This is a genomic window from Pseudoteredinibacter isoporae (assembly GCF_011602085.1).
GTDB lineage: Bacteria > Pseudomonadota > Gammaproteobacteria > Pseudomonadales > Cellvibrionaceae > Pseudoteredinibacter > Pseudoteredinibacter isoporae.
The window spans coordinates 115,343-166,677 of record NZ_JAAONY010000005.1 but is presented as its reverse complement, the minus strand read 5'-3'; the positions used below and the strand labels follow the sequence as shown (position 1 = coordinate 166,677).

Annotated in this window: 51 protein-coding genes and 1 tRNA gene; 15 read left to right on the top strand and 37 right to left on the bottom strand. The window is 48.5% G+C overall.

Translation table 11 applies throughout. The annotated features are described in order from the left end of the window. Positions 1-242: hypothetical protein (locus G8768_RS20885; RefSeq protein WP_208020297.1), on the top strand; the 242-nt coding region annotated here is incomplete at its 5' end. A 35-nt stretch (positions 243-277) separates the two neighbouring features. On the opposite strand, the gene pssA is transcribed toward G8768_RS20885, so the two are convergent. Together pssA and ilvC are read right to left on the bottom strand one after the other, a co-directional pair. Continuing rightward, complete coding sequence (gene pssA, locus G8768_RS20745; protein WP_166843608.1) at positions 278-1,108, bottom strand: CDP-diacylglycerol--serine O-phosphatidyltransferase; 831 nt, start codon at positions 1,106-1,108, stop codon at positions 278-280. Positions 1,109-1,267: 159 nt separating this feature from the next. Further along, the gene (gene ilvC, locus G8768_RS20740; RefSeq protein WP_166843607.1) at positions 1,268-2,284 is read right to left on the bottom strand and encodes a ketol-acid reductoisomerase; all 1,017 of its coding nucleotides are present in this window, start codon (positions 2,282-2,284) and stop codon (positions 1,268-1,270) included. Between the two features lie 131 nt (positions 2,285-2,415). Here ilvC and ilvY point away from each other — a divergent pair, with 131 nt between their 5' ends. Then, complete coding sequence (gene ilvY, locus G8768_RS20735; RefSeq protein WP_166843606.1) at positions 2,416-3,291, top strand: HTH-type transcriptional activator IlvY; 876 nt, start codon at positions 2,416-2,418, stop codon at positions 3,289-3,291. Between the two features lie 75 nt (positions 3,292-3,366). Here ilvY and acs read toward each other — a convergent pair whose 3' ends face one another. Further along, the gene (acs, locus tag G8768_RS20730) at positions 3,367-5,304 is read right to left on the bottom strand and encodes an acetate--CoA ligase (protein WP_166843605.1); all 1,938 of its coding nucleotides are present in this window, start codon (positions 5,302-5,304) and stop codon (positions 3,367-3,369) included. A 180-nt stretch (positions 5,305-5,484) separates the two neighbouring features. On the opposite strand from acs, the gene G8768_RS20725 reads away from it, so the two are divergent. Beyond that, on the top strand, positions 5,485-5,835 hold the full coding sequence (locus G8768_RS20725; protein WP_166843604.1) for a thioredoxin family protein: 351 nt from the start codon (positions 5,485-5,487) through the stop codon (positions 5,833-5,835). Positions 5,836-5,852: 17 nt separating this feature from the next. Here G8768_RS20725 and panC read toward each other — a convergent pair whose 3' ends face one another. Then, a complete protein-coding gene (panC, locus tag G8768_RS20720) occupies positions 5,853-6,704 on the bottom strand; it encodes a pantoate--beta-alanine ligase (RefSeq protein WP_166843603.1) in 852 nt (283 codons plus the stop codon). 20 nt (positions 6,705-6,724) lie between these two features. Next, positions 6,725-8,170, bottom strand: a complete 1,446-nt coding sequence (gene dnaB / locus G8768_RS20715; RefSeq protein WP_166843602.1) for a replicative DNA helicase — start codon at positions 8,168-8,170, stop codon at positions 6,725-6,727. A gap of 221 nt (positions 8,171-8,391) precedes the next feature. Between dnaB and G8768_RS20710 the strand changes: the two genes are divergently transcribed. Then, positions 8,392-10,080 (top strand): Hsp70 family protein, encoded by a 1,689-nt coding sequence (locus G8768_RS20710; protein ID WP_166843601.1) that lies wholly within the window; start codon positions 8,392-8,394, stop codon positions 10,078-10,080. A 3-nt stretch (positions 10,081-10,083) separates the two neighbouring features. Next, positions 10,084-11,328, top strand: coding sequence for an RDD family protein (locus tag G8768_RS21310; RefSeq protein ID WP_166843600.1), 1,245 nt, complete (start codon positions 10,084-10,086; stop codon positions 11,326-11,328). Between the two features lie 232 nt (positions 11,329-11,560). On the opposite strand, the gene G8768_RS20700 is transcribed toward G8768_RS21310, so the two are convergent. Next, positions 11,561-13,696: a winged helix-turn-helix domain-containing protein gene (locus G8768_RS20700; protein WP_166843599.1), complete on the bottom strand. Its 2,136-nt coding sequence runs from the start codon at positions 13,694-13,696 to the stop codon at positions 11,561-11,563. Positions 13,697-13,914: 218 nt separating this feature from the next. On the opposite strand from G8768_RS20700, the gene G8768_RS20695 reads away from it, so the two are divergent. Further along, positions 13,915-15,177 carry a tetratricopeptide repeat protein gene (locus G8768_RS20695; protein ID WP_166843598.1) on the top strand — a complete coding sequence of 421 codons (1,263 nt, stop codon included), beginning with the start codon at positions 13,915-13,917 and terminating at the stop codon, positions 15,175-15,177. 114 nt (positions 15,178-15,291) lie between these two features. Here the strand turns inward: G8768_RS20695 and rplI are convergent, their stop codons facing one another. Genes rplI through rpsF form a run of 4 tightly spaced genes read right to left on the bottom strand, consistent with a single transcriptional unit; the run spans position 15,292 to position 17,332 of the window. Further along, a complete protein-coding gene (gene rplI / locus G8768_RS20690; protein WP_166843597.1) occupies positions 15,292-15,738 on the bottom strand; it encodes a 50S ribosomal protein L9 in 447 nt (148 codons plus the stop codon). A gap of 39 nt (positions 15,739-15,777) precedes the next feature. Beyond that, positions 15,778-16,641 carry a YybS family protein gene (locus G8768_RS20685; protein ID WP_166843596.1) on the bottom strand — a complete coding sequence of 288 codons (864 nt, stop codon included), beginning with the start codon at positions 16,639-16,641 and terminating at the stop codon, positions 15,778-15,780. An 8-nt stretch (positions 16,642-16,649) separates the two neighbouring features. Then, complete coding sequence (gene rpsR / locus G8768_RS20680) at positions 16,650-16,877, bottom strand: 30S ribosomal protein S18 (RefSeq protein WP_166843595.1); 228 nt, start codon at positions 16,875-16,877, stop codon at positions 16,650-16,652. An 11-nt stretch (positions 16,878-16,888) separates the two neighbouring features. Continuing rightward, positions 16,889-17,332 (bottom strand): 30S ribosomal protein S6, encoded by a 444-nt coding sequence (rpsF, locus tag G8768_RS20675; RefSeq protein WP_166843594.1) that lies wholly within the window; start codon positions 17,330-17,332, stop codon positions 16,889-16,891. A 303-nt stretch (positions 17,333-17,635) separates the two neighbouring features. Here rpsF and G8768_RS20670 point away from each other — a divergent pair, with 303 nt between their 5' ends. Continuing rightward, complete coding sequence (locus G8768_RS20670; protein WP_166843593.1) at positions 17,636-19,027, top strand: serine hydrolase domain-containing protein; 1,392 nt, start codon at positions 17,636-17,638, stop codon at positions 19,025-19,027. A 97-nt stretch (positions 19,028-19,124) separates the two neighbouring features. Here the strand turns inward: G8768_RS20670 and gcvH are convergent, their stop codons facing one another. From gcvH to G8768_RS20640, 6 genes are all read right to left on the bottom strand, one after another. Further along, positions 19,125-19,514 carry a glycine cleavage system protein GcvH gene (gene gcvH, locus G8768_RS20665; RefSeq protein WP_166843592.1) on the bottom strand — a complete coding sequence of 130 codons (390 nt, stop codon included), beginning with the start codon at positions 19,512-19,514 and terminating at the stop codon, positions 19,125-19,127. Between the two features lie 35 nt (positions 19,515-19,549). Beyond that, entirely contained in the window at positions 19,550-20,638 is a 1,089-nt protein-coding gene (gcvT, locus tag G8768_RS20660) for a glycine cleavage system aminomethyltransferase GcvT (RefSeq protein WP_166843591.1), read from the bottom strand. A 204-nt stretch (positions 20,639-20,842) separates the two neighbouring features. Next, positions 20,843-21,421: a PhnA domain-containing protein gene (locus G8768_RS20655; RefSeq protein WP_166843590.1), complete on the bottom strand. Its 579-nt coding sequence runs from the start codon at positions 21,419-21,421 to the stop codon at positions 20,843-20,845. Positions 21,422-21,524: 103 nt separating this feature from the next. Then, complete coding sequence (locus G8768_RS20650; protein WP_166843589.1) at positions 21,525-22,229, bottom strand: DUF481 domain-containing protein; 705 nt, start codon at positions 22,227-22,229, stop codon at positions 21,525-21,527. Positions 22,230-22,448: 219 nt separating this feature from the next. Then, on the bottom strand, positions 22,449-24,161 hold the full coding sequence (locus G8768_RS20645) for an ABC transporter permease (RefSeq protein ID WP_166843588.1): 1,713 nt from the start codon (positions 24,159-24,161) through the stop codon (positions 22,449-22,451). A gap of 71 nt (positions 24,162-24,232) precedes the next feature. Beyond that, the gene (locus tag G8768_RS20640) at positions 24,233-25,312 is read right to left on the bottom strand and encodes an extracellular solute-binding protein (RefSeq protein ID WP_243749646.1); all 1,080 of its coding nucleotides are present in this window, start codon (positions 25,310-25,312) and stop codon (positions 24,233-24,235) included. Between the two features lie 135 nt (positions 25,313-25,447). On the opposite strand from G8768_RS20640, the gene mutY reads away from it, so the two are divergent. The 3 genes from mutY (at position 25,448) to G8768_RS20625 (ending at position 27,067) form a co-directional block, all read left to right on the top strand. Then, positions 25,448-26,524: an A/G-specific adenine glycosylase gene (gene mutY, locus G8768_RS20635; protein WP_166843587.1), complete on the top strand. Its 1,077-nt coding sequence runs from the start codon at positions 25,448-25,450 to the stop codon at positions 26,522-26,524. 71 nt (positions 26,525-26,595) lie between these two features. Then, a complete protein-coding gene (locus G8768_RS20630) occupies positions 26,596-26,868 on the top strand; it encodes an oxidative damage protection protein (RefSeq protein ID WP_166843586.1) in 273 nt (90 codons plus the stop codon). A 123-nt stretch (positions 26,869-26,991) separates the two neighbouring features. After that, a tRNA-Phe gene (locus G8768_RS20625) sits at positions 26,992-27,067 on the top strand. 92 nt (positions 27,068-27,159) lie between these two features. Here the strand turns inward: G8768_RS20625 and G8768_RS20620 are convergent. The 8 genes from G8768_RS20620 to G8768_RS20585 all read right to left on the bottom strand — a co-directional run bounded on the left by G8768_RS20620 (position 27,160) and on the right by G8768_RS20585 (position 33,536). Beyond that, positions 27,160-27,660 carry a hypothetical protein gene (locus G8768_RS20620; protein WP_166843585.1) on the bottom strand — a complete coding sequence of 167 codons (501 nt, stop codon included), beginning with the start codon at positions 27,658-27,660 and terminating at the stop codon, positions 27,160-27,162. A 4-nt stretch (positions 27,661-27,664) separates the two neighbouring features. Further along, complete coding sequence (locus G8768_RS20615) at positions 27,665-28,030, bottom strand: hypothetical protein (protein WP_166843584.1); 366 nt, start codon at positions 28,028-28,030, stop codon at positions 27,665-27,667. A gap of 83 nt (positions 28,031-28,113) precedes the next feature. Continuing rightward, a complete protein-coding gene (locus tag G8768_RS20610) occupies positions 28,114-29,088 on the bottom strand; it encodes a phage integrase (RefSeq protein ID WP_166843583.1) in 975 nt (324 codons plus the stop codon). Position 29,089: 1 nt separating this feature from the next. Next, positions 29,090-30,364, bottom strand: a complete 1,275-nt coding sequence (locus G8768_RS20605; RefSeq protein WP_166843582.1) for a hypothetical protein — start codon at positions 30,362-30,364, stop codon at positions 29,090-29,092. A 75-nt stretch (positions 30,365-30,439) separates the two neighbouring features. Continuing rightward, on the bottom strand, positions 30,440-31,675 hold the full coding sequence (locus G8768_RS20600; protein WP_166843581.1) for an isoprenylcysteine carboxylmethyltransferase family protein: 1,236 nt from the start codon (positions 31,673-31,675) through the stop codon (positions 30,440-30,442). 14 nt (positions 31,676-31,689) lie between these two features. Beyond that, entirely contained in the window at positions 31,690-32,826 is a 1,137-nt protein-coding gene (locus tag G8768_RS20595) for a zonular occludens toxin domain-containing protein (protein WP_166843580.1), read from the bottom strand. Between the two features lie 4 nt (positions 32,827-32,830). After that, complete coding sequence (locus G8768_RS20590; RefSeq protein ID WP_166843579.1) at positions 32,831-33,163, bottom strand: DUF2523 family protein; 333 nt, start codon at positions 33,161-33,163, stop codon at positions 32,831-32,833. Positions 33,164-33,167: 4 nt separating this feature from the next. Further along, a complete protein-coding gene (locus G8768_RS20585; protein WP_166843578.1) occupies positions 33,168-33,536 on the bottom strand; it encodes a virulence factor TspB C-terminal domain-related protein in 369 nt (122 codons plus the stop codon). A 313-nt stretch (positions 33,537-33,849) separates the two neighbouring features. Between G8768_RS20585 and G8768_RS20580 the strand changes: the two genes are divergently transcribed. Next, the gene (locus G8768_RS20580) at positions 33,850-34,149 is read left to right on the top strand and encodes a hypothetical protein (RefSeq protein WP_166843577.1); all 300 of its coding nucleotides are present in this window, start codon (positions 33,850-33,852) and stop codon (positions 34,147-34,149) included. Between the two features lie 276 nt (positions 34,150-34,425). Continuing rightward, positions 34,426-34,905 (top strand): hypothetical protein, encoded by a 480-nt coding sequence (locus G8768_RS20575; protein WP_166843576.1) that lies wholly within the window; start codon positions 34,426-34,428, stop codon positions 34,903-34,905. A 539-nt stretch (positions 34,906-35,444) separates the two neighbouring features. Here G8768_RS20575 and G8768_RS20570 read toward each other — a convergent pair. The 4 genes from G8768_RS20570 to G8768_RS21395 form a co-directional block, all read right to left on the bottom strand. Further along, positions 35,445-35,690: a major capsid protein gene (locus G8768_RS20570; protein WP_166843480.1), complete on the bottom strand. Its 246-nt coding sequence runs from the start codon at positions 35,688-35,690 to the stop codon at positions 35,445-35,447. A gap of 65 nt (positions 35,691-35,755) precedes the next feature. After that, a complete protein-coding gene (locus G8768_RS20565) occupies positions 35,756-36,007 on the bottom strand; it encodes a hypothetical protein (RefSeq protein ID WP_166843575.1) in 252 nt (83 codons plus the stop codon). A gap of 96 nt (positions 36,008-36,103) precedes the next feature. After that, positions 36,104-36,406 (bottom strand): hypothetical protein, encoded by a 303-nt coding sequence (locus G8768_RS20560; RefSeq protein ID WP_166843574.1) that lies wholly within the window; start codon positions 36,404-36,406, stop codon positions 36,104-36,106. A 123-nt stretch (positions 36,407-36,529) separates the two neighbouring features. Continuing rightward, positions 36,530-36,715: an excisionase family DNA-binding protein gene (locus G8768_RS21395; RefSeq protein ID WP_166843610.1), complete on the bottom strand. Its 186-nt coding sequence runs from the start codon at positions 36,713-36,715 to the stop codon at positions 36,530-36,532. Between the two features lie 187 nt (positions 36,716-36,902). On the opposite strand from G8768_RS21395, the gene G8768_RS21390 reads away from it, so the two are divergent. Next, positions 36,903-37,166, top strand: coding sequence for a helix-turn-helix domain-containing protein (locus tag G8768_RS21390; RefSeq protein WP_371315430.1), 264 nt, complete (start codon positions 36,903-36,905; stop codon positions 37,164-37,166). A gap of 387 nt (positions 37,167-37,553) precedes the next feature. Next, positions 37,554-39,632, top strand: coding sequence for a hypothetical protein (locus G8768_RS20550; protein WP_166843573.1), 2,079 nt, complete (start codon positions 37,554-37,556; stop codon positions 39,630-39,632). Between the two features lie 321 nt (positions 39,633-39,953). On the opposite strand, the gene G8768_RS20545 is transcribed toward G8768_RS20550, so the two are convergent. From G8768_RS20545 to G8768_RS20515, 7 genes are all read right to left on the bottom strand, one after another. Then, positions 39,954-40,394 (bottom strand): hypothetical protein, encoded by a 441-nt coding sequence (locus tag G8768_RS20545; protein WP_166843572.1) that lies wholly within the window; start codon positions 40,392-40,394, stop codon positions 39,954-39,956. A gap of 396 nt (positions 40,395-40,790) precedes the next feature. Beyond that, positions 40,791-41,660: a dienelactone hydrolase family protein gene (locus G8768_RS20540; RefSeq protein ID WP_243749645.1), complete on the bottom strand. Its 870-nt coding sequence runs from the start codon at positions 41,658-41,660 to the stop codon at positions 40,791-40,793. Between the two features lie 269 nt (positions 41,661-41,929). Next, positions 41,930-42,955 (bottom strand): alpha/beta fold hydrolase, encoded by a 1,026-nt coding sequence (locus G8768_RS20535; protein ID WP_166843570.1) that lies wholly within the window; start codon positions 42,953-42,955, stop codon positions 41,930-41,932. Positions 42,956-42,983: 28 nt separating this feature from the next. After that, complete coding sequence (locus G8768_RS20530; protein WP_167202813.1) at positions 42,984-44,486, bottom strand: serine hydrolase domain-containing protein; 1,503 nt, start codon at positions 44,484-44,486, stop codon at positions 42,984-42,986. Positions 44,487-44,565: 79 nt separating this feature from the next. Continuing rightward, entirely contained in the window at positions 44,566-45,471 is a 906-nt protein-coding gene (locus G8768_RS20525; RefSeq protein WP_166843568.1) for a winged helix-turn-helix domain-containing protein, read from the bottom strand. Between the two features lie 165 nt (positions 45,472-45,636). After that, entirely contained in the window at positions 45,637-46,413 is a 777-nt protein-coding gene (gene bla, locus G8768_RS20520) for a subclass B1 metallo-beta-lactamase (protein WP_166843567.1), read from the bottom strand. Positions 46,414-46,486: 73 nt separating this feature from the next. Continuing rightward, the gene (locus G8768_RS20515; RefSeq protein ID WP_166843566.1) at positions 46,487-46,909 is read right to left on the bottom strand and encodes a MarR family winged helix-turn-helix transcriptional regulator; all 423 of its coding nucleotides are present in this window, start codon (positions 46,907-46,909) and stop codon (positions 46,487-46,489) included. 230 nt (positions 46,910-47,139) lie between these two features. On the opposite strand from G8768_RS20515, the gene G8768_RS20510 reads away from it, so the two are divergent. Next, positions 47,140-47,391 carry a hypothetical protein gene (locus tag G8768_RS20510; protein WP_166843565.1) on the top strand — a complete coding sequence of 84 codons (252 nt, stop codon included), beginning with the start codon at positions 47,140-47,142 and terminating at the stop codon, positions 47,389-47,391. A gap of 60 nt (positions 47,392-47,451) precedes the next feature. Here G8768_RS20510 and G8768_RS20505 read toward each other — a convergent pair whose 3' ends face one another. Next, a complete protein-coding gene (locus G8768_RS20505; RefSeq protein WP_166843564.1) occupies positions 47,452-47,772 on the bottom strand; it encodes a hypothetical protein in 321 nt (106 codons plus the stop codon). A gap of 11 nt (positions 47,773-47,783) precedes the next feature. After that, positions 47,784-51,239, bottom strand: a complete 3,456-nt coding sequence (locus G8768_RS20500) for a pilus assembly protein (protein ID WP_166843563.1) — start codon at positions 51,237-51,239, stop codon at positions 47,784-47,786. Positions 51,240-51,335 lie beyond the last annotated feature (96 nt).

Here is a 51,335-nt window from a genome sequence, read left to right as displayed (position 1 = left end):
GCGTTGTTTTAAACAATCATCAAACCTTGAATCACTTGCCTGAAAAGCTGTGCTTTTCTGCTCTTCCCCGTCAGGAGAGGCGCGCATTATACGCAGACCAAAAACCTTGGCAAGCCCTTTTTGGAGTTTTTTTACAAAAACATTTCGAGACGCTTAATTTCGCATCAATTTGCAGTAAAACCACCAGAGAGCCAAACAGAAAGGCCGCCTTGCGGCGGCCTGTTTCCGACGGGAGCCTATAAACATAGACCACCCAATTAGGAATGCAAGAAAGGAATTATTCAGCCGCCTCAGGCGGACGAAACAGGCGCCAGCACCATAGCACGGGACCGGACAAGCCATACAAGCCAAAGATCACCAACAACATAGTAGAGGGCGCGCTGCTAACCACAGCAAAACCAATCACTACGGCCAACATCACCACAAACGGCACCCGACCACGCAGGTCGATACCCTTGAAGCTGTTGTACTTCACATTGGACACCATTAACAAGCCTGCAAAAATCGTCACCACAGCAACGATCACCGCCAATTCAGTAGACAGCAAAACGTCATTCCACTGCCATACGATGCCTGCAACGATTGCCGCCGCCGCGGGGCTCGCCAGACCAACAAAGTAACGTTTGTCGACTACATCGACCTGGGTATTAAAGCGCGCTAGACGCAGAGCCGCGCAAGCCGCATAGGTAAACGCAGCCGTCCAGCCAAATTTGCCCAGCTCAGCAAACCCCCAGGAGAACACCACCATTGCAGGCGCCAAGCCAAAAGAAACCATGTCCGACAGCGAGTCGTATTGCACACCAAATTCAGATGCCGTATTGGTCATGCGCGCAACACGGCCATCCAAGCCATCGAGAATCATCGCCACGAAGATCGCAATCGCTGCCGCTTCAAAATTTTGATGCATCCCCGCGATGATGGCATAGAAACCACTGAACAGAGCGCCAGTCGTAATCAAATTAGGTAAAAGATAAACACCACGGTGAACCACCTTCTGGCCATTTTCGGCCACTTCTTCTACGTGCTCATCGATGGGTAACAGATTTTCCAGACTTTTATCCTCGTCCGGAGTCTTGTCATTGTTGTCGTTGGTTTCTGGCTGAGTCATATAAATCCTGGAACTATACCGTCGTTGAGCCGCATCATACTGGGGCCAAGCGGCAATGACCAGAACCAAAAAGCCCCGGCAAGAGCCAGGGCTTAGAGGACCACCGATAACGGGGGCTATTGCTACGGTGCTTATAATTCTGCCTCGCGGGCGGCACCTTTAGTTTTTGCTTTTATCGATGATCTTGTTGGACTCAATCCAAGGCATCATGGCGCGCAACTCAGCGCCTACCTTCTCGATTGGGTGTGCCGCATTGTTACGACGATATGCTGTCATGGAAGGATAATTTGTCTGACCTTCAGTAATGAACATCTTAGCGTATTCACCATCCTGAATACGCTTCAGGGCATTACGCATAGCCTGGCGGGACTCTTCGTTAATCACTTCAGGGCCAGTCACATACTCACCATACTCCGCATTATTGGAGATGGAGTAATTCATGTTGGCAATACCACCCTCGTACATCAGGTCAACAATCAGCTTCAGCTCGTGCAGACACTCAAAGTAGGCCATTTCCGGGGCGTAACCCGCTTCCGTCAGGGTTTCGAAACCTGCTTTTACCAACTCAACCGCACCACCACACAGAACCGCCTGCTCACCAAACAAATCTGTTTCAGTTTCATCTTTAAAGGTAGTTTCGATAATACCGGAACGGCCACCGCCAACGCCCATCGCGTAGGACAGAGCAACTTCTTTCGCCTTGCCGGAAGCATCTTGATTAATCGCGATCAAATCAGGAATACCACCGCCGTTTACAAACTCATTGCGCACGGTGTGGCCAGGTGCTTTGGGCGCGATCATGATGACATCCAGATCAGCGCGAGGAACAACCTGATTGTAGTGAATCGCAAAACCATGAGCGAACGCCAAGGTAGCGCCTTGCTTGATATTTGGCTCAATCTCTTCAGCGTACAACTGACCCTGAAACTCATCAGGCGTCAGAATCATAACCACGTCCGCAGAAGCCACTGCGGCAGCCACTTCAGTTACCTTCAAACCATGTGCTTCAGCTTTAGCAACAGAGGAAGAACCCGCACGCAGGCCCACAGTTACATCAACACCGGAATCTTTCAGGTTGCAAGCGTGAGCATGGCCCTGGGAGCCATAACCGATAATGGAAACCTTCTTTCCCTGGATAATGGAAAGGTCGCAATCTTTGTCGTAATAAACCTGCATTTGTGCACTCCGAAAATTTCTCTAGCTGGCTCACTGCCATGCTTTAACGGAAGCAAGTCTAGTGCATTCTCAAGCATTGCGTAAAATGATATATTTGCAAAACAATATCCCATTTTTTGCAACATAGAGATATGGACAACAAAAGCCTGAAACTGTTTTTACACCTCGCTCAAAGCTTGCATTTCAGTCGCACTGCCGAAGCGATGAACCTCAGTCCTTCGGCATTGAGTCGACAAATCCAACAACTGGAGGAACGCCTGGAGTGCCAGTTGTTTGAGAGAGACAATCGTCAGGTAAGCCTGACCCCCCAAGGTCACAAGCTACAGCTTTATGCCCGGGAATCCCTTGAGCGCTGGGAAGAGTTTCGCCAGGAGCTACTGGCCAGCGATGGCGAGCTGACCGGTAATGTGAGCCTGTATTGTTCGGTTACCGCCAGTTACAGTTTGCTGTACCAGATTCTGAAACGCTTTCGCCAGCACCACCCCAAGGTTGAAATTAATCTTCATACGGGAGACCCAGCTGATGCCATTCGGCGAGTGCTGGCAGGCCATGAAGATCTGTGCATCACCGCCAAACCTGAAAAGCTGAGCAGGGATTTGAGCTTCCACAGCATGGTGCATTCACCACTACTATGCTTGCAGGCGCAAAAAGCCAGCATTCCCACCCCCAGCAGCGATAAAGATTGGGCCAACGTGCCGTTAATTATCCCGGAGACAGGTTTAACCCGCGAACGCCTTGACCAATGGTTTCAGAAAAAAAAGCTAAAACCCAATATTTACGCACAAGTCAGCGGGCATGAAGCTATCGTCAGCATGGTTGCCCTGGATCTTGGTTTGGGATTTGCGCCGCAAATTGTTGTCGATAACAGCCCCCAGGCAAAACAAGTTAAGCCTGTAAAAAACGGATTGCCGCTGGGGGATTACGATGTAGGCATTTGTACTCGAAGCAAACGCCTGGAGAAAGATAAAATTATCACCGCGTTTTGGCAGCTCTTAAGCGAGCATTAAAACGAACCAAAAGGGACAAGCAGAAGCTGTCCCTTTTGTTTTAACACACCTGCATTCATACAAGCTTTTTCGATCCTATTTGTTCAATCGATTATCGATTAACTCATCAACGACCGACGGGTCTGCTAACGTTGAAGTATCACCCAAGTTTTCCAACTCATTCGCGGCAACCTTACGCAAAATTCGACGCATGATTTTACCAGAGCGGGTTTTAGGCAAACCCGGAGCCCATTGAATCAAATCAGGCTTAGCGATCGGGCCAATTTCCTGATTACACATGGCGACCAATTCTTTTTTCAACTCATCCGAAGGTGCTTCACCATCCATCAAGGTCACGTAGCAGTAGATACCCTGACCTTTAATATCATGGGGGTAACCCACAACTGCCGCCTCAGCCACTTGCGAATGCAAACCCAAGGCAGATTCAATTTCAGCGGTGCCCATGCGATGACCGGAAACATTCAGGACATCATCAACTCGACCGGTAATCCAGTAGTAGCCGTCTTCATCACGGCGAGCACCGTCACCAGTAAAGTAATAACCGGGATAGGTGCTGTAATAAGTATCAATGCAGCGCTGGTGGTCACCATAAACAGAACGAATCTGCCCCGGCCAGGAAGATTTAATCGCCAAACTGCCCTCTCCCGGACCTTCCATTTCTTTACCCTCCGCATCCAGCAACACCGGCTCCACACCAAAGAACGGCAAGGTTGCCGATCCCGGCTTCAATTCGGTAGCACCCGGTAAGGGGGTCAGCATGTGGCCACCGGTTTCCGTCTGCCACCAGGTATCCACAATCGGACAACGCCCCTCACCCACCACTCGGTGGTACCACTCCCAGGCCTCCGGGTTAATCGGCTCGCCCACCGTACCAAGCAAACGCAATGAAGAGCGGTTACTGCGTTTTACAAACTCATCACCAGCGCCCATCAAAGCACGAATCGCGGTTGGTGCGGTATAGAAGGAATTTACGCGATGCTTATCAACCACATCCCAGAAACGGCCCGCATCCGGATAGGTTGGCACACCTTCAAACATCAAAGTAATCGCACCGTTTGCCAACGGACCATAAACAATATAGCTGTGGCCAGTTACCCACCCTACATCGGCGGTACACCAGTACACCTCACCTGGCTGATAATCAAAGGTGTATTTGTGAGTCATAGCCGCATGCAGTAGATAACCACCGGTGGTATGCATTACCCCTTTCGGTTTACCGGTTGAGCCTGAGGTATAAAGAATAAACAGTGGGTCTTCCGCAGCCATGGGCTCGGGATCACAATGCTCGTCGGCCGCAGGCACTGCCACGTGATACCAAATATCACGCTTATCCTCCCAGTCGATGGCGCCGCCTGTGCGCTTAACGACCAGGCAGGTATGAACATTCGGGCAATGCTCCAAAGCGCGATCTGCATTGTATTTCAGGGGAATTGCCTTGCCACCACGAACACCCTCATCGGCGGTAATCAGCACCTGACAATCCGAATCCAGAATACGATCTTTCAAGGCATCGGGAGAGAAACCGCCAAATACCACGGAATGAATCGCACCGATACGAGCACAAGCCAGCATCGCATAGGCCGCCTCAACAATCATCGGCATATAAATACAGACGCGATCGCCCTTTTTGACACCGCGAGCCTTTAAGGCATTGGCCAGCTTACAAACATGTTCGTGCAAATTGCGATAGGTAATGGTTTTGCTGTCGTAAGGGTTATCGCCTTCCCAGATAATCGCAGGCTCATCAGCTCTGTCGGCAAGATGGCGATCAATACAGTTCGTGGTGACATTTAACACACCATCTTCAAACCACTTGGCTTCGCCCTGGTTGAAATCGAATTCACGCACTTTAGTGAAGGATTTATCCCAATTGAGAAATTCATGGGCCTTTACCGTCCAGAACGCCTCTGGCTGCTCTACCGACTGCTGGTACATGGCCTCATAGCGCTCTTTATCAATATGAGCATTGGCCGCCAAAGCCTTGGGCACTGGGTAGATATGGGATTCTGACATGGGTATTCCTCCGCCATCGCTGTGTTATAAATTACTATCCTCTTATCATAACGACTGCAGAGCATTTGCCTAGTTCGACAAACGTCGAAAGCAGCATACTCACGGCGCGTACAAAGCATTGCCAACACCCACAAAAACTATAATGATTGCCCGATTAACTACGGCATTACGGGAATTACCATGACCATCGAAGAACTTGAACAACTCTGGCAAGTCGAGATCTCAAACTATCGAAGCCAATTAAATGGCCTGGATCTGGATTTAAGCGATGTACACATCAGCCTGCACAATGCCAGCTGGTGCCCGGATTGTGTTCGAGAAACCTCCGAGTTACTTGCTATCAAACAAGCTCTGAAGGAAAAAGCGCCTCACATCACATTGATCAGCTATGAGGACAAAGAACACTACATGAACAATAAATCGTCACTTGAGGTGAATTGCGTGCCCACCATTATTGCGAGTCGAGACGGGCAAGAATATGCCCGCATTGAGGAAAACTCCCAAGGGAAATTGTTGGAGCGACTTTCCTGAGAAAGCGTGAGAACTTTTTAATCCAACACCAGTGAAACATTATCAATCAGGCGAGCGCCCTCGGTATACATTGCCCCCAGAATGGTAATCGCCCGATCATCCACTGCCGCCATTTCCAGATCCTTGCTGTTGCAGATATTAAAATAATCCACACGAAAACCGGCCTGTTCGATCGCTTCGCGGGCCTGACTTTGCAACTTGCTGTAGTCACGCTCACCGGCCTTGATCGCCTCTGAGGTCGAACACAAGGTTTTATACAACACCTGAACTTTCGGGCGCTCCTCTTCGGTAATAAAACCGTTGCGGGAGCTCATTGCCAAGCCATCGTCTTCGCGATGAATCGGCGCTGCAGTGATCTCGATATCCATGCACAGGTCTTCAACCATACGACGGATAACCGCCAACTGCTGATAATCCTTAATACCGAACACCGCCTCGTCAGGTTCCACAATATGAAACAATTTGGTTACAACCGTAGTAACGCCCTCAAAGTGACCTGGACGACTGGCGCCACACAAAACATCGGTCATAGTCGGGCAGATCACTCGCGTCTGATTTTCCAACCCATTGGGGTACATTTCATTGTCATCAGGGTGGAACAAAAAGTCGCAACCAACACTGCGCAATTTTTCGCAATCATTCTGAAAGGTGCGTGGGTATTTGTCCCAATCTTCGTTCAAACCAAACTGCAAGCCATTCACAAAAATCGAGCACACGACAATATCGCAGGTTTCTTTCGCTGTGCGTACCAATTCCAAATGAGCATCATGAAGGTTACCCATTGTTGGTACAAAGCCAATGCGTTTGCCGGCCAGTCGCTCCGTCTTTAAAGACTGACGAAGTGTTTTAATATGATGAAAAACTTGCATGGAATGATCTCTGTTTAACACTAAAATCCCGGGTCCTGCTGCTGGTAATAATCAGGAGCCAGATTCTCAAAGCGCGTAAACTTACCCACAAAGGCGGCCTTCGAAGTCCCCACCTCACCGTTACGCTGCTTACCCACGATCAATTCGGCAATACCTTTATCGGGGCTATCTTCGTTGTAATATTCGTCGCGGTAAATAAACAGGATCACATCCGCATCCTGCTCGATCGCACCGGATTCACGCAGATCCGAGTTCATCGGGCGCTTATTCGGCCGTTGTTCTACACCACGGTTAAGCTGCGACAAGGCAATTACCGGGCAACTGAATTCTTTTGCAATGGCCTTCAAGGAGCGGGAAATTTCTGAAATTTCCTGGGTTCGGCCTTCCGTACTGCCAGGCACCTGCATCAACTGCAGATAGTCGATCATGATCATGCCCGGAATACTTTGGGCTTCAGCATCCTCGATGCTCATATTGGGGTTGTCCGCCAGCAATCGGTTTTGGTGTGTACGAGCCACCTTGCGGGCACGCGCCCTGACCTCCTGGGGGCTCAAACCGGGCGTATCATCAATATACAGCGGACGACCTTTAATTTTCGCCACTGCCGCAGATAACTTGGGCCAATCCTCTTCTGTGAGCTGACCATTACGAATCTTGCCCTGATCGATTCGCCCGATGGATGACAACATACGCATCATCAAGGCATCGGCAGGCATTTCCATACTGTAAACCAGACTCGGTCGCTCCTGGGTCATGATCGAGGCCTCAACAAAGTTGAGCGCCAGTGCCGTTTTACCCATAGAGGGGCGCGCGGCCAAAACAATCATCTCACCCGGCTGCCAACCCGACGTACGCTGATCCAACTCGTCGATACCGGTCGATAAACCGGTAATATCACTATCCGAACGAAACAGGGTATCGATTTTCTCAACAGTGACTTTCAACAGATCGTTAGCGCCGACAAATCCACCTTCTTTAGGGCGTTCTTCGGCAATCTGGGCAACCTTGCGCTCAGCCAGCTGCAACAGGTCATCGGAATCCATTCCCGCTGGGGCCATACTGCTGCGGGAAATTTCACCCGCCGCTGAAATCAGCTGCCGGAGAGTAGAGCGCTCTCGCACAATTTGGGCATAAGCCGCGACGTTCGCGGCACTGGCGGTCTGATCCACCAGTTCGGTCAGGAAGTGCAGGCCACCACAACGCTCCAGCTCATCATAACGGTCAAGCTCTTCGGCCACCGTGATGATGTCCAGAGGCTTCTCCGCCGAAATCAGCTCGGACATGCGCTGGTACACCAAACGATGCACCTCACTATAGAAATCCTTCTCGCCCAGCGCTTCGGCGACGGCGTCAAACTTCAAGCTGTCCAGCATCAGGCCGCCAAGTACGGCGCGCTCTGATTCCAGAGAATGAGGCATTTCTACCGAAGCTTCATTTTCGGATGCGTTGGAATAGCTTTCTGACATGAATATTGGCCCAAATGGCGACTGTAATGACTGGGGAAACAGCCCGACAGTTTATTAAAAAGCGACGGCCCTTACCAGCAGCGTCAAAATCAGTCGAGAGTACAATTTTCAAGCAGATCGGCATCACCTACCCTCAGCAAGCGGATCAGGACACTGATTTTTCAATAAAAGCTGGGTTATGATTCGGCACCTAAAACCAAAAGGAATGAAAAGGAAGCTTTATGGCACTCTTAGGGATTGATTTGGGAACCACAAACAGTGCATGCGCGGTCTGGACGGAAGACGGACCGAAGCTGATCCCCAATCGCCTGGGGGCATACCTGACCCCCTCCGTTGTACATATTGATAAATCTCACCTCAGCGTTGGCGAAGTGGCAAAAGCTCAGCTCTATAACCGCCCCAAATCCACCATCGCGAATTTCAAACGCTACATGGGCACTCAGCAGCGAGCCAAACTGGAAAACAAACAACTTGCTCCGGCCGAATTGTCCGCCCTTATCTTGCGCAGTTTGAAGGAAGACGCCGAAGTATTCACCGGTGAGAGCATTGATGAAGTGATTATCAGCGTTCCCGCCTACTTTAATGACAGCCAACGCCTGGCAACCAAACAGGCGGGCGAACTCGCGGGTCTGAAGGTAAAGCGCCTGATCAATGAGCCCACCGCAGCCGCCCTCGCTTTCGGTTTGCATGAAAAACCAGAAGGCCATTTCTTGATTCTGGATCTCGGCGGCGGCACCTTCGACGTGACCCTAATCGAATACTTCGATGGCATCATGGAAGTCCACGCTTCGGCAGGAGACAACCACCTGGGCGGTGAAGATTTTCTCCAGGCGCTGGTGAAAAAAGCGCTCTGGCAACATGAACTCACGCCGGAAAACGTCGATGCAAGCGAACTGGAAAAAATCAGGCAGCTGTTCGAGGCCGCGAAACGTCAAACCGGCCCCAACTTCAGCCAAAGCCTGGAGCTTGAAATCAACAGCAAGACTTATCAGATTGATTACAACCTGGATTGGTTTAACAGCGCATGCTCACATTTACTGTTGCGCGCGCAACGTCCGATCCGCCAGGCTCTGAATGATGCAGGCCTGCACCCCGACAAGCTTGATGAAGTGATTTTGGTCGGAGGTTCCAGCCGGCTGCACCCTTTCAAATCCATGGTGACAAAATTACTGGGACGCCTGCCCTCCAGCCAAATCGATCCCGATACCGCCATTGCGCTCGGCACCGCAGTGCAGGCGGGTCTTGTTGCAAAAGACAAGGCACTGGATGACTTTGTACTGACCGATGTTTCTCCGTACACCCTGGGCATCGACATTATCAATGAAGACGCTCCAAACAAGGGGAGTTACTTTCTCCCCATCATTGAGCGCAATACGACCATTCCAACAAGCCGCGTAAAAACCATTTACACCGCTCACGACCAACAACGTGAAATTGAAGTGAATATTTTTCAGGGGGAAAACCCTTATGTCAGAAATAATGTTCACATTGGCAAGCTCAATGCTCCTGTCCCTCCAGCTCCCGCAGGCAAAGAAGCGATTGACGTGCGCCTCACCCACGACAGTAGCGGCATTATTGAGGCCGACGTCCACGTTCACAGCAGCGGTAAAAAAGTTTCCGTGGTAATCGAGCAATCCGCCAATCACCTGTCTGAATCTGAAGTTCAAAAAGTCATCAGTAAGATTCAATCTCTGAAATTCCATCCTCGTGACACTGAAGCCAACCGAGAGCTGCAAGCTCGCGCGGAGATGGCATTCAGTTCCGCTCTCGGCGAAGCCCGCGACCACATCAAGGAATATATCGGGCAATTCCAGGCTGCTCTGGAATCCCAGAACGAACGCAACATTCAGGCTGCGAGAGAGAATCTTGAAAAAGTGCTGAAACACTTCGAAGAACAGGAGTGGACCTAAGCCGTGGATATTTTTGATTTACCATCGGGGCACAGCGAACGGGATATAAAAAGAGCTTACGCGAAAGCGCTCAAAAAGATCGATGTTGATGAAAATCCCGATGAGTTTCAACAACTCTATAACGCGTATCAACAGGCGTTGTATGATCTGGAAGAACAGGAGGAAAACCCGACTCCTGATGATCACCCGTCAAATTGCGCGGCCTCAGAATCTGAGCCCGCAAGCTTGCAAGCAGATGTGCAACTTGCTGAAGCAAGCCAGAATGGCAACGATACCGTAGACAGTTTTGAGCAAGCTCAGGAATCCCTCTGGCAATCAGACGAGAGCGATAACAACAATGAACAATGGCAGGAGGCCGAATCACAAAGAGAGCCTGAAAAAGCCGAGAGCACAGTTCCTGAGGGCGAGCCATTAAGCGAAGAACAACAAGCCATTGCACAACATTACCAACAGCAACTGGAGCGACTTGATCAGCAGCTGGAACGGCTACTCGCTACCCCCAAGGAATGCAAAAAACTTCACTCCTGGCTGTTTCTTAATGAATTTCCGGAACTCACTGACTATGAGTTTTGGATTGAAGCGAGCCGCTTGGTTTACCATCGAATTGCCGACTCACAATCCCCCGAATACAAAGGCAAACACCCGAATATAACCCGAGAAGTACTGGATTTTCTGGATTCCATTTTCAATTGGTTTGAATATCTGCAAGATCCCGAGGAGCCTGCGTATAACCATCACCAGACTTTGTACAATCGAGTTCAAAGCCTACATATTTCTGTCGACCTGGATGCCCTCCTGGACAGCTCAAGCTCCTCCGAGACCACAAGCAGTTTTACTCAAAGGTTCTTTGCGACATTCATCGACTGCATACTGCTTTCTTTGTTTTTTATCTTATGTTCCTGGGCATTCAAAGAGAGTATTCCAAATACTTTGTTTACTGCTGAAGTGATGTCACTCCTAGCCTTTCTCTATTATTTAACAGCCGTTACCAGCCCACTTCAAGGAACTATCGGGCACTGGGTGGCAAGCTCTAAAGTTGTGACATCTCATGGGGAACCACCATCAGTTTTTGATGCATTGAGACGCGGCTCAGGATTTATAGTTCTACTTGTTTGCATTGCACTTCCTTATCAGCAAGGAGTAGAGCTCTCCGGCGGAAAACTAGCGCAGGCTATTATTGTTGTCCCAATGGTTGCTCTATATGCGTGGACCCATTTTAATAACACTCTATTAGTTTCAAAAAAATAATTGCTCGACCCGACTAGCAAACATAAAAAAACCGCAAGCTCCTTTCGGCGCTTGCGGTTTTTTTATGTTACTTGAGCGTGAGCGTCTTATTCAGGCACTACGTTCAAGGTAACAGCTACGGTTACTTCAGACTTGACAACTTCTACGCCAGCCTTTCCGATCCTAAAAACCCAGCTCCACCAAGAGATTAAGCCTCCCCCTAATAATAACTTGCGCCCCTTTTCAACATGATTCACATCTGTGGCGACAACTCAACTATTTCCTTCCGAGCAGATATAGCCTGAGCTGCGAGCAAGTACCCCTCTTTTACATCCATTAGCCACCAAACATTTTCATCAACCGCTGCAATCATTTCGATTTGTTGAGCTTCGAGATCGAAACGCCACAACTGTGCATCATGACTGATGCCATAAAGGCTCCCGTCGCCTGATAAGACAGGATTACCCCCCAACATATTGAAGGGAACATTGATTGCACGCCTTTCATCCTTCGAAAGATGCCATAGCCGATTGGCAACATCCATCATCAAAAATCCCCCTTTATATTGACGCGCAAATTTCACATCAACATCCGTTATTCGAGATATTTCTCTTGTCTCAGCATCAATCGTCAACAATTGATTAGAGGATTTCTCGCCGGCCAAAGCCAACAGCTGATTTTCAGATGCCCACTGAAATAGGTTCCTTATAGGCTTATTCAGCACAAACGGGGTTTCATTTCCGTTCAAATCAACAAGAACTATCGTATCTCGGATCCCTACAGCAATGTGCTGCCCATCTGGTGACCACTCCAGGCCTCGAATGGAAGACGACTGATTAAAGCGACTGAGTTGCCGGCTTTCTCCCTTATGGTAAATCCATAGCTGCTCGCTTCCCGAGCGCTGGGAAACAAACGCAATTCGCTCACCATTAGGCTGAAACCTTGCATGGGATTCTTTACGGATAGAGCGCGATATACTTGGGAATGGCAAGTGAACCTCATTGAATCCAACTTCGGTCCGATCATCTTGCAAACTGCCCGTTCGTGAAGCGAGTGCCGCCAATTCAATTTCCGCAATATCAATGTCTACAACACCACTTGTAGCAACAATTTTCTGTTCAATCGGATGGAAACGTGGAGCTGACAGCGCTAAATCGTAAGGAGTTTCTATTTTTCGTAGCTCACCTCCTAACGACATTTGGTGCAGACCATTTTCCAGATTAGTGATCAGAAATTCACCATTGGGGTGAAAGCTAGCACTGTAAGACTGAAAACGTGAGTGAGACTCCAATGGCGTGATTCGACTTCTTTCAAGTAGCTGCCCCTGACCATCGAGTAGTTCAACAAAATGGCTTTGACTCCGGCCTTTCGTGATTACCGCAAATCGGTTTAACTTATTGGAGTAGGTGAAATCATAAAGCCTTCCTTGCTTTGGACGATAGAATTCTTTTAGCTGGGTTGTTCGAACATCGTACACCATCAACCTAAGCTGGCCTTGCTCATCACTGGGGGCTTTCTCTTCTTTCAATAACAGAATGTTACCGTTATTCGCCCATACAGGCGTATCGATCAAATGAGTGTCACAATCGAGCCTTTGAACAGGCTCAAGAGGCCCTCGCAAAGCCTGGGCAAAGTCCAGAGTATACAAGCGCCAACAGCTTGCCTCTTGACCTGACTGCTGCTGGCAACCTTCTCGCTTGATGAATGCAAGTTGATTCCCATCGGTCGACCAGCTGTAGTTCGCGTATATTCCCGAGGTTCGAGTTAGGCGATATTCCTGATGAGTTTTCAGATCCTTTGCCCAGAGGTGATTCTCACACGCCCCCAGATAACGATGAAATACCAGATAACGCCCATCGGGAGAGTAATCCGGAAAATACTCCTTTTCGTCGCTTGTCGTCAGCATTTTACTCTGTCGAAAATTGAGCGAAGGCTCACCTGGAGCCAAACCATAAACAAGCCAAATCAACAGCATGGCAGCAGCTAAAGCCATAGCAGGATAATAGAATCGTCCAGAGGACACAGACTTGAATGGTGACTTACCATCAAACTCAATTTCGGAAGGGATACTATCCTCCCAATTTACCGAAGCCTCAAGGCTATAACCGAGCTTTGAATGGGTTTTGATAACTTGCTGGGTTCGACTGTTGTCTTTGAGTACTTTGCGTAGCTGCGCAATACACCGTTGCAGGGTGTTAGGGCTGACTGTTGCACCTCGCCACACTTCATCCATTAACTGATCGTGACTAACCACTTCACCCTGATGGAGAGCTAGCACCTTGAGTACGGAAATCACTTTTGGCTGGAGGGGGAATGCCCCATCGTCTCGATTGATCGTATTGCGACTTAAATCGACTTGAATTCCATTTATCCAAAAACATTTTTGCATAGTGAACAAAAATCAACCGTTAGCTTGGCTTTGTTATTGTTAGGCTCTAAATATTACCTCAAAACCTCGCTTTATCCTGCCATTTAGCGCCTTTAATGCAAAAAATCAGCTTTTAATCAGCTTTAACTCAAGTATTTATTACGCCACATGCTTATCTTCGATCCACTCCCAGGCCATCGACAGTGCCCGGTTTCAGAATCATTGCAAAGGCTATTTATATGTACTTTAGAAATACGTGTTTTAGATTATTCCTAATATTGATTTTCAGCTGTTTTTTCCAACCGGCGATTGCAGCTGCACCAACATTTGAAAAGCTGAAGGATAAAAGCGACATTCAGCATATCAAAATCAATGACGAGATATCTCTAGACATCTATAGCCCTCAAGGCCCTAAGTCGAAAACCTTTCCTGTTTTATATGTTATGGATGGCCAGCGTTACTTTTACCACGCTCTCGCCTATCAAAAAGCCTTGCGCGATGGCGCCGATATCAGCCCCGAGTATATTGTTGTCGGCATCAATACTTCGAATGTGCGCAATGGCCGGAGGGACTTTTTTCATAACAGAGCCGGCTCTACCATTGATCTGATTCGCAGTACAATCGTTCCATATATTGACCGCAGCTATCCAAGCAGCGAGAGTCGAGCCTACTTCGGGTGGCAGTTCGCAGCGATATTAGGCTTAGAGCTATTTAATTCCGACCCACTGTTATTTGAAGCCTACTTCCTGGCGAGCGGGCAACACTACAGCCAGGATCAGCTCATAAAGCTTGAGAAGCACCTAAAAGAGTCACAAGCAGTCAAGCATCATTTTTATCTGTCGCTAGGCAAAACGGAAGAGCATACGCTTCAAGGCCATAGATCTATGGTAGAGATTTTCAACCGGTACAAATCCAAAGGGATACAGTGGAAATTCAGTTATTTTGATCGATTTTCGATTCGCTACGACCATCATACAACACCGCTGGAAAGTCTGACCCACGGCCTGGAATGGTACTTTTCGGACTATCCCGATCTCACATTTTATTCGGTCGAAGACATTGAAAAATTTGGCGGAGCTGCAGCCGTTAAAGCCTACTATGCAAATCGCGCACAACGTTACTCAGTTAGTAATGAAGTCGGCAAACAAGCAAAGTTCAGCATGTTTCGCCATGCCGCCCAAGAGAACAATTATCGCTTGTTTTCAAGCCTTGAAAAAGAAATGGGGCCGTTTGAAGCCACTGGTTGGTATGGCCTTTTTGCTCAGTTCTTCCATAAAAACAAGCAGTACCAACGTGCAGCTAAATTGTATAAATCCGGCTTAACTGATCGACCAGAGGACCACCGCTATTGGGCAGGCCTGGCCGAAACCTATGAATCTCAAAAGCAATTCGAAGAGGCCCTGAAGTATTATCGCGGCGCACTCAGGCGGATACCATCCGACCACGCCAGCTATAAAAAATATCAGCAGGCCATAGTCAGGCTGGAGAAACTGTCAAACTAAATGTCCAGGCCAGATGCTATCCGTAGACCGCGTCAGCAACATTCTAACAGACACAAAAAACCGCAAGCCCCATTCGGCGCTTGCGGTTTTTCGTGTTACTTGAGCGTCAGTGTCTTATTCAGGCACTACGTTCAGGGTAACAGCTACGGTTACTTCAGCGTGCAGCTGAATATCAATTTGATATTCGCCAACTTCACGTAGAACACCTTCTGGCAATTTAACTTCAGACTTGGCAACTTCTACGCCAGCCTGGCTGATTGCGTCAGCGATGTCACGAGTACCGATAGAACCGAACAGTTTACCTTCGTCACCAGCGTTGGCTTCGATGGTTACAGACAAATCGTTCAGCTTCTCACCGCGAGTTTCAGCGGCCGCTTTCTTTTCAGCAGCAGCGGCTTCCAACTCAGCGCGACGCGCTTCAAAGTCAGCAATGTTAGCTTTGGTAGCAGGTACAGCTTTACCTTGTGGTACCAGGTAGTTACGACCGAAACCAGCTTTCACTTCAACGCGATCGCCGATACCGCCCAGCTTACCTACTTTCTCGAGCAGAATAACTTCCATCTCGTTAACCCTCTTTTGTTAGGTGGGCCTGTCTGCAGCCTAGCTGCTTTGGGACAGACGCCCACGAAAATCAATCCACGAATCCAGAACCGCCAGTAGCGTTAATACCAGTGCCACAGGGCTTGCAAACAACAGTGCCAAATACATCAGCACCAGCCATTGCACCCCCATTTGCCGCTGTTTTACTACAAAGTGCACAATGGCAATACCTTGTAGCAACAAAGGAAACCCAAACAAGCTTGCCCAGATCGCGTAATCGCTACCCTGGCTAAAGCAGTACAAGGCGGCAACGAAGCTGATAATGACACTGCTTCGATTAAGCCTTAGCTGACGGAACTCCTCACCAAACCCACCAGGGTTGTACAACATGGATTGCCACCAGCGCGCCAGAATCAAACTGGCAATACTGCTTAGAGCTAATACATAGGCGATCAAGCCTAACGCAAATCTCTCTCCCGGCACTGGCAACTGAGCTTGCGGCTCACCTTCAGGTGCCTGGGCTTGTATTTCCTTAAACAGATCTCCCAAGACTTCCACCAGGCTCTCAACCGGAGCCGGAACCACTTGCCCTAACAGCAAGCTGGCGGCGGAACTCAGAGCCACCATCGCCATTATGGCGGCGGCCCAGGAGATACTGCGGCGCAATATTAGCGCAACACCAAACACCAGAAGCAAACTCAGCATGGTCACCAGAGACATCAAAGGCCCCAGATCACTTGCAAAGAGTGCCAGCAGTGCCGGCAACATCGCCACCAACAGTATTACAGTACCGTCGCTGGCGCCCCGACGCAGAGTAACCAAAGCTACCGTTGCCGGGCTAATCAGTGGAAACCAGCTCCCAATCAGGGCGGCCACTGACGCCTGCAAACGTCCTCGCATTATAAATTCAGCAAGGGCGCGCACAGGGCTTCTTATTCGTGACTGTCGGTGTAAGGCAGCAGAGCCAGGTAGCGAGCGCGCTTGATAGCGGTAGCCAGCTGACGCTGATACTTAGCCTTGGTACCAGTAATACGGCTTGGGACAATTTTGCCAGTCTCAGAGACGTAGGCTTTCAAAGTGTCCAAGTCTTTGTAGTCGATCTGCTTAACGCCTTCGGCGCTGAAACGGCAGAACTTACGACGACGGAAAAAACGTGCCATGATCAGTCTCCTTATTCTTCGCTAGCCGCTTCTTCGCTAGCAGCTTTTTCAGCAGCTGGCGCTTCAGCAGGGGCTTCTTGTTGGGCTGGACGCTCTTCGCGACGATCACCACGTGGCTTACGCTCACGTTGCTCTTTGTCAGCCTTAGCGATTGGAGATTCCTCAGTAACCGCTTCATCAGCGCGGATTACCAGGTTACGCAGTACCGCATCGTTGTAGCGGAAGTTGGTGGTCAGCTCTTCCAATGCACTTTCACCACACTCAACGTTCATCAGAACGTAGTGAGCTTTGTGGATCTTGTTGATGGAGTAAGCCAACTGGCGACGGCCCCAGTCTTCCATGCGATGCACTTTACCACCATCGGCTTCGATGGTAGCAGTGTAACGCTCGACCATGCCGGGCACCTGCTCGCTCTGATCTGGATGTACCAGAAATACAATTTCGTAATGACGCATATGTGCTCCTTACGGGTTAAGCCTTCCGCCGGCGATGCCGCGGTAAGGCAAGGAGAGGCCATATTGCTTTGTTCCGGATTCCCGAAACCCCTGGCCAAAAATAAGGGGCGCGCATTATATGCTTAGGCTGTATAAAGATCAAACATCTTTGTGTGAAGCCCAGCTCCAAGGCTTGTTCTATAAGACTCAAGTGATACCATCAGCCCTCCATAAATGCTGAACCCTAGTGCTTTGAACGTTCAATCTGAACCCAAAACCGAAGCTCTGACACCAAGATCAAACAACTCCGAAAAGGATTCGACCATGCCAATCTCCGGGCGTAGCTTAACGCGAACGATCTGCCTTGCATTGATCGCCTTCATCATTGCCTTCTTTTGGGCCAACCCCAAAGCCTATAGCTATCTGCGCTATGGCCCCACCGTAATCAATGGCCTGGGCGCCAAATTGCTGTGCTCAGGCGTGTTTGTGGCAGGTCGGGATGCGGAAGAAGTGTTCACGCAGGATGTACTGACCTCCCATGCCCTGGCCCACTACAGCAGCTTCGACGTTAACCGGCAGACAGAAGAGGCCGAAGTCAGCAGCTTTGGACTGTTCAGCCAGAAAGCCAAATACAACCCCGACTTTGGCTGCAGCCTCTATCACCACGAAGCACCCACATTCAACGCGCCGACGATCACCGAGCAGGTGGGCTTCCAATGGCCAGAGGATACCCCTTCGGAAGACATTCAAAACATTCTCGACAGCATCATTAAAGAGAACGAGCAAAAACCCCACATCGACACCCGAGCACTGCTGGTTGCTCATCAGGGTAAAATCATCGCCGAAGCGTATGCTCCTGGATATCAACAGGACAGCCAGTTCCTGTCCTGGTCCATGGCCAAGAGTGTAACCTCAAGCCTTGTGGGCATCTGGCTGGAAGAGCATGGTCAGAATATCGACCAGGCACCCGGCTTTGCGGAATGGCAAAACGACGATCGCAAAAATATTCATCTGCGTCATCTATTAAACATGGCCAGCGGCCTCGCCTTCGACGAAAGCTATGAGCCTGGCGATAACGCCACTCGCATGCTGTTCTTTGAAGATAATATGGCGCGCTACGCTCGCACCGCCGCAGCGGAAGTGGAAGCGGCTCCAGGCGATAAATTTGTGTACTCATCAGGCACCACCAATATTTTATCTGGCTGGTTATTCGACAAACTTGGCGGCAGCGAAAACTATTATCGCTTTGCCCAGGAAAAACTGTTTCTTCCCAGCGGCATTCAAAGTGCGGTTTTTGAGCCCGATGCCAGCGGCAGCTTTGTTGGCAGCTCGTACCTTTATATGACCGCCCGCGAGTGGGCGAAGTTTGGCCAACTGTATTTGCAGCGTGGAAAGCTGAATGGTCAACAGATTATTCCCGAGCACTGGGTCGATTTCGCCAAAGCCCCCATCGATGCAGCGCCCAAAGGCGAATATGGCGGTCAGTTCTGGTTGAACGCTGGCGCCAAAGACGATCGCAGCAAGCGCATGTTCAAAGATCTGCCTACCGATCTGTATCTGGCCTCGGGCCACAACGGTCAGTACGTAGTGATCATTCCATCACGAGAGCTGGTGATGGTTCGGCTGGGTTGGTCAAATGGCGAACGCTTCGACCTGAATGGGCACTTTGCCAATATTCTTTCGGCTTTAGACAAGAACGAGATTGCCGCAAAATAAATGCCATATAGACCAAAAAAATAAATAGATACAAAAAAGCCGAGCATCATAGCTCGGCTTTTTTGTCGTTCAGCTGTGTAGCTCAGCGAAATGCTGATTAAGCGTCTTCGCAAGCTTCGCGGTAAGCATCAGCATCCAGAGCGGCATCCAGCTCGGAAACATCGCTTGGCTTAACCTTGAAGAACCAGCCGTCGTCATAAGGAGAACTGTTTACCGTCTCAGGCTCATCTTCCAGAGCTTCGTTTACGGCAACAACTTCACCGGTAATTGGCGAGTAAATATCAGAAGCGGCCTTTACAGACTCAACCACACCGGCTTCTTCACCAGCATTTACCTGAGAACCCACCTCTGGCACTTCAACGTAAACCACATCGCCAAGGCTATCTTGTGCATGATCGGAAATACCAACTGTTACTGTGCCATCAGCCTCTACGCGGGCCCACTCATGGCTCGACAGATACTTAATTTCATTGCGCACTTCACTCATGGACTAACCCTCTGCTATTTCTATCTTTAGATTAATTAAAAAACTTGCTTACCGTTACGGACGAAGCTCGGCTTAATTACCTTAACTTCGACTTGCTTGTTTCTCATTTCAACCAAACAAGTCTCACCAATTTCTTTGGGCACTCGCGCCATGGCAATAGAATAGCCCAAAGTTGGAGAGAATGTCCCGCTGGTAATTTCACCCGCGGCTTCCACACCCGGCACAATCACTTTTTGATGGGCGCGCAAAACACCTTTTTGCTCCATCACCAACCCTACCAGCTTCTCTTTAACGCCTTCAGCCTTTGCGGCCTCAAGTGCTTTACGGCCAATAAAGTCGCGATCTTCAGGTGCCCAGGCAATCGTCCAGGACATATTGGCCGCCATTGGCAATACGTTTTCATCCATATCGCTGCCGTACAAATTCATACCCGCTTCCAGGCGCAGCGTATCGCGAGCACCCAGGCCGCAAGGTGCAACGCCTGCCGCTACCAGGTCTTTCCAGAACTGCACAATCGCCGCTTCCGGGACCATAATTTCCAGGCCGTCCTCACCGGTGTAACCGGTACGAGCCAGGAACCAGCCATCCACTTCCAGCCCTTGAAATACTGACAGGGAATTGACCACCTCGGCTTTGTTGCCACCCAGAACCTGAGCAACTTTTGCAATGGCTTCCGGCCCCTGAACCGCCAGCATGGACAGCTCCGGGCGCTCGCTCAACTCCACCTCAAAAGCCTTGGCCTGCTCGGCCATCCAGGCGAGATCTTTCTCGCGAGTCGCACAGTTCACAACGGTGCGGTACCAGCCGTCCATGTTGTAAACGATCAGGTCATCAATCACACCACCTTGCTCGTTCAACATACCGGTGTACATCGCTTTGCCGGTCACACTGCTGATCTTCTCAACATCATTGGCCAGCAGGTAGCGCAGGAAATCTTTAGCACCCGCACCTTTCACATCAACAATGGTCATGTGGGATACATCAAACATGCCCGCTTCACGGCGAACCTTGTGATGCTCTTCAACCTGGGAGCCGTAATTGATTGGCATATCCCAGCCACCAAAATCCACCATTTTGCCGCCAGCGGCTTCGTGCTCGGCGAACAATGCCGTCTTATTACCCATTCCACTACCTATTTAGTTGATTCCCAGCCCGGGGAGGTAAAACACGCTACGCACCACGGCAAACCCGGCTTTCGGCAAGTTTCCCATTACGCACATTGTGTTTCCAATAATAGAAATCGGGCATTGTACTGGTATTCACCGCAAAGGCAATCACCGCCCCAAAGCACACCCGAGGGCAGGTTCTCACAGAGCCAGAAACCCCGCCTAGCTCTTTTTCACATACTGACACAGAATCACGATTTGCTGGCCATTCACCCGGCCTTCAATTTGATCGGCGTTATCCGCAACCAGAGAAATTCCCCTCACAGCCGTGCCACGTTTGGCGGTAAAACCCGCGCCTTTAACATTGAGATCCTTGATCAGCACCACATTATCGCCAGCGGCCAGCTGGGCACCGTTGCTGTCGCGATGAATGACCTGATCTTCTTCGCTCAGCCCCTCGCCGGTCGCCTGAGCCCAAACCAGATCATCGCCTTCGAGATACATCATATCCAGCAAATCCTGGGGCCAGCCTTCAGCACGTAAACGGGTCAGCATGCGCCAGGCGACAATTTGCACCGGCAGATTGGGGTTCCACATGCTGTCATTCAAACAGCGCCAGTGATTTGGATCGGTTGCCTCAGGATTATCGAGCTGGGCACGACACGTTGCACATGCCAGCAAGCTGTCATCAACGGTGGTTTGAGATTTGGGGGGAACAGGGTAGATATCCAGATCGCTCGTTGCCGAGCACAGCTCGCACTTGTTATCAGCGCGCTGCTGCAGGGATTGTAAGGTGCTCATAAAGGGACTCCAGTAGAATGGCGCGCATTCTACTGGAAGCCAGGCCCTCACGCACGAGCATGAAACAGGCCTGGCCGGAACTTCAACACTCGCGGTATCGCACTTAGAAGTTGTAGTTCAATGAAACCGTGGTGTAGCGATCGGTTTTTTCGGTACCCGGGGATACATCAGTGTTGTGCTTGGCCAGATAGGCCACTTTCAGCGCCAGCTGCTCGGTCATGGCCACCTTCAGGGCCACTTCACCTTCAACATAGGTGTTCTCGTCACCGGCTTCTGTCAGCAGATAGCTTTCAAATTTGGTGGTGTCCGTGATCTGCTGCTTAAAGGTCAATTTGCCCAGAATAATCGCTTCATCTTCTTTCTTCTGAGTGTCACGACGCTCACTGCTGCGGAAACCGGCACCGATCTCGCCATCCAGAATGGTCTCTTCTGTGTTGATGAAATGATAACCCACACCAGCTGCAATTGAAGATTGGTATTCAAAGGCACTAAAGCGATCGTCCTGATAACGGTAGTTACCAAAACCGTATACATCGGCATTGAATTCGTAGCGGCTGTTAAAGTTAAAGCTGTACGCCTCGGCACTGGTTTTGTCATCTGTCGATGCCGTATTCGCAGTAAATTCAGCTTTGTGCGTCCAATCGTTCTGTACATAGGCAATCAGCAATTTAACCGCCAGCGCTTCACTTTCAGAGTTGCCCGCCACGCTGTTATAGCCAAGGTCGCCTTCACCTTTCCATTCACCGGCGAAGCTTAAACTGGAAGCCAACAAAGTGGCGGCGAAAAGAGTTTTGTTTAGTTTCAACATAATGTCCTGCTTGTATCACGTAAAAGAAAAAGGATTGAAAATCGAACAAAAACGAAAAGTTCTTAAAGGCCCTGCAAACAACGGCTGCAAGTAAAGCCTACAAAATACGATTAGTCGAGGGCGCAGAAGATACCTTCAAAGGCTGAACTAGAAATGAACCTCCCAAACGAGGTTCAAAAATCAGGAATTAGTAAGAGGCGAAAAAATTTTTGGGGGCATTTATCGACGCGAACGACGGATCATCAACACCACAGGCCCCAAACTTAAGAGCACCAGGGTCAAAGCCGGTAAGGCAGCGCGTTCCCACTCACCCTCTGAGGTCATTTCATAAACGCGCACTGCAAGGGTATCCCAACCAAAGGGGCGCAATAATAAGGTGGCTGGCATTTCTTTCATCACATCCACCAGCACCAGTAGCAGAGCCGATAAAATTCCGGGAGACAGCATGGGCAAATATACCCGCCACAAAACCTGCCATTTATTCGCACCAAGACTTTGGGCAGCCTCCTGAAAGCTTGGCTTCAAACGCTCGAAAGACGACTGAATCGGCCCCAGCCCTACAGTAAAAAAGCGCACGCAATAGGACAACACCAGAGCGAACACACTGCCCACCAGAATCTGCTGGGGCGGTAAATCCAGAAGCGCCCGCAGGGGAGCAATCAACCAGGCATCGAGCTTGGCGAATGACAACATAATCCCCACCGCCAGCACCGTGCCCGGCAACGCATAGCCCAGGTTAGCCGCCCGCATGGAAAAACCCTGAGCGGCAATTTTACCCAGTTGGCGCTGACCAAAAGCCACCAGAATGGCCAAGCCCACCGTCAACAAGGCGGCCATCAGTCCCAACATAAAGGTGTGAGTAATGAGATCCAGATAACGCTGATCCAACTCACCCAAACGGGTCTCCACCACCCATGCCAACAACTGCCCAACGGGTACCACAAAGGCCAACACAAAAATCAAAGCGCAGTAAGCCGTCGCCAGATAAGCTCTCGCGCCTTTTAACTTGAACCGCTCACGTTCCTGGGCAGGCACTTCAAACAGGCGACCGCCACCACGGGCTTTTTGCTCAGCAAACAGCGCCAGGGCCACAAAAAGCAAGAGTACCGAAGCGAGCTGCGCTGCCGCCGGCAAATTGAAAAAGCCAAACCAGGATTTGTAAATCGCGGTGGTAAAGGTGTCGTAATTAAAAACCGCAACCGCACCAAAGTCCGCCAGAGTTTCCATCAGCGCCAGCGCGGCACCTGCGGCAATTGCCGGACGCGCCATCGGCAAAGCCACATGCCAGAATGCCTGCAAAGGCGTGCGACCCAACATACGAGCAGCATCCACCAAACCACGCCCCTGACTCATAAAAGCACTGCGGCTCAGCATATACACATAGGGATACAACACCGCACTGAGAACCAGACTCACCCCACCTGCACTGCGAATGGAGGGCAAGCGAAAATCACTGCCCAGCCAATCCCTCAAAGCGGTTTGCACCGGCCCGCTAAAATCAAACAAGCCCAGCGCCACAAACGCCACCACATAAGTTGGAATAGCCAACGGCAGCATCAAGCCCCAGTCCAGCCAGCGCCGCCCGGGAAATTCACAAACCGATACCAACCAGGCCAGGCTCACTCCCAGAAAAATCGAAACAGCACCAACACCCAGGCACAACTTGAGCGTGTTGCTTAGCAGCGTTCCTAACTGGGTTTGAATAAGGTGGGCCCAAATCTCGCTTTGATCACTGCTCCAGCTGAGCACGATCACCAAAATCGGCATCAATACAATGCCCGCCGCGAACCAGGCAGGCAGCCGCCAAAACTGACGTCGCCACGTTGCTCGCTTAACGCTCACAAGCGCAGACTCTTTGTTTGAAGGCGGCTGATTAAATTGATCATTGGATGATTGATCTGGGGAGGACTGGGGCACGGCAATTTCACTCATGCCCCATTCTAGCGGGTTTCAAGCAGCGACAATAGCCGCAGCTTGTTTTTGCCAGAAATAAAGAAGGTGAATTAACGGTAACCGGCACGGTCCATCAATTTCACCGCATCGGCTTGCAGCTTACCGGCCGCCTCAACATTCACCAGATCCGCTTTGAACTCACCCCAGGCTTGCACTTCTGCCGAAGGCTTAACCAAGGCATTAACCGGATACTCATGATTCAATTCCGCAAACTGACCCTGAGCCTTATCACTGGCCAACCACTCCAACAGCTTTTGAGCTTCCTCAGGCTGCTTGGCGTGCTTGGTGATACCAGCACCGGAAATGTTTACGTGCACACCACGGCCTTCCTGATTGGGCCAGAACAGCGCCAGGGCAACGTCCGGTTTTTTCTTCTTTAAGCGACCGAAGTAATAGGTGTTCACAATGGTGGCATCACACTGACCTGCAGCAACAGCCTCCATCGCCTTGGTGTCATTCGAGAACGGCTCAGTCGCCAGATTCGCCACCCAGCCTTCTACGATTTCTTCGGTTTTCTCTTCACCCAGAGTTTGAATCATGGTCGCAACCAAAGACTGGTTATAAACCTTTTTGGAGGTACGCAGACACAGACGGCCCTTCCACTCTTCGTTGGCCAGCGCTTCATAGGTGCTCAGATCTTCCGGCTTTACTCGCTCGGTAGAATAAACAATCGTGCGGGCACGAATAGACAAACCAAACCAATCGTTATTTTCAGCCTGCAAATGAGAAGGCACGGAGGCTTCCAGCGATTCGGAACTCAGCGATGCAAACAAGCCTTTATTGCTCGCCTGCCACAGGTTGCCAGCATCAACGGTCATAAACATATCGGCCGGTGTGGATTCCCCTTCCGCAGACAGACGCGCCATCAACGGGCCAGCTTTATCGGTAACGTAACGAACGTCAACGCCAGTCTCGGCGGTGTACTTGTCGAACAAAGGCTTAATCAAATGCTCTTTACGTGAAGAGTACACAGTAACTACCGGCGCCTCAGCAACAGCCGCAGGCGCGGCTTCTTCAGCTTTGGCCACAGCAGCCTGTTCGCCTTCATTTTTCTGACTGCAACCAGCAACAGCAACGGCCATCAAAGCCAATGACGGAGCCCATTTTGCCTTCATATCGAATGCCTTCATGTTAGCCTCATAGTAAGGGGATTAAAGTTGCGGCAAATGATAAAGATTACTATTCAGCAATGCAATGAGGACAATCAAGTGACGAGACAGGTACACTAGCAAACACGATAAACAACTGATTAGACTGATGATTTTATGTCCAAATTAATGGACCCCAAACTCTTCGCCAAACTGGTGCTCGCCTGGTACGACGAACACGGCCGCAAAGAGCTCCCCTGGCAGCAAAATATCAACCCATACCGAGTGTGGCTTTCTGAAATCATGCTGCAACAAACCCAGGTTGCCACCGTGATTCCCTACTTCGAAACCTTCACCCAAAAATTTCCCGATGTGCAAAGCCTCGCCAAGGCCGACATAGACGAAGTACTGCACTTATGGACCGGGCTCGGCTACTACGCCCGAGCCCGCAACCTCCATAAATGTGCCCAGACGGTTTGCGAGCAACACCAGGGGGAATTCCCTGGCACCGTAGAAGAACTGGAGCAACTGCCCGGCATCGGCCGCTCTACCGCAGGCGCGATTTCCTCCATCGCCTTCGGCAGGCCAGCTGCCATTTTAGACGGCAACGTAAAACGCGTACTCGCAAGACTGCATGCCGTCGACGGATGGCCCGGCAACAGCAAAGTGCAGCAAAAACTCTGGGAAATTGCAGAGCACTACACCCCAACAAAACGCAATCCGGAATACACCCAGGTAATGATGGATTTGGGCGCAACCGTCTGCAAACGCAGCAAGCCAATCTGTACCGCCTGCCCCCTGGAAGACAGCTGCCAGGCACATGGCCAGGGCAACCCGCAAGATTACCCCGGCAAAAAACCCAAAAAAGAAAAACCCGTACGCAGCTGCCAAATGTTAATGCTGCAAAACCCGGCCGGTGAAATCCTCCTGCAACAACGCCCAAGCCAGGGCATATGGGGCGGCCTGTGGTGCCTGCCCGAACTGGAAAGCGAAGCCGATATCAGCCAGCACTGCATCGAACACAGGTTTAGCAAAAACGCGCCCGCCATGGAACGCTGGGACAGCTACCGCCACACCTTCAGCCACTATCATCTGGATATCACCCCGGTACTGGTTCAAGTAAACCCCGGCAACCACATTGGCGAAGCCAAACAACAATGGGTAAACCCAGCTTCCCCCGGCGAACTCGGCCTGGCGGCCCCAGTGGTGAAACTGCTGCAAAATGTCGCCGAGCTGCAACAGAAGCTTTTATAAGCCAACGCCAATATGGGCAAACGCTAACAAGGGAGGTAAAATCCACCTCCCTTAAATAGAAGGATATCGCCATGAGCCGTATGGTTTTCTGCCGCAAACATAAAAAAGAACTGGAAGGCCTGGACCAGCCCCCCTACCCCGGCCCCAAAGGCCAGGACTTATACGAGAACATCTCCAAGCAAGCCTGGCAGGAGTGGATGCAACACCAAACCATGCTGATCAATGAAAAGCGCCTGAACATGATGGACATGACCGCCCGCAGCTACCTGATGGAGCAAATGGACAAGTTCTTCAGCGGCGAAGAAGTGGACGATATCGAAGGCTATGTCCCCCCTTCAGAATAAGCCCCAAACGCACAAAATTTAGGCAAAAAAGCCAACAAAAAGAAAGGCTTGAATAAACCCTTGACTCCAAGCCAATGAACAGGTTTAATACGCGCCTCTTTACGGGAGCAACCCGTAATATTTGCCCGGATAGCTCAGTCGGTAGAGCAGGGGATTGAAAATCCCCGTGTCGGTGGTTCGATTCCGCCTCCGGGCACCATACACAACTGCTGTGAAATCAGCGCCTTAATAAGCCAGACATTTGTTCTGGCTTTTTTGTGTCCGTAAAAAACGTACATCCAAAGAACACCCCTACTCAGAAGCAGGCTCTTGAACGGTGTTCGCCCCCAAAGCCGCCAACCTTTCCTCAACTCTACCCATTCTGTTAAAGAGATCCCTCAAATCCTCGACATCGGCATCCGCCATAGCCCTTAGACGAGTCAATTCTTGTTGGCTTAGAGCCCTTAATTCTTCCAGTGACCGTTGCTGCGAACGTATATCATCTTTTGATCTAGCAATAAGATCAGCTTGCTCAGTCGAAAGCTCAGCTACAGCTTCAACTACACCTTCCAATTCTTGAATCGATGCTTCAACCATTTCCACCTTCTTCTCCGCCTGGGTCGTAACTACCCAGAGAAAAAGCAAAGAAAAAATCACCACCAATGAACTCAATATAGTTTCATATTTAAAGGTTCTAGGCTTGGATTCTTCGATCAATAACGCCAGATCCTCACGAGAGAGATCGATTGATTTACCGGCCGCTTCTTTAGATACTTGAGCCTTACTTTGTTGAGAAGATTCTTTCACATCCATTAATTTATCTCGCCTCGTCACCACCATTGACAAACAAAACCTCTTGCAAATTGATGCAAGATATCCCTCTTAAAACTGCCAGTTTCTCTTCTTTACTAGCTGCCAAAGACATTTGTAGAGGAAGAAACGCAGCTTGCCCGACACAAACATTAATCAACTTCAACTCCCTAGAAGTGAACCCCATAATTAAGACAACTGTCCCACCAGGGGCAAGTAGTTGTAAATCAACGCCATGCTTATAAAAATGAAATAGAATATAAAGAATAAGAGGAATGCAGAGCAGCAAAGGTATTGCAACTATTAGAAATCGATATGGCCTAGTTCTCCTTATGTAGTCCTCAACCGCTTTAGCTACAATCTCACCATCCACTGGCCACCTCAAGGCAATTACTAGCAATCAATAGAAGCAGATTACACCACCAGCAAACAAGACCAAATAGATTTAAACGACAACTAGTAAAAACCTTTCAATGGACCGAGCTCTACAGCAGAACGCAGATGATCAGGGCTTAGATGTGAATATCTCATGGTCATAGTTACTGTCGCATGACCGAGTATACGCTGTAGCGTTAAAACATCACCGCCGTTCATAATGAAGTGGCTTGCAAACGTATGCCTTAGAACGTGTGACATTTGCCCTGCAGGAAGCGTGATCTTAGCTCGCGCTATTGCTGATCTAAATGCAGATAAACAATTAGCAAAGATTCTTTCCGCGCCAAATCTTCTGCGAGACATCAACGCTTTAAACAACTTCTCGTCAATGGGAACAGTTCTGTTCTTTTTTGTTTTCGTTTTTACGAATCGGATACTGTTATTCTTAAGTTGTGCGAATGTCATCTTTTCGACTTCGGACCATCTTGCCCCAGTGGCCAGACAAACCAATACAACCCAGAACAAAGATTCATTAGAACTTTTCCTACAGGAGACCAAGAGGCGTTTGATTTGATAGATTGTCAAAAACGATAATTCTTTTTCGTCGAGGGGTAGTGGCGCGACTCCTTTAAGCGGGTTGATACTAAGGTAATCCGCCTGCATCAATTTATTGAACAGTGCCTTCATATGCATTAGATCGTGGTTACATGTATTGGGAGAGATACCTGAATCTAGTCTCAACTTTCGATAATTCAGATAATGCCCAGATCTAACCTGAGAAGCCCTTAAATCACCAATCACATCAATAATACGAAGCAGCTTTCTTTTTCTTGGCTCTCCATCCCTCAGATTAGCCCCGAAATATTGAAACCAAACATCGACACATACGGATAGCTTTGCATTGTCCAACTGCAATCGCCTTTGCCCCATTAGCATTTGCTCTACCCGCTTTCCTTCCGCGCGAGTTTTACAGATTCTTCTAAGATGTGGACCCTTTGCACCTTGCGGGCGACAGGAAACTAACCAACGACCATCTTTTTGTTTGGTGACTGCCATACTAAGCTGCTACTCCGTTTATCCGATGCTCTAAGAGCCGTTTTTCTACAAACTCAGTGAGATACATATAAAGCTCGGTAAGTCCATCAAAGGTATGACAACCAAAGTAACTGGCCAACTCTTCATTGAGCCCGGAGTTCATAATGTATTGCACAGTGGTTTCAACGCTGATTCCTCGCCTTGCCATGAGCTTTACTAAGTTTCCCAGCCAGAACGCGACATTGCGTTTAGAGCTGACGCTAGGTGCCTTGGCTTCGCGCTTGTACATCCAATCAATTGCCGGTGGATAAATAGAAATGTCTTCCAGGAGCAACTGCCAGACTGGGTGGATGTAACTGGTCGAGTGCTGGTACCGAAAGTTATTCATGGCGTACCGCCATAGGTTAGTCAGGTGGGGGATGAGGTCGTTTAGGTCACGTATTTCTAAGCGTTCACCATCCGGGCCTTTAGAGCCATTGCAGAATTGCCGTATCACAGAGTGGTGGAAGCGCATTTCAAGACGTTTTACCTTGTCCCCGGGCTGATACTCAGAGACAAAACAATCCTCCACAGACGGCGTGCTAGCCCACTGCTTTTCCCAGAACCCGATCTTGTCGCTTTTGTTCGCCTCTTCCGTTTTATCGTATAAGCAAAACTGCAGCGATGCCGCACTACCAAAGGTAAAAGTCTGGCCATTGCCGTACACTGCAGATATGTCGTTAAGGTTCCATTGCGCCTCTGAAATCGAATTAAACTTAAACTGGCGCTTGGCTTTGCAGGTAAGTTTTTGCTCAAAGTCTTGTGGGACTTCAAGCCCTTTCAGGTCGACAGCAATATGGACAGCCACAGCCTCTGGCACCACCTGTATAGCGAACAGACGTCCCACTTTGACCATTTCCTCACACAACGTTTGCGGATCGCTGACAAGCAGCTTTTGCGGCGTGACTTCGATCTTCATATGGGAGGCCGACTCATCGACCTCAGCAAAGAAGCTTTTGAGCAGGACCACAAAGCCGTAATCAAGGTTTTTCAGGATGTATTGGTATCCGCTGGACTTCGAAGAACGTGTCACCATCCAGTCAATGCCACCCAGGTTAATAAAGGGGCGAGCCCTCGCTGACTTCATATCTTCAAGCTGATCAATGATGTACCGCTTGGGAATGCAGTTGTACAACTGCTTAATGGTATCAATACCGGAGTGCAGAACCCGAACATTCGACAGGTCGTAAGACTCCGAGCCGGACTTATTCATAAAGGTGTTGTTATCGCGGTGCCAAGTTTTATTTTCGTTTCTCATTCAAGTTACCTTCAACGTGGGAAAGTGGGATTTATGTCGGTACGTGTTTTACAGTGCAGAGCACCCCCCTATTTATTAACGTGTTACAAGGACGTTAGCCGCTGGAAGGCGGCTTTTGGCTGCCGCCAGTAAGCCGCCTTTCCAGCGGGAGCGGATCTCCAGCGAGTACCGAACATAGGTAAAGTCTGTGGAAAGGTGTTTTTCTTCCGTCTTGGCCCGCAGGTAGTAAATGCCATTAAGCATGAGCAGACCCAGGCAACACTTGAGCGCCTGTTCCCAGTCAACCACCACCACAAACGGCACGGAGATAAACCACCAACTCAGGTTCTTACAAAGGTATGCTGGATGCTTGATGTAGCGGTAAGGCCCTGAGGTAATGATTCCCCGGTTGGTCAGGTTCGAAAAACGCAACCCAAAGGCCACAGTCGCCATCGTGTACACGGTTGTGAGCGCAATGATTACGAAGCCCCACAGATACATTACGACAGGCTGATCGGACAGCCACTGATGCCAGGTCAAGCCATTGCCATACTTAACGTAGTAACTGGAAACGAATGACCAGAACGGTTGATAGCAAGCGAGAGCAACTGACCAACCCAACAAAGTAGTCTGAGCCGTTCTGATGTGGGCACCAAACAGTTTTAGTGTGCACAGGTAAGCAACGACCACAAAGATTAAATCAACGTAATACAGCAGCCCTAAGGCGATATCAAAGAGCTGTAGAAAGGTTATGGTATCGACGTCAATCGATATGGACCGTATCCATTCAATTTTCCCCAGTGCATAAATGTACATCAGCGGGTAGAAAAAGCCTTTCACAGCCCACCCTAAAAAATGGTGCTTCAGCTGCTCCGCATTCAGATGGCTGCAATCACCAAGTATGGCCATACCCAGCGAGTAGTAGCCATCCTTAGTGTTATCAATGTGTTTAACAACGAAGCCAATATAAAACGGCAAGGCGATGATCAAGAACTTTCCATAATCATGGCACAGCTTATAAAACGGATCGTAAAATGTGCCGGCGTACTCAGGCAGCAACCAATACACAAAAGCCACAGTGCCGACAGAAATTAGAACGCCAATACACCGAGGGAAAATTTCGGTAATGCGCTCTACTCGATCAACCGGCTTTTCGATTCTGGGGGCATTTAAAAACTCGCTGATTGCCATGGGTACAAAGAGAACAAAAGCCACGACCTGTAATACGCGATCATTGGACAGCTCGGTAAAAGCGATCTGCAGGTAAAGCACGACTGAAGAGAGGATCAAGGCAAACAGATTAACGCGAATGTCTGAGGCTGATATAGGCATGGTATCCCCCAAATCTATTGGCCTGATTTCAGGTTTCTATAACGAGTTCGGTCATTCAGAAAGAAGGTTTGCGGATGCCTACGGCGATATTCTTGTGCAGCAAGTTGACCTTGGCTTGGTTCGGAATCATTGCGAGAAGAACGTCGATAGCCTTCTCGTGACTCTTGATCAGGATCGGGCTTTGTCACATCGAAAAAGCCGCCAGCGACAATTGCCTTGCAAAGCATCTCGTTCACATTCATACGAGTCCCCTGTTGCGAGAAGCAATGACAGCCTTTCATTTTGTCTGTGGACTCTGGGCGGTCGTGGTCGCTCCATTTCACGCAATTGGGCTTTGGATAAGTAACGGGTTGCATTACATCTCGATAGACCGGAGCGGTCCAGGGCATCCCCTCAAGCTCTGGCGTGTAGGACTCCGCATAAGTCAGATCTGCAGGGTCTTTGACAGTCGCAGGCGATGACGCGGGATCAGCAAAGCCCTCATTGAATTGCTGCTGATTGGGTGCCGTGGGTGGCTGCGGGGACAGCTGGACGTATGTGTAATAAACCATGCCGATACAGAGCACTATTGCACCGAGAAGCAAGGCGATACGACCCTTGGGGTATTGCGTGGTATGCGTGTGTTGGTCAGCGGAGTGATATTTCCCGAAATACTTTTTATCCAATTTACATAATACGGTGTTTGCCGTTTTACGCTCACTGGGTGAATTGGGGTTATCGCAACATCGCGCCCAGACAAAACGATTGACCGCAGAGCTTCCGAAAATTCTATCGTAATGATGATGTTCGTTGATCAGCCCCTTAATGAAGGGATCCACCTGCCCTGAGATTTTCTGGTTGATCAGGATAATGTCCATACCCTGGTGGCGATGAGTGGCGAGCTTTTTAACGTGTTCCGGTGGCTTTTTTGAAGCATGGCGAACGGGAAAAACATTATACGCCTCATCAAATATAATCACCGAGCCAGAAGGAAGCTCTGGCCAATTAAACGCCTCTTCTTCAGTCAGTTCTACCCAGCCAAACGATTCATCGAGATCCTTGATGCCAAAATAATAAATCGGTCGATCTTTGAATTGCTTGGACTCATTAACAAACTTAATAGTATTCAGGGTTTTGCCCTGCCCGGGTGTGCCGGTAACTTGATAAAGCATTTTACTATTCCTTGTTTTGTCCAAAGATCAAACGGTTGTACGCCCCTCGAATCTGACGAATTGAGAGTGCAGCCGCATACGCTGAAATAATGATGTTTGCGCAATCGAAAAAGCCGAGCATGTCAGCAACAAAATACGCATCGCCAGACACTGAATTGAGAGCCTGCTCAAAATAACTTGTGACGCGACTGGATGCCGTTTCAATGGCAGCGAAAGACAGAATGAAGATCCCAAGGGAGGTAATGGTGCGCATGATCAAATGAGCAACCAAAGCGCGAATTAAAAAAGCGGCCAGTGTCGGTAAGACAGCCGCACCGACTATTGCGGGTAATGGCATAACGTTAACCCTCTGTTAAAGCTCTGAACAAGATATGGAAGGCTGTGACGTAAGCAGCCAGATAAAGAAGCATTGAGATAACTTCGAGAAGCGTACAAACGTGCTTAACATCAATTGAAATTGACGCCCCCTTGTAACTGATCGGCGAAACGGGGAAGCATTGATCGCTTAGAGCACGGCCGCCAATGGTGGCTGGCACTAAGCCATTAAACACTTGGTTGATGTCTTGATCCGCTTCCTTGGTTCGTTCTTTGCCAAGAAAGTTTTCTTCCAGTTTTTCGTCATCGTCCAGCTCTTCAGCCTTAAAGGCTTTTTCAAAATCAGAGAGCTTGACCTCTTCACCACAAAGTAAAGTGTGCTGCTGAATAAGCATTTCACACTGGACCGTTCCGCCAACACATTCGGGTGGAGCTTCAGAGTCACACTTGCCACCTTTAGCCCCCTCACCCTGGCAACGAGTTTTCCAAGTCTGCAATTGAATGCCACACATGATTGGATCACCGTCGCCGCACTTTGGCGCTTGCTCGCAAGACTCACCACCGCCACCCGCACCACTGGAATCACCGCCGGATGAATCCCCACCCGAAGAGTCACCACTGCCAGAAGAAGAGCCAGCAGAACCCGGGCACTTAAATTGATGGAAGCGAGAATTGGAGCAATCAGCATCATTCGGAAAGGGATCGGTGTTGTCTGGATCACCGTCGCAATCGGCATCATTAGGACAGCCACCGGATGAACTGGTTGTTGAGCTGGTCGGTGGCGTTCCTGAGCTGCTGCCTGAAGAGCTTGACGTTGTGCTGGAACCGCTGGTGGTCGATCCGCTTGAGCTTGTTGACGATGAGCTTGTTGAACTGCCAGAGGTAGAGCTGGATGAATCCGGATTGGTTGGACAAGTTGCCAAATCCCAAACAGGGACACCACTGCCGGGGCAAATTTTTGGCGGGTTTCGATCACAGCTTCCGTTTAGCGGAGGCCAGCCATCCTGACAAATATTTGGGATTGGGCAGCTATCGCCGAAACATTCATCGTCCGGAGGGCAACGTCCTGAAGCGTCTGGCGTAGCACCGCCTGGACAGGTATATACAGGCCCGTTGTAATCATCACCAGAACTTGAACCCGAACTGGTGGAACTGGAGCTTGACGTCGAGCCGCTTGAGTTTGAACTGGAACTTGATGAGCCAGAGCTTGACGTTGTGCCGCTTCCTGATGAACCACCATTACCACTGGTGTGACCGCTGCTTGATCCACCACTGGTTGATGATGTGCCAGTACTCGATACATCACCACTGCTGGATGAACTTGTGCCAGAGGAACCAGAGCTGCTACTGGATGAGCTTGTGCTGCTACCGGTTGAGCTTCCGCTGGTTGTTGATGAGTCATCGCCAGACGTACTGCCGTCACCATCGCCAGAAGAACTGCCATTGCCAGAAGTGCTGCCGTCACTTGATGAGCCGCCATCACCTGAACTTGAGCTTGAAACGTCGCCACCGTCACCAGAACTTGAACCTGTGGAACCACCGCCACTGGTAGAACCTGATGACGTACTTGTGGTTGAGGTTGTGCTAGTAGACGAACCCGAAGAACTCGACGTTGTGGAGCTGCTGGTCGTACTTCCTGATGTGGTAGAACCTCCTGAAGTACTACCATCGGACGATGAGCCCGTTGTACTTGATCCACTGGTTGAGCTGCCAGAGCTGGAAGATGTTGACGACGAATTGCTGGGGCCAGGACATTTAAATTGATCAAAGCTGCTGCTACTGCAATCCGGGTCATTGGGGTGTGGATCGCTGTCGTCGGGATCACCGTCGTTATCATCGTCGGAATCCTCACTGTCAGGCTCGCCGTCACCGTCGTTATCGTTAGCACAACGGCCGGTGGTCTCGTGAGCCTGGCCAGAGGGGCACGTTGTGCTCCAGGGGCAGTTCGTACTGGTGATGGAGATTAACGACCCGTTCGGCCTTTTCTCGTAATCAACCTTACTGCACGAGGTTTGATAATCCTTACGACTGTCGCCACCAGAGCAAAACGACTGGCAAAACTCATAGGTGCCATGAACCTCTAAATAGATTTCGTCATAAGCAAAAGACCGGGTTGAACCGACGAGAAACAGCAGAAATATAAGGGCCGAGAAAAAGCGCTTTGGAATTAGGTTATTCATGAGTCGAACAGGATTTTCATTCCTGTGAGCCAAACGAGAAGGACATACATAGAAAGCATTGGAAGGCCCCCTTAAAAAATCCTCCGCCCTTAACGGAGACGTAAGGGCGGAGGCAACGGGCGATTAGCGCTTAACCAGACCGTACAGAGAGCGGCCAACCAAGAAGGTCACACCAAAACCCAGCATGGCGACAATGATGGTTTCAACAATGCCGATACCTGCGGTGATTTCCGTGGTCACAGCCGATGCATCGATAGCCGCATTCGCGCTACCAGCAGCAACCGCAGTACCAGCAACCAGGGCCAAGTGACCCGCTTTACGACTTGCGTTTTGGGCCATATTGCGGCCCTTTCTCAACAGTTTTTTCATGGGTGAATACCCCTCATTTAGTTTGAAAGTAAATGCACTTTGTGTGCTCTTTTGCCCGATATTCACTATTCTGTTTTTGTATTTTTAAGCAGTCCCATAAAGTTCTTTCCCATCCAGCACACCGCTAAAAAGGTGGCGGTTGCGGCCATGATGGCAGCGAGTTCAGTCGCCTCCAGTTCTGGGAATGGTGGTGGGACTTGTTCAACCACTTTGGAAACCAACTCCGATTCGGTGATGGTTTGCAGAGTGCCTGAGCACTTAACAACGTTTTTGTTTGTCTTGGTCAATGTGCCGTTGCAATAGAGATAGCCAGGCATAATGTTTTCCGATGTCTACCGCGCGTTGCTTGCTGGATCGGTGTTCGGTTTGAAAGGCCGGTACGGCTGGCCTTTCAAATCCGCTCCACCCATCAATTAACTGGCCTTGGATGTTTCACGAGCCGGGCGAGCGACTTGGATACCGACGCAGTGCTGCCCCATCTTCCCGCCACCAGCTTTTTTAAGGCGTACCGAGATCACGGCATCAAAGGGATACTTGGAGGCGTTCATATCCTCGTACACCTTTTCATCACAGGAGACCTTCATAATTTCAATGCCCTTTGCATTTTGTTCGGCCTCGTTTTCCACGTGTTGGCCTACATATAAAGAAGCGAAGACTTGGCCTTCCATGCGAGCGATAGAGCCGCCGTACACTTGAACATTCATTTGCTGATTCATAGCGATTACCTTTGTGAGTGACTACCTAAGCTTTTCAATCCAACCGGCAGTGTTAGCTGGATCTGGGATTTAAGAAGCGCCGCCCAGAGGTGTCCCACACACCAAAGCCCAGGCAACGCCAAATCATGAATCGGTGTAATGCCCCGATTCGAAGAACTCTTTTCCGGCTTTTAATTCGTCTTGAAGCAGACTGAGATTGACGAGGCGCTGACGGCCTATCTTTACGCTAGGCAAAGTGCCTGTTTGCACCCAGCCCCTTACGGTGTCCTTGGTCGTACCACAGTAGGTGGCGAACTGTTCCTGTCCCATTACCGGTGGCAAAACCGACAATTGAACGGGCGTCCTGAAGTTGTTATCCATTTCAAAGCCTTACATTGTTTTGCACTCGCACTAGGTTTGTTATGCTAGTTACTGCACAGTGCTACAAATTCATCTGTGCGTAAAATATTACCGCGGCATATTTGTACGCGCAATATATTTACGCGAGTAAATTTTAATGATTGCAAGTCGTTTAATAGCTTTAATTAATGTCACATGCCCAAACGAGAGGACCAAATACAAGGACTTCAGCGAGGCCACTGGGATAAAGAAAGAAACTATTAGGGCTCTTTGTAACGAAAGGCAGAAATTCAACACTGACCATTTACAAGCCATAGGCGATGCGTTCCCCCAATACAAACACTGGCTGGTGTTTGGAGAAGAACTGCCAAAGTCGGGGCAAATTAGCCCATTAACAGAAAAGATTCCGACTACAGGATAGGTACGGAAACCGCATATAAAATCAACAAAAAATGGTTTGAGCGGAATCGTAGTTAAAAACTACAGGATAACTAAACGAGAAGTTCACGGAAACGAGTGATTAGCCCAAAGCATTAACACTCAACAGGATGTACTAACAATGGATTATACTGTATTAGTCGTTGCTCTAGCAGCGATAGCATACTTCTACCTTAAAGACTTCAACAACAAAACACTGCCCCGACGTAGTAGGTTGCTGAAATCATGGAAGAAGAAATTGAGCACAAACATCAAGAAAAGCAAGATTCTATCGCTCTTACCCACCTTCTATTTACCCCAATCTTTTTAAAAATATAGAAACACAAAACTCTACCTTTAAGAAAAATATGCCAGACTAATAAGGACTGTTATGAACATTGAATCACTATCGCGACTGATCGAAGGAACTGACGTGTCGACATTTAGAAGCTTGGTTACAATGATACTGCCGCTAATCGGGATAAAAGATGCAAATTATTGCGACGGGCCATACGACGGAGGAAAAGACTTCAACATTGTAAAAAACATTGGTCAAGGCATTGAAATTGGAATACAAATTTCCGTCGAGAAAAACTGGCAAAAGAAAATAATGAATGATGCGGCCAAACTGAAATCCAAATATAACGCAAATGTTATGTATTTTATATCCAGCCGGAGAATACCAGAGGGTTCGTTCGAACAGATAAGAGAACGCATAATGTCAGAACAGGGAGTTGCTGTAACCAAGTATGACAACCAAGCAATTGCGGGAAGGCTAATTAATAACGGGGAAGTCAACAACGCTCTCTTACAACTTGGGATTGACACAAAAACCGAAAGCCCGACAGGATCGAACTATTTAAGCGCTAAAAACGAAGCCGTATCTTCACTACTACTTTTCAATAAAGACTCACAAGACCTTAGAGAAAGATTTTTCGAATCAATTTTAAAGTCACACCTTTCAAGGCTTGAATTCTGCAAAAGAAACACTCTTATAGAGGAAATAAAAAACCACTACAATTTCGACAACAATCAAGCTATCAAATTAAAATCCAGCATTGACAGACTCTTACAAAAGTCAGAAATTGTAAGTAAAGGAGGAATTCTCCGCCTTTCACCTGAAGAACAAAAATTATACTCTGGACTCAGACAAACAACAGAGCTAGGATTAAGAACATTAGAATCCGAATTTAGTCAAAAAGTGAAAAGCCTATCACTAAACATAGACAAAGACACTGAAGACTTGCTACTAAGAAATTTTCTAGATTTAACCATACACCTATCAAGCAATGAATATAGCATCTATGAAAAAAGCACCGAAAATAACATTGCCTATAAATCAATTAAAGAAATAATCTCATCAAAATTTGGGCATGATAACTCTCAAGATATATTCTCGTCATTATCCGAATTTTTCGCGCAAAATGAATTCACCAAACATATTGCCTGCTCAAAATTATACGAAGCTTTCCTCAATACGAACTCCAGCCACTTAATCAATGCTCTTGGGGGAACTGAAAGTCTAAATGTATACATAGATTCATCCGTCTTCATCCCTATAATTTGTGGACTATTATATGAAAGTGTCGAAGACAGATACTCCAAATCGGGCGCCTCACTATACAAACTGATATCAGATCATAAATTTAATGCCATTATTCCTTCCGACTATATTGAAGAAGTAGCAAGTCACTTAATTGAAGCGTGCAGAGATTACAAACACATTGTAGAAACAGATATTGATCTTTCTCATTCTGGAAATGCTTTTGTTAGCCACTACTCGACCATAAGACAAAGCGGTAGGGCTATATCGTTCGAAGATTATGTGAAGGTCTTTGGTATTAGATTAAACCAAATTTCAGAGAACATGGAAGACAAATTATTCTGGAAAATACGAGATCGAGCGTCTTCGGAAATTTCCAAGATATCCGCAAAATATGGATTCACAACCGAACAATACCATGTTGAATATTTAGAATCGAAAATTAATCATTTTCAAGATTTTCTCTACTCCCACAATATCAATAGAGCGGCAATACTTGTAAGGCACGATGCCAAAGTTATTGCCTATCTTTCTGGAGACCAAGTACCCTCGGGGTTTGTTAAAGTACTCTGCACTTGGGACAAAGCCCACTCCATGTTAAACCCAGAAGGACTTGACGGTTATTTTGTTATGCATCCAGTAGCGATAATAGATTATTTATCACTAGCATCCGGAAACTCAAACTCAACAGGTATCTCTCACTTACTTGATTTTGCCTCATTGCAAGCAGATAAAGACTTAGAATTGAGCGCGAAAATATGGGACGCCATAGCTAAAATAGAGAAAGACAATTTGTCAGATGCTGAAATGATGACCAAGGCTAAGAATTTTCAAGAACATTATCTCAAGAAGTACGCGAATGATGAAGATGCAATGGAACAACTTGATGAGAGAACCGCAACCGAATGGATGTCATGGCGCGCCTAGTAGGATGACGCAATTCTGACTAAGAATGGCACAACATCAAAATTAATATTAGATAGTAATGTAGTCGATAAAAACAGCCCACTCAGAGTGGGCTGCCAGGACAGTGAATCGCCACTAGACCCTCACCAGTCAAACTTTATCTGAATAGTGGCTATTGAGATTTTCAAAAAACATTTCACGAACGTTTGCTGTGTTTGAGTGTGTAAATATGTGCGTCCACCATCACCTAACCCATTGTTTTAATTAGATTATGGAGTTACGAGCATTAAGTACGATTTTTGAAAACTGCTTTGTAAGAATTAGACTACTAATAATTTTAAACTAATCCACTACCGCCTTGATATCTTCAACTAAATCATCAACATTAAAACTCATAGCGGAATCAGGAAATTTACTTTGGGCTATGATATTGGCAATCTCTTGTACTAGGTTTCTAGTAGAGATCGTGAGCTCTTGCTTTGAAAGATCCAGTACCATATCAGATGAAAGATAATCCCTCATAAACATGCAATTTCTCAATTCTTTTTGACTTCCCCCCAAAATCATAATGTGAGACCCCACCCATTTAGGCTTTTGTCGCACCAAGAAATGCTCAAAGCCCTCGGGAACAACTATGCATTGAAGAGTCAAAATTATATTATGTACGTTCTTAGAATACAGTTTTCCCGAAAGGGCACCATTAACTTTATCCACGATAGAATTATACGAAGCTATGTATCCAACCAATGTAGAATCGATTTCAAAGTTTACAATTAAATTCATAAGTTAATCTAAACGTCTAGGTTATAGCCTGGCTACTGATTCTATTGTAGTGATATATTTTAACTCTTTATACTTTCCACGCTTTCTTCTCGGCGCATAGAACTCATTCAAACTCATCCCTCAACCAGAGGACTGAGACGACAAGGGTACAACACTGGATTCATAACATTTTTCCCTATAAAGGCACCACCAAGAAGTTCGAAATATTAATACCGGGGGCGTTCGAAAGAACATTTCACGAACACTCGCTGTGTTTAAGTGTGTAAATATGTGCGCCCGCTATTACTTAACCCATTGATTTCATTAGACTATGTAATAGCGAGCACTAGACACGATTTTTGAAAAACCGATATAGCTCATTGGGCCAGATTAAAAACTTCAAAATCACACAGAAAACTACGCTAAAGCGCCTTTAAACAAATGGAGAAGGCGAGCCCATGCTCTTTCCGCTTGCTGTTCGTGATAGCCATGAAAATCCGGTGTGCACCAGCCGTGCAAGGTACCTTCATAGACCTCAATTTCAACGGGAATACCCGCGTCATCGTAGGCGGCTTTTATGATGTTTTTGGTTTCAGGTGATCGTTGGTCATCGTTTTCAGCAACGGCATGAAACCCGGGTGCTGAGGATTTTGAGATAAGCAGATGCGGGCTATTGGCGCCATCGGTAACCATGCTTCTGCTGCCGTGGAATGAAGCCACAGCACCAACACGATCTGGAACGGCCGCTGCCGTCAGCACGACAAGTTCGCCTGCCATACAGTAGCCGAACGTACCGATTTTACGATCCACATCGACACTCGGCTGGCCATCAAGAAAGTTGATATAGGCCTTCGCATCGGAGCTAACAACTTTCTCAGTCAGCTTCCATGCCATGTTTCTTAACGTATCCATGATCTCGGGATCACTAAAACTCGCATCGGGTGCGACCACTGGCGCTTTAGCGTCTCGATAATATGGATTGACGACCAAAACTGAGTAACCCGCCTCAGCCAAACGCTTGCCTATAAGCTCATAGACTGGCCGCAAGCCTTTAATATCCGGCCACAAGAGCACACCTGGGTGCTTGCCACTGGAGGGATGCACAAAATAGCAATCAGCAATACCATCGGGTGTTGTTACCTCAACGCGCGTTTCTGTCACTGCACCCGCATAGGCAGCCTTGGGCAACACGGCTGCTATGAAGGCTGCAACACCCAGCTTATTAAACCCCCTCCTGTTTATTTTCCCTTCATTTAACAGGTATTGCTTAGCGTCTTGTTCGGTCATTTCATCACACATAGTTATGCCTATTGATATATTTGGCCTTGATTATTCGATTATTTATTAGCAACACTCAAAATGTGCATTGAATACACTTAAGCGATAAAGAAGACCAAATTTACGCGCAAGCTACAACGAGGCTGCGTTGAAACGTTTTGAGCGTGTGATAAAACGCATACTGGAATTTTGGATTGAACTTTCACTACTCATGGATGCCGAGCCTTGTCTCCTGGGAAATGACGTGTCGTGACATTTTCAGGAAGCCCGGAAACCTCTCATATCTCAGGGGGTGAATCTGAACCCAGAAACCTGATCACGATTTCTGCAAACTTGTCCGGCTCCTCTGCCCAAGTCCAATGCCCGGTTTTTTCAAGAAACTCCAGCCGGCCTACTCCTTCCGGCAGCATTTTATAGAATCGATACGCCATTTGCGGGGTGGTTTTCCAATCTATTCTCCCGTTAAGGATCAATGTGGGGACATTAAAAGACTTTAATGTCTCTTTGTTAACGACGATGTCTTTTAAGGTGCCTGTAATTTCAACCTCAGGATCATTGCCGGCTATATCCCTATAGACCTCAATATTAAATCGATCTCTTTGATCTGTTGATCGATACTTCCGTAGCTTGGCTCTGTTTTTAGGGTCATGCCAATCCGATACATTCCCCATTTTTCGATCATAAAAGGGCTTCGAATACTCCTTCTCGCTGCTTAGAACCCCTTTCGCTCTTATTTTTTCCAGCGCTTCCCATTCCTGAGGGAAGAAGGTGCGTCTCAGGTATTTGGCCGCATCCACGTTCATTTGCTGACTGATGCCATCGGCTGAAGCACTCAACATAATCAGTTTTTCTACATTCTGCGGATATTGAATGGCGTATTGCAGAGCGGGAATACCGCCATAGGAGTGCGCGGCTAATACGATTTTATTCACATCGAGGTGCTTTCGGAGAGTTTCGATATCCTGGACTGTAATTTTCGGGGAAAACGTTTCTGGAATGTTTCGAGTTGATCGGCCTACGCCGGTTTCGTCAAAATAGACAATCTTGTAATTGTAAGGTTTTAAGAAATCCAGCGCCCCCCAGAACACTGTTCTGCTGGCGCCGGGGCCGCCATTGATCATCACAACCGGAGTACCAGCCCCCTCTTCTTCGTAATATAGTTTCCCAAATTTACTGGGGATATAGCTGCCTTGGCCGTAAGGCTTTGGAAGTTGGTCGGAGTTTGCGCCTGCTCCTGGGGATGCTGAAAGCATGGGCAAAAATAAGACAAGGGTTAAAGCGAGCAAGCTCAGTTTATCGTTCATGATTTCTCTCAATATTTGTAGGTGGTGGCTATTGCTGCGGGATAAGTTGAATTGTGTAGGTTTTGCTTTTACCGATAGTTGAGCTGTAGTGATCGGCATCGCCGTTGGCAAGCAAGGTGCGTATCCCCACTTTGTTGACCATCAGCAATCGATCTCCACGTTCAGAGGAATAGGCATAAATGGGCCAATCTGTTACAGGCTTTCCGTTGGCGTTAAATTTATTTAGCCACCGGGTAAAGGAGGTGCTTTCATTGGCGAGATAACACTGATCATCCGTACACTTTATTTCGCCTGATCCATTCGATTCGTCAAAGCTGGCTTTGTATCGTGCTTGTGATTTGAGGTCCCTTGCTTTTGCGCTATCCAGATACAAGCTAGCCAGGCTATAGGCCATTTCATCTATCGCAGAAACCCAGCTGGCATTTGATAGAATGGCGATACTCAATGCCTCTTCGGGATAGAGCACGAGTATTGAACGTGCTCCCGGGGTTGAGCCCGCATGGTGGTAGACCTTTCTTCCCTGAAAGTCCTCACCCATCCGCCAGCCAAAGCCAAGCTGATATTTAGCTGTGCCAACGGCTGTTCCTGCGGTGGTATAAGTCGGTGAAAACAACAAGGCTTTCAATGCAGGGTTACGGTGGCTTCTGTCGATCACCTGGTATCCGAACTGCGCCAGATCGGCCGCCGTGGCGGATAGGCCTGCTCCAAAAACACTGTATGACTTTTCACCGAATTCTTCTTCACTGGCACCACTGGATGACAAGGAATAAAGTTTGGAAGTATTTGGAGCCAGATTTCGAATATCTTCGATAATGGGCGTTTTTCTGCCCGTCCAACGCGCTACAAAAGCTGGCAAGCTTTCAGATAGCGACATAGTCGAAATTGATTCTTGCACTGCGCCAGCCAAGGTATAGCCGTGACTTGAGTAGTGGTATTTTTCACCCGGACTGGAAAGCAGGTTCCTTCCTTTCAGTGTGCTTAGAGCCTCTATTGCAGAGTCATAATGGCGCTTATAAAGGTCGTAATCTTTTGCCTGGTAATGGGGCATTCCTGAAATATGCGCTAACAGCTGCCGGGTACTTATCGGGTGATACTTTCTATCCAGCTGGGGCAGGTATTCGCCAATTGGCGCATCTGGCTTGAGCTTTCCTTCCATAGCCAGTTCGGCAAGCATCGTCGCCCCAATGATTTTAGACACGCTCGCCAACCTGAAAATGCTTTCTCTGTGGCTCTTCTCTTTCTTTTCAAGATTCGTAAACCCTGATGAGACAGAGGCAACGGTGCTGCCTTTGTGAACAACGGCAACTGAGTATGCGGGCACTCCGGTCATCTCGTTCAAACGGCTAAGCAATTTGAAAAGCTCTTGTTCGTATTGGGATCGTTGGGATTGCTCATGATTGCTGGCATCACCGTTGCTCGCTTGAGCGTGAGTGGGCCATACAAGCACCAGTAGTAAGACTGTGAGTAATTGTTTCATATCGTGCTCCTTTTTTTGGAGTAGAGCACGAAGCCCCTCAAAGCAAGCAGTCAAGAAGGGTCACGAGAGGTTATTAATGGTTATCGGCCGTCTAATCGAGGGGGTGAACGGTCTTATGAAGGATTATGAAGAGTTATGACGGCTTGGCCAGGGCCTTTAAATGGGACCAAATCGGGTGTTTGGGGTTGTCTTTATGTTGTTTACCCAGGTTCAGTTTTCCCGAGGCAATCAGTTTAAGCATTCCGTTGAGATGCGATTGCAGAACCTCCTCAGCATTCAAACCGGGCGTCAACTCAAGGCTATCCGCCCTGAGTATCGTCGCGGTTCTGGGCTCAACTATGCTCAAATTAACGAGCACTTTCTCATTCTTGTTGATCAACTCAAAGTAACTTATTAAGGCGATTCGGCTTCTTCTTGCCTGAACAGGTACAAGCACCCCCTCCTGTCGATCGGACAGTACCAGGTGGATGTTACTGTCCGCATTTTCATTGAGTAACATTTTCTGCCAGTTCGCGTATATAGAAGCAGCCGCTTTAGGCATGTCGGTTTGTTTGATGTTTGTCCAGAGAGCGACTCGGTTGTTGGTGTATGTCGTACTTGAACTGGTTTTGTAAATAAACACAGTTGCGACCAGAAGGAATGCAAGTGTGACAGCCAATAAAGCAACGTTCTTATGCACCCGAGAGATCTCGAAACCGCTTCTTTCTTCTTCAGGGGCGCTCGCTTGCTGCTCGTTTTGTAAACCGCCCCCGATAATCAGGCGATAACCCTCACCCCGAACCGATTGCACCACCAAGCCATCAATACCCGCCTCAGCAAGTGACTTCCTCAAAACAAACACTCTCTGCTTTAGAGTCTCATTACTCACCGTACTGTTCTCCCAAACTTGTGAGATCAGCGTGTTTACGGAAAGCGTTTCCTGATTTGCATCGGCAAGGGCTTTAAGCAATCTAAAACTTAATGGATTGAGAGTAAGAACATGGCCATCATATTTCACCGTATGGTTAAGATGATTAAAATCCGGAATTCCAACTGACATGCTCTTAAAACTCGCAAACTGATACATTACTGAACGATGGATGGCGTCAAGTTTAACGATTCCAGGATTCACCTTTCAAGGCGTGATGGTGTTATTGGATTTATCAGATCACAATGGGGCCGCCCAATACAACAATGTAAAGCGCGGCCCAACCTTTAGCGAGCACTATTTTGTCTCGGTTATCTTCTGGTTGTGTTTGTGAGCCAAGTCGATCGTGTGTGACAGTAGTTTCCGGCTACCGGGGGCGCCGTGCGTTGGGATCACCTGTTTGGCGTCCGGAAAATTATCAGCCACCGTTTCGACCGTATTCGCCCAGGCAAGAACATCACCATCGCGTGTATTTCCCAAACTTATGGAGTTGCCCGGACGAATCAGGCAGCCACCATAGATAATTTTCTCCGCCGGCAGGTAAACCACAATATTATCGTGTGTGTGGCCGGCTCCGGGGTACAGCACCACGAACGGAGACAGATCTTCGCTAAGGTTTTGTGCGTTGAACGCCAGTTCAAATTTCGCTGGTTCCAAGTCATGTGACGGCGCCAGCTTATTGCTCAAGGCGCTGGCCCAGGTTTGAACATTGTGTTTATGAAGGGCTGCTACGCCGCCCATTTTGTCCGAATGGGCATGGGTAAACACGGCATGCGTGATATCGCGTTTCAGCTTATTTTGCGTCCACTCCAATATGAATTCAGTTTGTTCGTTATCCCAGGCTGTATCGACCAACGTAACACGTTCCTCGCCGAGAACAATAAGCCCGTTTGCAGGCACTCGCCCCCATTTTCCAACCGTTTTGTAACTGGTGTGCATCCATACACGGTCTGAAAGACGGGTAAATTCGATGTCCTTGTATACAGCATCCGACTTGGCGCTTGCAGCATGACCGAAGTTGGCCACCAGTAGGCAACTTACCAGAAAAAATCCATATCGCACCGTGCTCATCATAACGCCAGCCCCCTATCCTCGCAGAAAACGTGTTTTTCAAGCGAGGAGAACCCCGCATTCAGGAATCTAAGACCTAGATAGCGCCCAATAGATCCAAAAATCGATCCGCTTTTTTAGCATCCAGATTTCTGAGAAGCGTTTCTGCTTTGGCGTCCAGTGTGACACTGGCGTTTTTCAGCAGCTCTTCGCCAGCCGGCGTAATCTTGACCAGACTGACTCGCGCATCTCGCTTATTCAGCTCTTTTTTAACCAGGCCTATTTTCTCCATGGGCATCAACATTCGGGTAATACCCGACGCGGTTCTGGCCAAGGCTTCTGCAATATCCACTCGCCTGAGAGACTGATTGGGCGCCTCTGCAAGATTAAGCAACACCATGTATTCACTCAGACCAATACCATGCACCGCCCCCAGACTACTGTCCAAGTGCTTGGAGATTATGGCCGTATTCAACCAAAGGCTTTTAGCGATGGCCCCGTATTTAGATTCCTCACTCATTGATAAGTACCGTCCATTTACTTGATTAGTGAAGTATATGTGAATATTAATTCTTGTCAAACAGGATGCCTGCCCTTCAACTCAAACGGTTGCTTTTTACCGACCAGGTGAAGCATTGGCCGTGTATAATCACCCGGGCAAAACGGCACTGGCCTTCTTTCACTCAGCGTGGAGGAACGCCCATTGCCTTAACGAGCGCTTTTAAAGAATCCGGTTTTAAGGAATCCTGCATGAAATATATCGAGGTCAATGTGAAAACGGCCCTGATTGTTCACGGTTTTGACGAGGACAATCAAGAGATCATCGAAAAAGTCAACGACGAGAATTACATGAAAAAGCTGGTATCGATTGAGCGCATCCAGTCGATCAGCAATCAGTATCTACTGGTGTCATCCTCGCACGGTCGCATCATTTATTGGGAATACGAAGAGGATTACGCCGAGATCAAGGCCAAGCTGGAAAGCCAGGGCATGATTGTTTAAAGGCGCTCAAGCGAAAAGCAGGCATCGAGTATCATTCAGACAAGTGATACTCGCCGCCGCTCAGTCGAGCAGCTTTAACCAATCAACATAAAACGTATTCGAACTTTTCTCATAGCGCGCAAAAAACTCTACGTTTTGCCCTGTCTTCAATGCAAAACGATTTGAACTTTTCCCCCGTACATCCGATACCTTGAAGTTTAATGGCATGGTAAGGCGGCGATCATCGATAACCAGCTGTTTTTTATCGTGGTGTACATAATCAATGGTTCCACGTAATACACCTACAAGCTGAACGGAGCCATGTTCATCGTAGCTTTGCGCCAATACGGAAACCATTGAAACTATCAACATCAGCGAGCAGAAGAGTGTTAATATTCGCATTGCATACTCCTTTACTTTGATTTAATCCATGAAGTCACTCGGGAAGGACTGCCGGAACCTTTCAAAGTAATGAATTGAACATTACCTTCCTGATCCGCATAGGCCACCTTGCTGCCACCATTAACATCACTAATAAGGGATAAGGCGCCCGGCATATTACTGAGTTTAATGCCCGCAAGATGTTCAGATCCGATATGAGCTTTGGTGAAGATTTCGAACGGTGGCTCACCTCCGGTAAACAAATCAACCGCCATCAGGAATCCACCCGGGTTCCCTTCACAGCTTGCCGCATCGGGAATGATGCTGCCGAAAACCGCCACAGAACTGCCAACCACGAACGAATTAATAATACGCTCCCGGTCCGCTGGCAAATCAATGTACCAACCTGCCTCTGATAAGACGTCATCGTAGTCTACAGCGTTGTTACTGATGATCCGCGTATCCGCCACCTCACTAATAATTTGGGTCTGCAGGTTTCCGCGCGTCAGGCCGCCGCTGCCCGAATCCCAGATTCCATATGCAGATTGCGGAGCATCAATTCCTTGATCGCCATTGGCAATAAATTGTCCGGTGCCAAAATACACCAGCAGACTCGGCACATACCTCCTGGACAATCTAAAGCGATGCGACTTCACAACCGGCATACTGGTAATGGGCTGACGATTCGCTACCTTTCCGTTCGATTCACAGGGAGACTGGTAGCATGCGGTGAACAAGGGTTGATTCCGTCCACCATCTTGATGCGCAACTCGCCACTCTCTGGGGTTATTGTCGCTAAGGTCGAATGACCACATATTACCGTGGAGGTCTCCAGCATAAACCCGATCGGCAATATAATCATTGTCCATGTCCAACACCAACGGTGTCGATAAGCCATTACAGTCACTGTCTATATCCTGACAGTTTCTCATGGCGATAAGATCAGCATCGCCATTGTTTTTGGTTTCCAAAATACGGTATGAAGGGCTCTGATTATCAAGGTACACAATAAACAATTTTGCATGTCCATCACTGTTTGAACCGCCGTTGTAACCGTTCCCCATAACCACAGCCCAGCGTCCATCGTTCAATCGCACCACCACAGGCTCGCTGAACGTGAAGCCCAGGTCTTTGTGGGTGAATTCCTTAACAACGCTGTTGGCGGCATTGCCTTCATTGACCGTATCGGGATTACTGACATCCAACACATAAATCCCCCGACCACCACCTCGCAACGCCCCGACCAGATACGACCTCCAGGCACCATTGACATATACATCACGAACGGCAACTGGGCCATCTACATAGGGAATGTGGGAATAATTTTCTGAAGAGAGATAGTGCAAACCAAAAGCTGCGCTCTCATTGAACAGTAGGGCGGGCACATAGGCAAAACGCTCTTCGCCGGTTTCAGCATCAAAACCATGCAACATTCCATCATTCGCGCCAACGTAAACCATCTTGCGCCGATCCTGCCAGGATTTTGCAAAGGTAATGTAAGAACGAGCACTGTCGTTACCCTCTATCTTATCGGGATAATTGGAATTCGGGCCAGCGACAAACACGGGTGAGGAATGTGCAATATCCCCCAAACGCTCCCCCACACGATTGCGAAACTCTTTGTTAAAATTTCTGGCAATAGCCGAGCTGTCCGCTTCTCCAGATTCATAACTGTGATCGCCCCTAAGAAAGTCCACCAGCCGCTTGCCATATGTGCTGTTATCCCGAATCTGGCCTGAATCTACAGCCGAGGCATGAGGGGCATCAAAGAGCAAGTCTTCAATCTGAGCAGCCGATAATTCATTGTTTGCGCTCGGTGATACATAGTCGTTTGGGAAACGGAATGGTACCCCTCTGGTTCCGTTGAAAGTCAGGATCTGACGATCATTCGGGGATACCGATTTAAGTTTTTCAGCCGCAGACCATTCATCCGTCAGCTTAAAGCCGCCGTCATGGTCCCGCTCGAGCTTCTGTCGGATTAAATCACCTGCCCAGGCTTTTTCAGGGGAGAAAACCGCTTTAAACACTGCAGAATCAGCGCTGATAGAAGAACGATTCAAAGCAATGCCTGAAGACGAGCCCACCTTTGTTTTGATGGAATTGATGGCATCGGAAAGACGCTCGATCAGTTCCTGAGGGTTTTTTGCGCTTAAAAACTCACCCCGCGAATTATAGGCAGCATGCAACATATCATCGATGGTCGTCGATTGGTCTCTCACTGGTAACGGCCAGGCACCATCAAGCGGGGGTTCTTCCAGAGTGCCATTAACCCCAAATGCGACGGTATAGCTGACCAAGTGCTGAGCCCTGTTCAATCTGGGATCAGGTGTAAGACCGGGATCCGGTTCGGTACCGACCAAATCGGGCAAGCTCGGTGCCAAATCTTCTTCGTAATAATGCATAGCCACATCGGCCAACGTATTGGAATGATGATCGCCGTAACGCCCACCATCAAAGTGTGTGTTATTGTCACCGTCCGCATTCCCCACGTTTGGGTCTCGGCCATTCCAGAAGCCATCACTCATGACAACAGAAAAGTTTTGTTGGCAGGCGCCGTTTTCAGCCGACGATAAAATGGGAGATGGTTCAGAGGTATTTCCAAACAAGCGGTTAGGCGTAGATTGGTTTTGGTGAAAGTATCGGCCAACACGCTCCAGACTTCGACGAAGTGGAGTGCCACCTCCGGGATTAATTTCAAACAGGCTTTGCATCAAAGCATTTTTATTGTTGCGATTTTCATCATTGATTGGCGTGCTCAGGTCATCAATATTTCTCACCGGGATTCCGACCGACCTGTTGTTGTGCAAAGTTGCCAATCCCATACGGGCATCGCCCTCAATAATAATCTGAGACAATGCACGCTTGGCGACATAGTCCCGTGTTCGGTAATAGGTATACCAGTTTGCGAAATCGATCTGCTGCTCAGGCGAAAGGCTTCTGGCCCGAATCTGCCTGCCGGTTTTGCATTCACCTGGATCATAGCGGCCGTTTCCCTTGCCATCGGCTTCGGGGGCATCTACCCACTCATGGAAGTACATTTCGCTGATGTCAACTTGGTTGTCCGGGCTGCCATATGGGTTGTCCAGTGCTGTCGTCAACGTGCGATTAGCAAACTCATTCCCCCGCGAATCAACACCACGCCAGGGAGTATAAGCCAAACGCTTTTCAAGGGTATCGTTTGCCGGGTCCGCCAGCTTTTTACGATAAAGATTGGCGTTGTACCACATTGCGTTTGTAGCTGCGCAGCGGAAAAAAGCCTGAGTATTGGTGTTGTAAACCTCTGAGTTGGTGATTAGAAAGTCCCAGCCCATACTTCCTGAATCGTCCACCAGAAACATAATGTTCGACTGAGGTGTCTTGCCAACAAACAATGGCTGATTCGCTATCTGGCCGGGGGCCGACATCGCACTAAGCGAGCTGAAAAGTGCAGAAAACGAAACGGTTACAACCTGAAGGTAAATCTTGGTGGATAACTGATCACGTTCCATGATGATCTACGTCCAGTTGGATTTCACAAAGTCGAAGACGGACTGGCGACGAACTGGAAGCCGAAAGAAACACCCACATTTTGAAATTTGAAACCC

Coding starts and splice junctions, on each gene's coding strand:
- rplI (WP_166843597.1), bottom strand. CDS start 15,738: ATGGAAGTTATTCTGCTCGAGAAAGTAGGTAAGCTGGGCGGTATCGGC.
- G8768_RS20695 (WP_166843598.1), top strand. CDS start 13,915: ATGTACTTTAGAAATACGTGTTTTAGATTATTCCTAATATTGATTTTC.
- panC (WP_166843603.1), bottom strand. CDS start 6,704: ATGCAAGTTTTTCATCATATTAAAACACTTCGTCAGTCTTTAAAGACG.
- acs (WP_166843605.1), bottom strand. CDS start 5,304: ATGTCAGAATCCCATATCTACCCAGTGCCCAAGGCTTTGGCGGCCAAT.
- G8768_RS20505 (WP_166843564.1), bottom strand. CDS start 47,772: ATGCGAATATTAACACTCTTCTGCTCGCTGATGTTGATAGTTTCAATG.
- G8768_RS20545 (WP_166843572.1), bottom strand. CDS start 40,394: ATGAATTTAATTGTAAACTTTGAAATCGATTCTACATTGGTTGGATAC.
- ilvY (WP_166843606.1), top strand. CDS start 2,416: ATGGACAACAAAAGCCTGAAACTGTTTTTACACCTCGCTCAAAGCTTG.
- G8768_RS20550 (WP_166843573.1), top strand. CDS start 37,554: ATGAACATTGAATCACTATCGCGACTGATCGAAGGAACTGACGTGTCG.
- G8768_RS20525 (WP_166843568.1), bottom strand. CDS start 45,471: ATGTCAGTTGGAATTCCGGATTTTAATCATCTTAACCATACGGTGAAA.
- G8768_RS20725 (WP_166843604.1), top strand. CDS start 5,485: ATGACCATCGAAGAACTTGAACAACTCTGGCAAGTCGAGATCTCAAAC.
- rpsR (WP_166843595.1), bottom strand. CDS start 16,877: ATGGCACGTTTTTTCCGTCGTCGTAAGTTCTGCCGTTTCAGCGCCGAA.
- G8768_RS20650 (WP_166843589.1), bottom strand. CDS start 22,229: ATGTTGAAACTAAACAAAACTCTTTTCGCCGCCACTTTGTTGGCTTCC.
- G8768_RS20655 (WP_166843590.1), bottom strand. CDS start 21,421: ATGAGCACCTTACAATCCCTGCAGCAGCGCGCTGATAACAAGTGCGAG.
- G8768_RS20600 (WP_166843581.1), bottom strand. CDS start 31,675: ATGCCTATATCAGCCTCAGACATTCGCGTTAATCTGTTTGCCTTGATC.
- gcvH (WP_166843592.1), bottom strand. CDS start 19,514: ATGAGTGAAGTGCGCAATGAAATTAAGTATCTGTCGAGCCATGAGTGG.
- G8768_RS20590 (WP_166843579.1), bottom strand. CDS start 33,163: ATGCCATTACCCGCAATAGTCGGTGCGGCTGTCTTACCGACACTGGCC.
- G8768_RS20585 (WP_166843578.1), bottom strand. CDS start 33,536: ATGCTTATTCAGCAGCACACTTTACTTTGTGGTGAAGAGGTCAAGCTC.
- bla (WP_166843567.1), bottom strand. CDS start 46,413: ATGATGAGCACGGTGCGATATGGATTTTTTCTGGTAAGTTGCCTACTG.
- G8768_RS20670 (WP_166843593.1), top strand. CDS start 17,636: ATGCCAATCTCCGGGCGTAGCTTAACGCGAACGATCTGCCTTGCATTG.
- G8768_RS20570 (WP_166843480.1), bottom strand. CDS start 35,690: ATGAAAAAACTGTTGAGAAAGGGCCGCAATATGGCCCAAAACGCAAGT.
- G8768_RS20605 (WP_166843582.1), bottom strand. CDS start 30,364: ATGAGAAACGAAAATAAAACTTGGCACCGCGATAACAACACCTTTATG.
- dnaB (WP_166843602.1), bottom strand. CDS start 8,170: ATGTCAGAAAGCTATTCCAACGCATCCGAAAATGAAGCTTCGGTAGAA.
- G8768_RS20500 (WP_166843563.1), bottom strand. CDS start 51,239: ATGGAACGTGATCAGTTATCCACCAAGATTTACCTTCAGGTTGTAACC.
- ilvC (WP_166843607.1), bottom strand. CDS start 2,284: ATGCAGGTTTATTACGACAAAGATTGCGACCTTTCCATTATCCAGGGA.
- G8768_RS20620 (WP_166843585.1), bottom strand. CDS start 27,660: ATGGATGTGAAAGAATCTTCTCAACAAAGTAAGGCTCAAGTATCTAAA.
- G8768_RS20630 (WP_166843586.1), top strand. CDS start 26,596: ATGAGCCGTATGGTTTTCTGCCGCAAACATAAAAAAGAACTGGAAGGC.
- mutY (WP_166843587.1), top strand. CDS start 25,448: ATGTCCAAATTAATGGACCCCAAACTCTTCGCCAAACTGGTGCTCGCC.
- G8768_RS20700 (WP_166843599.1), bottom strand. CDS start 13,696: ATGCAAAAATGTTTTTGGATAAATGGAATTCAAGTCGATTTAAGTCGC.
- G8768_RS20515 (WP_166843566.1), bottom strand. CDS start 46,909: ATGAGTGAGGAATCTAAATACGGGGCCATCGCTAAAAGCCTTTGGTTG.
- G8768_RS21395 (WP_166843610.1), bottom strand. CDS start 36,715: ATGGGACAGGAACAGTTCGCCACCTACTGTGGTACGACCAAGGACACC.
- G8768_RS20540 (WP_243749645.1), bottom strand. CDS start 41,660: ATGACCGAACAAGACGCTAAGCAATACCTGTTAAATGAAGGGAAAATA.
- pssA (WP_166843608.1), bottom strand. CDS start 1,108: ATGACTCAGCCAGAAACCAACGACAACAATGACAAGACTCCGGACGAG.
- gcvT (WP_166843591.1), bottom strand. CDS start 20,638: ATGGGTAATAAGACGGCATTGTTCGCCGAGCACGAAGCCGCTGGCGGC.
- G8768_RS20535 (WP_166843570.1), bottom strand. CDS start 42,955: ATGAACGATAAACTGAGCTTGCTCGCTTTAACCCTTGTCTTATTTTTG.
- G8768_RS20610 (WP_166843583.1), bottom strand. CDS start 29,088: ATGGCAGTCACCAAACAAAAAGATGGTCGTTGGTTAGTTTCCTGTCGC.
- G8768_RS20510 (WP_166843565.1), top strand. CDS start 47,140: ATGAAATATATCGAGGTCAATGTGAAAACGGCCCTGATTGTTCACGGT.
- rpsF (WP_166843594.1), bottom strand. CDS start 17,332: ATGCGTCATTACGAAATTGTATTTCTGGTACATCCAGATCAGAGCGAG.
- G8768_RS20640 (WP_243749646.1), bottom strand. CDS start 25,312: ATGAAGGCATTCGATATGAAGGCAAAATGGGCTCCGTCATTGGCTTTG.
- G8768_RS20645 (WP_166843588.1), bottom strand. CDS start 24,161: ATGAGTGAAATTGCCGTGCCCCAGTCCTCCCCAGATCAATCATCCAAT.
- G8768_RS20710 (WP_166843601.1), top strand. CDS start 8,392: ATGGCACTCTTAGGGATTGATTTGGGAACCACAAACAGTGCATGCGCG.
- G8768_RS20565 (WP_166843575.1), bottom strand. CDS start 36,007: ATGCCTGGCTATCTCTATTGCAACGGCACATTGACCAAGACAAACAAA.
- G8768_RS20595 (WP_166843580.1), bottom strand. CDS start 32,826: ATGCTTTATCAAGTTACCGGCACACCCGGGCAGGGCAAAACCCTGAAT.
- G8768_RS21390 (WP_371315430.1), top strand. CDS start 36,903: ATGATTGCAAGTCGTTTAATAGCTTTAATTAATGTCACATGCCCAAAC.
- G8768_RS20560 (WP_166843574.1), bottom strand. CDS start 36,406: ATGAATCAGCAAATGAATGTTCAAGTGTACGGCGGCTCTATCGCTCGC.